Raw genomic sequence first — 57,671 nt, forward strand, 5'->3', positions numbered from 1 at the left:
ATGATTTGACCCCCGCCGATCCAGCACCTGATCCAGCTCACCGAATGATCCTTTCGCCCAGAAAACAAAGGTCAGCGCTGCGCAGATTGCAACAACGAGAAAGGACAGACGCCAGTATCCGGCAGCAATCAGTCCGCTGGCCATGAGCGGCATGACCATCGCTCCGATCCCGAATAACACTTCCAGTCGGCTCATGGCAACGGCCGTATTGTCTTTGATTGCAGCGATGATAATGGTCCCAATAACCGCTTCAACCATTCCGAATCCGAAGCCGGCAGCGGGTGCGATGACGAACATCCAGCCCCATGGTGGCAGCAGCATGTAGGATAATTCTGCAATACAGAGCAACGCTGTGGCGATTAACAAGCCTCCCCTTTTACCGAAGCGTCGGTTCAGCCATGGAGATAACAATACACCGCCCAGGAATCCGGCAAATTGAGCAAAGATCAATGTCCCGCCCTGGCTATAATCTTTGCCGTAATGTTCAAGTGCAACGGGCAGAATGGAACCGAGCACAACGTGGGCAAGTCCAATCAGGAAGTAGGAGAGACACCCGATCCATAGTAATTTTTTCATAAAGAACTCCTTCTACATATATACATAAATTGAGGATCACAATAAAGCGTAATCATGAAGACAAAGTCTATCATAACAGGACAAGTTACGTTGTGCCATGAATTCCTGATCGATACAAAAGGTTGCAATTTGGTCTATCGTTCGTATATACTGAGACACAACAATTACAGATCGGACCATGCCGTTGATGAGCATCCAACTCGGAGGCGTTTTCGCCAGGGGAGCGATATTTCCCCAAGTTAACCGGAACCGCCCGTTATCGCGGACCAAGAGGCTGGAAGCAGGATATCCTGATTCAGCAAGTTGGGTGGCACCGCGAGCAGAGCGCTCCTCGTCCCAAGGGATGAGGGCGCTCTTTGTATTTTTACAGCCAAAGGAGACGGTGACCATGTTGGAAATGAAGTGGATTCGTGCACATGCGGATGAGGTTCAGGCCGCAGCAGACGGGAAAAAAATCAAGATTAACATTCGCACATTGCTGAAGCGGGATGAGGAACGCAGAGCGCTTTTGCAGGAATCGGAAGAAGGACGCAGATTACGCAATACGTTATCCGCAGACATTGGCAGACTCATGCAAGCCGGGAATCGGGAAGAGGCCGAGGGTTTGCGTGCTCAGGTGAAACAGATCAATGAACAGTTGGAACACGTGGAAGCGAAGCTTGCCCCTGTGCAGGAGGAAGTAACGAAGCTGCAATGGCTGGTACCGAATATCGTATCCACGGATACCCCGAAAGGCACGTCGGATGCGGATAATGTGGAGCTGCGACGTGTGGGAGAGGTGCCAACGTTCGAGTATAACACCAAAGATCACGTGGAACTTGGGGAGTTGCATGATCTGATCGATATTCCCCGTGGCGTTAAGATTGGTGGTACGCGAAGTTATGTATTGAAAGGCGCTGGCCTTCTGCTGCATCGGGCAGTACAGCAACTTGCGCTGGATTTGCTGCTGAAACACGGGTTTACACCGATGGAGGTTCCGCTGATGGTCAGGGAGGATGCGCTGGTGAACACCGGATTCTTCCCAACCGGTCGAGATCAGGTCTATGAACTCGAAGGGGAGAACAAGTGGCTGGTGGGAACTTCTGAAGTGCCGCTGGTCTCGTATTATGCGGATGAGATTGTCGATGTTCAAGAGCCTGTGAAGCTGGCCGCGATATCGACGTGTTTCCGCAGTGAAGTTGGCTCCGGCGGACGTGATGTACGCGGATTGTATCGTGTGCACCAATTTGCCAAAGTTGAGCAGGTCATTCTCTGTGCCCCTGATGCGGAAGAATCGGAGCGTATGTTGCAAGAGATTACGGGACACGCTGAGGAATTGCTGCAATTACTGGAACTGCCGTATCGTGTTGTCGCTGTATGTACCGGAGATATGTCGCAGAAAACGTACAAACAGTATGATATCGAGACTTGGATGCCAAGCCGCGATGCATATGGAGAAACGCATTCGTCGTCGAATCTGCATGATTTTCAGGCTCGCCGTTCGAACATTCGTTGCCTGGATGCCGAAGGCAAGTTGGCCTATTGTCACACGCTGAATAATACGGCTGTGGCATCGCCGCGTATTCTGATTCCTTTGCTTGAGAATCATCAGCAGGAGGATGGAAGCATTCGAATTCCGGTAGCCCTGCGGCCCTATATGGGCGGCGCGGAGAGCTTGATTTTGCCAGAGCAGGATGAAGTGAAGTAGAGAGGTTATATAACGCTTTAGGCAGTAGAAGAGGGGATGTTCCATACGTCTTGTAAAATGACGGTGGACATCCCCTTTTAAATGATAACGCTATTTAATTAACCAATCCCCTAATACTTTGTGCCAAATTTACTAATCTGGTTAGTTCTCGGACCTAAGGTATAGCTTACTTTTTTGTTCACAAATTTCTTCGTTTATGTAAGTAAATAAAATTATTTTTTAAATGTTAACGCAGCTTCCATTCACGCTCGTTAATGATTTCAATTTGTCCAGATTCAAGGGCTTTTTTGAAACAATTGCGGGCTGCAGTATTACGCACCTTCCCATATTATACAATGAAAATCCAAGACTCTCACTTATGTTATTCAACTTTATGCAATTCGTATCCGATATAATATAATAGAAGTAAAATATTGGATTATGGGAGTTGGGAATTAAAAATGAATAGAATCAAATTGGCGCTTCGAGGCATACTTGCTCTAATTATGGCATTAACCGTACTGGTCCCTTCGTTGGCCTTGGCGGCTACTGGTGACGTGAAATCGATTGAAATAACCAATAGCAGCCCGCAGAAGATGAGTGTTTCCGAAACAGCTGCGCTTCAGGTGATGGCAACGGTAGAAGGTTTTGATAACAAACAGGATGTTACCGAAGGTGTGACTTGGTCCACCAGTAATGCAGCGGTTGCGAAGATGGTGAAAGGCAAAGTCAAGGCTGTGGCCGCAGGCGAAGCAACGATTTTTGCAGAGGTAGATGGGGCAAAAGCCCAGTTGGTTGTCCAAGTGCAGGAGAAGATCAAAAGCATCAAAGCTTCACCGAAATCCTACAGTTTTGTTAAAGGCAGTGAAAGCACCCTTCCGAAAGTAAGTATTACCCGTGCGAACGGCAAGGAAGAGGATGTGACGTCTGAGATTGTGTGGTCCGTATCCACTTCTTCGGCTGTGCTGGAAAACGGTAAAATCAAAGGCGTTACACCCGGCAGAGTTTTGCTGCAAGGTAAGTACGGAACAACGATTGTAAAAGTTCCTGTTGCCGTGACGGATGAGATTACCAAAGTTGAAGTCACTCCTGCCACAATGCAGCTGAACATCAAGAAGTCCAAAGCGTTGAAGGTCATCGGGACCTACGCGAATGGCAAAACGATCAACCTTTCGAAACAAATCATATGGACCTCTTCCAACACAAATGTAGCTGTCGTGAAAAATGGAACCGTTAAGACGCTGACCGAGGGACAAGCAACCTTGACAGGAACTTATCAAAATCAGACAATAAAGGCAGAGGTTACCGTTGTACCTTTGCTCAAAAAGCTGATTACAGGCCAGAAAAAACTGGTTTTGTCCCCACAGGGAAGCACAACACTGAGTGTGATGGCCCAGTATGATACGGGTAAAACCATTGTTGTGACGAACAGCGCGGTATGGAGCAGCACAAAGCCGGGCGTAGCGACAGTAACAAATGGCAAGATCGTGGCTGTAGGCAAAGGTAAAACGTCTATCACGGCCAAGTGGGGCAATAAAAAAGTGACGATCCCTGTTACGGTAAAATAAATCTTCATATAATGAAGCGCTTTGCATAAATCCAAACATAAATTCAGTACATCATCACGTTAAATATCATCAATGTGATTAAGGGTATCAGACAATCAGGGGCGTAGACATACGCTCCTTTTTTGGATATATAGAATTATGTATCTGGGATGACCTCTGCTAGAACAACAATATAACAGGATTGGATGGGATGAATTATGAAAGCTTCGATTATAAGCTCAGATTCTAATTCTAGTGATCTGGCTTACCTGAAATATCTTCTTTTATCCCTAAGTTCCATACTAACATTTCAACGGAATACTACGATTGAGTGCATGAAGCAACGCACCTATGAAAAATACAGAGAAGGTTATCATTTAAAATGTCATGGTCAAGAGGAGGTACCTGAATGACAGATCCCTTGCAACCGGAAAACTGGCCTGCCTGGGCGACAGAGGCGGTAGAGATTGCTCCGGCCAACCCCAATTGGGATGCGCAGGCTCAGGAAGAAATCGGACAACTTAAACACCTTCTACAGCAGTTTAATATCCATCAATTCGAACATATCGGAAGTACGTCCATTCCAGGGTTACCCGCCAAGCCCATTATTGATCTGATGGCAGAGGTACAGTCATGGGACGACATGGATCTGATTGCGGATCAGCTGAATCCGTTGGGCTGGAACTACGTTCCGCCTGAACTGGATGGGAGGGAGTACAGACGATTCTGGGTCAGGGTTAAGGATGGCAAGAGAGCTGTACACCTTCATCTGATGCGCCCGGGAGAAGAACGCTGGGATCGTCAAATTCGGTTTCGGGATGTGCTGAGAAAACGCCCAGATCTGGTGGAAGCTTACGCCGTCCTGAAGATAAAGCTTGCTGATGAGAACAAGGAAGATAGGGAATCGTATACCGCTGCCAAAACGCAATTTATTTTACAAGTGCTCGATGAAGGCGTGTGATTGATTGAAAAGCGTACTTATCAGAGAAAGGCTGATCTATTTCTTCGCAGTCATGATGACCATGGCGGCAGGAATCGCATCCAGACACTTTGGTAAACGATTGCCGGATTGGGTGCATGAACATTTCGGAGATGCATGTTGGGCGGGCATGATTTATTTCGGAGTACGCATGGTGTGGCCTCATCTCAGCTTGGTATGGGCGATGTGTTTGAGCTGTGTATTCAGCTGGATGATTGAGTTCTCGCAGTTGATCCAGACGCCTTGGCTGATTGAGATACGCTCTACCGTATTAGGTGCACTTATTTTGGGACATGGGTTTCTGGTGATCGATCTGATTCGATATACGGTCGGTATTCTGTGCATGGTTGTGATAGATCGTTATTTCCTGAGAAATAAGATGGCTGGATCATGAACTCAATTGAATCATGGAGGTGTGCTGAATGAATGTAGAAAAACTTTTTGCCGAATCGCCCGAATTCGAAACACAGCGGTTAAAGCTGAGGCGGCTTGCGATGGATGATCTTGATGAGTATTATGCATTTGCCTCTGATCCCCAAGTGAGTCAGCAAAGCTTATGGAACTGCCATGAGACGGTAGAGGATTCCATTCAATATATTCAGCGGGTACTGGATAATTATGAACGGAAAACGGTCTATATCTGGGCTTTTGTCCTGAAGGAAACAGGGACGTTAATCGGGAGGGGTGGCATTTTTCATCTCAACGATTCTATGCAGAGTGCTGAACTAGGGTACGCGATAGCCAGCAGTCAATGGGGCAAAGGTCTCGCAGCAGAAGCGATGCAACCCATTGTGAATTATTGCTTTCGGGAACTGGACTGCAATCGACTGGAAGGGAAATGTAATGCAGGCAACATAGGCTCTGCACGCGTAATGGAGAAGCTGGGTATGTCGTACGAAGGTTTACTACGCAAACAGTTGAAGATCAAAGGTGTATTTACGGATCAAAAATTGTACTCCCGTATCCGGGATGATCTATAATACTTCCAATGACACATAGGGTACATCGCAGAAATTGAAGGAGGCGGAACCATGATCTATAGTATTATTTCCCGTTCGTTGTGGGAGCAAGTGTCAAAGGGGACTGAGTATGCACCAGATAGCCTGGAGACAGACGGATTCATTCATTGTTCCACCAAGGAACAGATCCCATGGGTAGCCGGGCAATATTATGCAGGTCGCACGGATCTGTTATTACTTAGTATTGATGAGAAGGCGTTGAAGCCGGAACTGGTGTATGAGGATCTCTACGAATTGAATGAACTATATCCACATATCTATGGAGAGCTCAATCTGGATGCGGTTCGCAAAGTCATTCCATTTGAACCGAATGCAGACGGCACATTTTCATTTCCTGAATAAAATAACATGTGACGCTTCTGTTTGAACATGATCAGGGGACAACATACTTTTTCGAAGGGTGGTTAACGGATGGATATGAATCAGGTTTTTCTAGAGACAGCGGAGAAACAATTCCTGTATTACAAGCAGCTCGGGGAAAAAGCCATGGCACAACTGGAGTCCGAGCAATTGTTTCAATCCTGGAATGAAGACGCGAACAGCATTGCGGTAATCGTAAAACATCTATGGGGCAATATGCTGTCCCGTTGGACGGATGTACTGACAACAGATGGTGAGAAACCGTGGCGTGAGCGAGATGCTGAATTTGTGAATGATCTTACATCCCGGGAAGAGTTGCTTGCTAAATGGGAAGAAGGCTGGAATTGTCTACTCGAAGCCATTCGTTCGTTTAACCCGGAACAATTGTCTCATATCATATACATTCGCAATGAAGGACACACCGTCATGGAGGCAATTATCCGGCAATTGGCGCATTATCCGTATCATGTCGGACAGATTGTATTTACCGCGAAAATGCTTAAAGAAACAGCTTGGGACAGTCTCTCCATTCCGAGAAACGGGTCTTCTCAATATAATGGGGGCAAATTTGCCAAGCCGAAGGCACGCAAACATTTTACAGAAGATGAACTTCATATCGAAAAAGGTGAGGAACAACAATGACTCAAATTGCATTGATTCGCCATGGAAGCACAGCGTGGAATAAGGAAAAACGTTCGCAGGGCCAGACGGATAATCCGCTGGATCAGGATGGCAGGGAACAGGCCGTTTTACTTGCTGCGAGACTGGCCGAAGAATCCTGGGATGCCATCTATGCAAGTGACTTGGAACGTGCAAGTGAGACGGCTCGCATCATTGGTGATCGCTTGGGTATTCAGGAGATTCATCTGGACCCTAGACTTCGCGAGATGGGTGGAGGACAGGTCGAAGGAACGACGGAAGAGGAACGGTTAGCCAAGTGGGGAGCGGATTGGAGTACTCTGGATCTGGGACGTGAGCTTGCAGATGCAGGGACTGTTCGAGGCAGTGCGGTGCTTGAAGATATTGTACAGCAGCACCCCGATGGAAGAGTGATTGTTGTCAGTCACGGGGCCGTCCTGCGGAATACACTGCGAGGTCTGGTGCCTGAACTGGATATCAGCGTGAAACTGTCCAACACATCCATTACCCGGATCGCCAAGAATGAGAATGCGTGGCAATGCGAACTGTACAATTGCAGCGTGCATTTGGATTCGTCCAGGGAGTCTTAATAGATGGATGCTCTGACGTTAAAACAAAAATTACAGCATATTCAGTCGTCTAATCATTCCATTGATCACGAGGAAGAGCCTTACGCATTGGCACTGCATATGATGAAGCATATTGGTAGTACTGACCCTGTCCTGCGGGATGAATTGATCTATGTTACGTTTGCAACCTGGATTGGACAGGGTGTATTTTCGGAAGATCAGCTAAGGCATGTATTACAGTTGGCACTGGACGATCAGCACCTGTTCTATGGGATCGGAGAGCAGGGAACGGATAGTGTGTTTACGCGGACGTTCTCCGTATTGTTACTGCCTCCCATTCTGAATGTGGATCGTCAGCGACCTTTCCTGGACAAAGAGGATATCGCAGGGATTCACCATCGGTTGACTACATATCTGGTATGTGAAAAGGATGTTCGCGGCTACGTCGACGATAAGGGTTGGGCGCATGCCCCGGCACACGCGGCGGACGCAGTTGAAGATCTGGTCCAGTCGCCCTATCTGGAGCAGGCGGATCTGTTGGAACTTCTGCATGCACTCACTGTGAAAATAACCGAATCAAGTGTAGTTTACATCCATGATGAGGATCAGCGAATAGTGCATGCCGTAATGACCATTCTGCGTCGCAATCTGTTGGAACAAAAGGATATTACGGTATGGATCGATACCCTTCATCAAGGAGATCAGGTGGTGAACAGATCACTTCTGGAAACCAGTCATAGGAACCTGAATGTGCGTCTGTTTTTGCAGACACTGTATCTTGCGATACGGACAGAAGAAGACGAGCCGTTTCCGGCGGTTCGTTCACTGGTACTACAGGCACTGGAGAGAGATCAATAACGATACGCTAAACGTGTGGATAAAGGGGGAGATGGCGCATGACCGGATTGACGTATGCATGGACGGAAGAGATTTTATCTCCGCTGGGTGAGACAGCAGTTATCATCCATTGCGGGGATCAATTGTCTGACGCGGTGCAGCGCAGAGTGATGTCTGTATGTGCTTTGCTGGAAAAGAGCACTCTGTCAGCCATGATCGAATGGGTGCCTTCATATACGTCCGTTACAGTATTTTACGATCCGTTTATCTCCCCTTATCCCCAGTTATGCCGCACTCTGCTTCATCTGTTGAATCAAATGAAGGAATCCGTCCAAGACAAACCCAGAACGGTCACGATTCCCGTATGTTATGGTGGCGAGTGGGGGCCTGATCTGGACTACGTTGCCAGTGAACATAGACTGACCGCAGAGGACGTTATTGCGATTCATACATCCGGGGATTATCTCGTACATATGATAGGATTCGCACCGGGTTTTCCGTATCTCGGCGGGTTGTCTGAACAGATTGCTACGCCCAGACGGGCAACGCCAAGGCTTCGGGTTGAGGCGGGTACAGTAGGTATTGGTGGCAAACAGACGGGAATCTATCCGGTGGATACACCCGGGGGGTGGCAATGTATTGGACGAACGCCACTCCGGTTGTTTCGGCCGGAAGAGAACGTACCGAGTTTGCTGGCAGCAGGTGATCGGGTTCGATTTGAACAGATTACGATGCAGGACTATCTGGCGTTGAAGCGGAAGGAGGGCGAACGATGAGTATTGAAGTGATTCGCCCCGGTCTGTTATCTACCGTTCAGGATGAAGGCAGAACCGGGTATCGCCGATATGGTATTCATCCTGGCGGGGTCATGGACACCTTTGCAGCCAGAGCAGCCAATATGCTTGTGGGCAACTCCCGACATGCGGCAGTGCTGGAGATGACGATGACGGGGCCGGAGCTTCGATTTCAGGAGAGCCAGCTAGTCTCATTATGTGGAGCCGATCTGACGGCAACGGTGGATCATCTGCCTGTACCTTTGTGGCGTCCTGTGCTGGTGCGGGCTGGAAGTGTACTGAAGTTTGGTCAATGTCGTCATGGTTTGCGTGGATATCTGGCGATTGCGGGTGGAATAACTGTGCCTGAAGTGATGGGCAGTCGAAGTACAGACCTCAAGACAGGTCTTGGCGGTATGGATGGGCGAGCCTTGCGCATAGGGGATCTATTATCCAATGGTGAACTTTCTGTCGAAGCGCGAGTATGGATGCAGCGTATGGAGCAGCAGGTAAAGGAGAGTGAGCGGGACCACCGAATATTGGCGCCTGCGTGGCTTTTATCTGAACGTGAAAGACCTGACTATTATGGGCAACCTGTTATTCGTGTGATGGAGAGTAAAGATAGTTCGCTGTTCAGCGAGGCAAGTCTGGGACAATTTTATGCGGAAAAATACGTGATCTCTCCGCAATCCGATCGGATGGGCTATCGCTTGCAAGGCTCCAGACTGGAGCTGAATCAGCCGCTGGATCGGCTGTCTGAAGCTGTTACCTATGGCACGGTGCAGGTGCCACCTGATGGTCAACCCATCATCTTAATGGCAGATCATCAGACGATCGGAGGTTATCCTGTCATTGCACAGGTAGCTCGGGTGGATATGCCAATCCTGGCTCAGGCTAGGCCAGGAACCCAAATTTTTTTTAAGAAGATTACGCATGATCAAGCCGGACAGTTGTATATGGAACAGGAAAACAATATGCAACTCATAGATAAGCTGATACGCAGAAGAATTGCAGAAATGGGGGGAGCTTCATGAATACCTCGAAAACCTTGGATATCAATTGTGATCTGGGCGAAAGTTATGGTATATATCGCACTCTATCCGATGAGGCCATTCTACCCTTGATTACATCAGCCAATATTGCCTGCGGGTTTCATGCAGGAGACCCGGCTACAATGCGGCTGACGGTGGAGAGGGCATTGGAGCATCAGGTTGCGATTGGAGCCCACCCCGGGTTGCCGGATTTGCAAGGGTTTGGCAGAAGACGTATGGACATTACGCCACGGGAAGCATATGACATGGTGGTGTATCAGATTGGTGCGCTGGATGCCTTTGTCAATGCAAGTGGGGGGCACATGCATCACGTAAAACCACATGGTGCTTTATACAATATGGCCGCAGAAGATACGAAGCTTGCTGAAGCCATTGTGGAGGCAATCTATCGAGTACAGCCTGATCTGTATTTGTATGGTCTGGCGGGCAGTGAGCTGATTCGCGCTGCGGATCGCATCGGTATGCGCAGTGTGAGCGAGGTGTTTGCGGATCGAACCTATGGGGCGGATGGTAAGCTTACCCCTCGCAGCCAAGCTGGGGCCCTCATTGAAGAATCGGGACAAGCGATTGCTCAAGTGCTCCAGATGGTAAAAGACGGCGTAGTTGTATCCACAGATGGTACGTTGGTTCCCATTAAGGCAGAGACAGTCTGTATCCACGGTGATGGAGCGAACGCGTTGGAATTTGCTCAAGAAATTCGTCGTGTGCTGGAATCGGAAGGCATTAAATTATCTGCGCATACCACGGGATGATAACCATGTTCAGCAGAACAACAGTAGTATCAGGTTGTTCGGATTGAACTCTGAAATTTTGGAATGACAAGGAGTGAATGAACAGAATGAAACCCATACGCAACTCGGCAAAGGCTGTCATTGTGCAGGATGGACGATTGCTGGTCATCCGGCTGGAAGACCAATATGGTACCGCTTATGTGTTCCCCGGTGGAGGACAGGAGAAAGGTGAAGAACTCAAGGATGCGGTCGCACGCGAATGTCTGGAGGAGATTGGTCAGGCCGTGAACGTGGGAGAGCTGTTACATATCCGGGAGTATATCGGTAAAAATCATGAATTCGCCGAGTGGGATGCAGACATCCACCAGGTTGAATTTTATTTTGCATGCAGCCTGATAGATCCGGAGGCAACCGTTTTTGAAGGCTCCAATCCAGACGACCACCAAGTCGCCGTGGAATGGATTGCGCTGGAAGAGCTGTCGCAGGTTCGTTTATATCCAAAAACTATAGGTGAGCTGCTGCTTAAATCGGATTCTTCATCAATATATCTTGGAGATCTGAATTAGATCACCCATGAAGAAATTTTGCGCTAACCCCTTTATGTAAACACTTTTATAAAGCGATTTGCCGATTTTGTCACGTTTGCGTGCAGGTTCAAGGGATTCACCATAGGTGAGGTGGGTACACTATAAGTACAGGCTTGTTACAGAGCTGCATTAAGCTGGCTCTAGTGATAAGCGATTAATGAACTGTCATTAAACAAAAGAGAGAGTAACAACTACACTTCTCTTTGTACTTTTATTAATCAACCTTAATTGGGAGAACGGTAGACGTAGTGGAGGGGACGGAATCGATTCTGAGGAAGCGAAGCGTTCGCCTAAAAGCTTTCTGAAAGAAAGCTACATCGGAAGCATATGCTATCACCGGATTTTTCCTTTGAGAAAAGGGAATCAAAAAAATCTGGGGATAACAGCGATCCAAAGAACGATCCGTACCCGCAACGGCCGCCTACAAGAGTTCTTCAAATATTCCCCCAAACCGAAAGGAGCACTTCCCATGAACCAGACTGAATTGGAACAAAACATTGTAAAAGCATTGGAAAACAACCCTTTTTGCAGCTTCTCCACTGTGGAGAATGGTAAACCGAAATCCCGCTATATGGCGCTTTTCAACGATGGACTGAACATTCATCTGGCAACGAACCGCCGTACACACAAAGTAGAGGAACTGGAGAATAATCCGAATGTTAGCCTGCTACTGGGTTACGAGGCTGGTGGTTCCAAGGAAGTCGTTGAGATCGAAGGAACCTGTGAAGTGACCAAGAACGAAGGCTTGCGTGAGCAAGTGTGGAACGACGAACTGAAGGCGTGGTTCGATGGACCTAATGATCCAAACTATGTCATTCTGGACATCACCCCGACTCGTATTGAATATACAGGGAAAGATCATGAACATCATGTGTGGGAACAATAATCCGAATATGAACATAACCTCTGCAAAGTAGCGTCCTTATGCGAAAATACGCGCAGAGTTTAATCCAACCGTGAAAGCCATGAAGGTTTCACGGTTTTTGGTATGGATGAATAAAGATGAATTGGTTATACATGTAAGCCACATGTAATATACGTATTTTAAAGATAATAAGTACGATATACCTACTAAAATGTTGAAAAAAATGTCGAAATCACGCATGATAATGTAAACTTACCTAGGTATGTGCGGTTAATGTAAAAAATAATGCTTTTCAATGGCTGAACATTGCGTTATGATTTTGAATGTAAACGACAAGCACAGACATAAATAGATGTTCATGTGAGATAAACTTACCTGAAATTCCGATGCATGTCATCAGAGCGTCAGTACGCACAACCCATGAGATCTATCTTTTTTCTGCGCTCTTCGTTTGCCCATTAATGCATGATTCAATGTACATAACCGGGAGGGGTTATTTTGAAAACGAGTAAAAAAGTATTATCAAGCCTGACTGCCGCTTTGGTTGCATTAAACGTGCTTGCGGTGTTTCCGGTACCTGTATCGGCTGCGGATGCTGCCAAAGTTAAACTGCGGATCATGGAGACAACAGACATTCATGACAATCTGATTAACTACGATTATTATTCCGACAAAGAGACAGATCAGTATGGACTTGCCAAAACAGCTACACTGATCAAAAAAGCGCGTGATGAAGCCAAGAACAGCTTGCTGTTCGACAATGGTGATCTGATTCAGGGTAACCCGCTGGGAGACTATGTTGCGAAGATTGATCCACTGAAAAAGGGTGAGACTCACCCTGTATATAAAGCGATGAATCTGCTCGATTATGATGCAGGTAACATCGGTAACCATGAGTTCAACTATGGTCTGGACTTCCTGGACATGACGCTGGAGGGAGCGAACTTCCCTTACATTAATGCCAATGTTTATGTAGACGATGGTGATGATGATGAGACAAATGACAAGAATTACTTCACACCGTATGAGATTTTGGATAAAAAAGTAACGGATGAGACTGGCAAAGAACATACGATCAAAGTGGGTGTGATCGGATTTGTACCGCCACAAGTCATGCAGTGGGACAGCGCTAACCTTGAAGGCAAAGTCATCGCCAAGGATATTATTGCTACCGCTAAAAAATTCATTCCAAAAATGAAGGCCGAAGGTGCCGACATTATTGTAGCCATTCCTCACTCCGGATTTGAGGATATCCCTCAAACGGATCTGATGGAGAACTCCGTACTGTACCTGAGTCAGGTAGAAGGCATTAATGCCATTCTGTTTGGACATGCTCACAAAGTATTCCCAAGTGCTGATTTTGCCGGCAAAAAAGGGGTAGACCTTGAGAAAGGCACAATCAATGGCGTTCCTGCTGTTGAGCCAGGGTTCTGGGGTGATCACCTGGGGATTATTGATCTGGATCTGGAGCTGGTTGATGGCAAATGGAAAGTGGTGGATTCCAAAACGGAAGCACGCCCAATCTATGACACTGCGAACAAAAAGCCACTGGTAGATGCGGATAAAGACATCATTGATGCGGTTCATGAAGAGCATGAAGGTACATTGGAGTATGTTCGTGGTCCAGTAGGCGAAACGACAGCACCGATCAACAGCTTCTTCGCTCTGGTTCAGGATGATCCATCCATTCAGATCGTAACGAATGCACAGAAATGGTATGTCGAAAAACATATGCAAGGTACGGAGTATGAGAAAATTCCTGTATTGTCCGCAGGTGCACCATTCAAAGCCGGTGGACGTTCAGGCGCTTCGTATTACACGAATATTCCTAAAGGCACCATTGCGATCAAAAACGTTGCTGACCTGTACGTGTATCCAAATACGGTACATGCTGTAATGGTTAACGGCGCAGAACTGAAAGAATGGCTGGAATGGTCTGCAGGCCAGTTCAACCAGATTGACCCGGCCAAAGGTGGACAACAACAACTGATCAACAACGACTTCCCAACGTACAACTTCGATGTTATCGATGGTGTAACGTATCAGATCGATGTGACACAACCAGCCAAGTATGACGGCAAAGCAACCGTTGTAAATGCATCGGCAAGCCGGATCAAGGATCTGAGTTTTAACGGTAAACCGATTGACCCAGCGCAAAAATTCATCGTAGCGACGAATAACTACCGTGCATCTTCATCCAAGCTGGCTAACCCGGACGGTAAACGTATCGTTCTGGCTGCACCGGATGAGAACCGTCAAGTGATCATCGATTACATCCGTGAAAATAAAACGATTAATCCGGCAGCGGACGGCAACTGGTCCCTGGCACCAATCAAACCATCTGCTGGTGTAACTGCAGCAGCACTTAACGACCTTGAAGTGGTATTCGCATCTTCCCCGGATGCCAAAAATCTGGTAGAAGCGAACCCGGCGATGTCTTTCATTGGTACAAATGATGATGGTTTTGCTGAATACGGCATGAAATTGACTGGAGAAGCAACAACAACTCCGAAACCAGGTTCGGAGCCTGCTCCTACGCCTACAAAGCCAACTAAACCTACGGAGCCGACTACTCCAACCAAACCAACGACCAAGCCACAGCCTGAGAAACCAGCGGGCGGCAAAGTGGTATATGTGGTGAAAAAAGGGGACAACCTGTACCGCATCGGTATGAAATATGGTGTGGACTGGCGCAAGCTGGCAACAGCTAACAAAATCTCGAATGTTCATAACCTGAAAGTTGGACAGAAAATCGTGATTCCCGCTTCTTAAAGTGTAATAAGCTGAGGAGGAGACCGACAGTCATCAGACTGTCGGTCTTTTTTCTGCAAATTTGAATATATTTGTTCCAAGAACCGTCATACAGGAAGTCATCAAAACAGTAGAGATTAATTTTAAGACCCATGATATAATATTTACAAACTTTGGGTATATACAAGTGAACATTAATGGACATGGAATCTAAATTGGCAAGGGGGGTCCTACATGAATTGCAGTGGCTGCAGTCCAATCTATGCTATAGAGGGCCAAGGTACCTTGTACTTGCGTCCCATTTCCCCCGCTTTGCTGGAAGCGCTACAAACGCCGGGAAGACTTATTGAGACGTCGGATGACATGATGTGGATGGATTTTTCGAATCTTGAGACGGTTCAGAGCTTAATAGAAGAGATCGGCGAAATTGATCCGACATTACGTGATTCCCTAACCGTTCAGATTCTGCCTATTTACGAACAGGCTAATGAAGAAAGCTGGATTAGTCTAACCATGCAGGAGTCCCGTTTCAAACATGCGGAGCTTGTTTCCATTATTCTGGAGCATCAATTCAGCAGTCATATGCAACCCATCGTTGATGCATCGGAGCAGATCATCGGATATGAGTTTTTGCTTCGTCCTGCTGAGAATGGAAAATCCTTCAGTTCCTATGAATTATTTGAAGTTGCGCGTGAGACCGGACTACATTCTTTTCTGGATCGATTGGCGCGTATTACTGCTATTGAGACCAGTGCCCTTTTTCTGCCGCATGGTGTCAAACGCTTCGTAAATTTCCTGCCTTCCTCCATATACAATCCTGAATATTGTCTGACACATACGTTTGAAGCGATTGAACGCCTTTCGCTGGACCCTAAAGATTTTGTGTTTGAAGTCGTGGAAACAGAGCAGATTCAGCATATGCCCATCTTGCAGCAAATATTTGAGGTATATCGTTCCCGTGGAATGTCGGTTGCACTGGATGATGTGGGTGCCGGATATTCGACAATAGAGTTGATGAATCGGTTAGAACCGGATTTTGTCAAAATAGATCGAAGTCTTATTGACCGTTGTGATCAGGATTCGACCAAACAACAGCAAATTCTTCACATTGTTGAGATGTCGAGTCGATTTGGAGGGCAAGTTCTTGCCGAGGGGATCGAACGGATGGAAGAGTTTGAATTCTGTCGTTCCATAGGTATTGAGCTTGCACAGGGCTACTATTTTGGTAAACCCTCGGCACAACCCCCAGGCGGTCCGTACTCTAATACTTCATCTAATTCATGGAATAATTAGTAACCTGTATCTTGTACAAGTCGCTTCTGATCAGAGGTGGCTTGTTTGGCGTGCCTGCACATTTTTCACTCAAATAAAAACCCTCATTTAGCCGATATATAAGATAAGCCTTTTAGATTGATCCATACATACAAAGAAAGAGGGCATTTTTACATTTTGAGGGGGAGAAAGACATGAGTGAAACTCAGGATAATAAACCAATGAAAGCAGCGAAACCTGCCAAACCAAAACATAATCAAAATAAAAAGAAGAAGAAAAAGAAAGGTTTCGTCTGGAATATAAGGAACAAACTATTGGTCTCCTTCCTGGCCGTTCTGCTCCTGCCAAGCTTGGCGATCGGCTTGATCACACTAACGATGGCTGAAGATGGCGTACAAGGACAATTAGTGGATAGTGCCAAGCAAAGTGTGAGCACTGCCAATATCATTGTAGAAAGCCAAGTGAATTATAAGATCCATGATATTAACTATTTCGGGGATGCCCTTGATCCGGGCTTGGTCAAAGGGGAGAACGATAGTCCAGAGCTTCAGTTGAAGCTGGAGCAATATCTGGGCTTGCATCCCGATGCCATGAACATTTTTGTAGGAACAACGGAAGGAGTCATGGTTCGGGGTAAAGCAACAGCAAGCAGTACGCGGGGAGATGCATATGATCCTAGGGAGCGGGAGTGGTACAAACTAGCGATGGAAAAGCCGGGTACAGCCGTTGTATCCGCTGTGTCTGTTAATACCGATGGCGTTGCCGTTGTATTTATCTCCAAAACATTAAAGGACCAATCCGGTGTTGTCGGTTTGTCTCTGGATCTAACAGACCTGCAAGAGCAAGCATCCATTAAGGTGGGTAAAGAAGGCTACGTCATTATTTTGGATGCAAACAAAAATTATGTCGTATCGCCTGTAGCAGATGCAGGTACACAGGAAGCTAGTGGTTTGCTGGATGAAATGTATGAGGGTAAAGAAGGTCAATTCGATTATGTATTCAATGAGCAACCGAAAACGATGATCTTTGCTACCAATGAAGCAACGGGCTGGAAAATTGCCGGAACGATGTCTAAAAGTGAAATAACCAATGCGAGCAAGGACATTCGCATGATTACATTTGTAGTGATCCTGGCGGCTACGTTCCTTACGCTCATCTTCATAATCTGGTTTACACGCTCCATGCTGCGTCCAATCAAACGACTTCAGGAATCGGCCAGAGCGGTAAGTAAAGGCGACTTGACCGTGAAAATGGAAACTGGGCGTAAAGATGAAGTCGGGGAACTGGCAAAATATTTTGAACGTATGGTCGATAACCTGCGAATGATGATTCTTGGTGTACAAGAAACGACAGAGCAGGTATCTGCTTCTTCTCAAGAGTTGTCTGCCAGTGCAGAACAAACCACCAAAGCGATTGAACATTCAACACAGGCCATTCAGGAACTGGCTGAAGGTGCAGAGCAGCAGGTAAACAGCGTGAAAGATGGATCGGGACAGATGAGCCGAATGGCAGAAGATGTTCGCATGATGTCCGAGCGTGTGCAATCGATTACGGCGAATATGCGGAATACGTCCGGAGCGGCTTCTTCTGGGAATGAGGCAGCAGGACAGGCTGTGGAGCAGATGAACAGTATCCAGGAAACGGTGGAGCAGCTGGGAACGGTGGTTCAATCTCTGAATGCCCGTTCCGTTGAAATTGGTAGCATGGTTGATGTCATTGCATCCATCTCGAAACAAACGAACTTGCTCGCATTAAATGCTTCTATTGAAGCGGCAAGAGCGGGGGATGCGGGTCGTGGGTTTGCAGTTGTAGCCGGTGAGGTACGCAAACTGGCAGAAGAATCCGGAAGTTCGGCAGCGCAGATTGGTGAGGTGGTTCATAATATCCGTCAGGACATGGATGCCGCTCTAATCGCCATGAATGCGGCTCAGACTCGGGTAGGAGAAGGAATTCAGGCTGTGAATACGTCAGGACAATCCTTTGCTCAGATTCGGGAGGCGGTGGAAGATGCTGTTCATACATTGGATGACTTGTCCGCAACAACGAAACAACTGGAGAGTGGTGCATCCCACGTTGCCAAGGCGATGAGTGATATTTCGAATGTGACCCAGGAATCGGCTGCGAATACAGAATCCGTGTCTGCATCTTCGCAAGAACAACTGGCATCGGTAGAAGAGATCGCATCATCCTCGGCACATTTGAACAGTATGGCGGAACAATTGCAGGGATTGCTTGGCATGTTCAAGATGGTGGAGGATACGCCGAAGGATAAGGGCAAAGAATAAATTCCAGCATTTTAGCAACATAATCTACCACAACTTTTATATATAGAAGAAAATAAAGATAGACAATGTTCCTGTAGCCCTGTATAAATATATCGTCTGGTTATTCTGCGCGTATAGCGGTGTAATCTTACAAAACAAGATCGAATTAACGAAATAATATATGGATACAGGGTACAGCAGGAGGCTCTATGGTATACGTAGCAATACTGATTTTTGTAGTAACAATCACCTTGGTAATCTGGCAACCTCGTGGATTGGGGATCGGTTGGACTGCCTCGGGTGGGGCATTGGTTGCCTTGCTATGCGGGGTCGTCAGCTTGAACGATGCCTCGGATGTAGCATCCATTGTATGGAATGCAACGCTGGCCTTTGTTGGCATTATTATGATTTCTCTCATTCTCGACGAGACGGGTTTCTTTGAATGGGCTGCCCTTCATATGGCAAGGCTGGCTGGAGGAGACGGTCGCAGACTGTTCTTCTACTCCATTCTGCTGGGAGCCGCAGTATCTGCCCTGTTCGCCAATGATGGTGCAGCGCTCATCCTGACGCCAATTGTACTGGCGATGGTGCGGGCATTAAAGTTTGATGAGCGTATGGTACTGGCTTTTGTAATGGCGAGTGGATTTATCGCGGATACTACATCGTTGCCGCTGGTCGTCAGCAATTTAGTTAACATTGTGTCTGCCGATTTCTTTGGCATTACATTTGTAGAGTATGCGGTACGCATGGCCGTGCCGAATCTGATCTCGATTGTAGCGAGTACGGGGATGTTATTCTTGTTTTATCGCAAAAGCATACCCCAGCGCTACGACATCTCTCTAGCACGCGATCCGAAGGAAGCAATACGTGATCCACGGATGTTCCGAATTGCCTGGTTCATGCTTGGGCTGTTATTGGTGGCTTACGCATCCAGTGAGTTTCTGCCGATTCCCGTGTCGGTGATCGTGGGCTCCGTTGCGCTGCTGTTCGCTTTACTGGCACGCAAGAGCGAGGCTGTTGATCTGAAACGGGTCATTAAGGAAGCGCCATGGTCAATTGTGGTGTTCTCCGTGGGCATGTATATCGTCGTATATGGACTGCGGAATGCAGGGTTAACGGATCATCTGAGCCGCTGGCTGGATGCCATAGCAGAGCATGGTCTGCTGGCTGCTTCGCTCGGAATGGGCATCATAGCGGCCGTATTGTCATCGGTCATGAACAATCTGCCGACCGTATTGATTAACCTGCTAGCCATCCAGGGCGCGCATACCGAAGGTATCATTCAGGAAGCATTGATCTATGCCAATGTCATTGGTTCCGACCTGGGCCCCAAAATGACTCCGATTGGATCACTTGCCACATTGCTGTGGCTGCATGTGTTATCCCGCAAAGGTGTGAAGATTACATGGGGGTATTATTTCAAGGTAGGCATCATCCTGACGATTCCAACATTATTAATTACCCTAGCTGGATTGGCATTGTGGTTATGGATTCTAGGTTAGTTAAATTAGATTTTACATTAAGTATCAATAAGATAATTCTATTGTAATGTAAAAGGCTGCTCTCACAGCTGGTGCTACGCACTGGCAGCGAGGCAGTTTTTTTCTGCTTTTGTACCTTCTATAGAAGAAACAGATTTTCTTTCTCTATTAAAGAATCAACAAAGTATTTACACAAGGCCAGCCTTTTATAGGGCTGGCCTTCTTTGCCTACTTCCCAGGCAGGAGATGGAAATGCCTGAGATCCAACGAGCGCTGACACAGCGAAGGGAACGGAACGATTGTGGAAAATCGAAGCGTTCGCCTTTATCCCCGGATGTATTCCTTGGAAAAAGTAAATCATATAAATCCGGGGATAACAGCGATTGAAACAACGTCCGTTACCGAAGCGCCCACTTCAGCGCAATTTGTCTCAAATGATTTTCAATATACAGCCGATATTTTTAACATTGCGTTTACAAAACACTGATTTTAAGATGACATACCGAAACTACAATGAGTAAAGAGTTGATGGTGAACAAACAAATTCACAAAACGCCATCACTACATTGGGGGAGGAAAACAAAACATGTTTAAAAAGTTGCCGTTTATTTTGATGACCTTAACGTTCGTACTGGTGCTCGCTGCATGCGGATCGAAAAATGACGCGGGTACAGAGGGTGCTGCAAGCAATGGATCAGGGGAAGCTGCTGCTGAGCTTAGCGGTAACATTCTGGCAGTCGGATCGACAGCATTGTTACCTCTGGTAGAACAAGCTGGACAGAAATTTATGGCAGTTGATGAATATAAGAACGTAACGGTTCAAGTTCAAGGTGGCGGTAGTGGTACTGGTTTGACACAAGTATCTGACGGACAAGCTACAATCGGTAACTCTGATGTATTCGCAGAAGAGAAACTGGAGGACGAAGCCAAAGTAAAAGAACTGGTTGACCATCAAGTAGCCGTAGTAGCTATGGCTCCAGTTAGTAACAAAGATGCAGGTGTAGCAGATTTGACGAAACAACAACTAGTCGACATTTTCTCCGGTAAAGTAACGAACTGGAAAGACGTTGGTGGCGCGGATAAAGCAATTGTTATTGTAAACCGTCCAAGTAGTTCCGGTACTCGTGCAACGTTCGAGAAGTATGCATTGGGTGCAAAAATGGGTGATATCCAAGGTTCGATTCAAGAAGATTCTTCTGGTAACGTAAAAAAATTGGTAGCTGAAACGCCAGGTGCTATTGGTTACCTTGCCCTGTCTTACTTGGATGACAGCTTGCAAGTATTGAAATACGAAGGTGTAGAAGCAACAGTTGAGAACGTAGAAGCAGGAACTTATCCGGTGTGGGCTTACGAGCACATGTACACCAAAGGTGAGCCGGATGCAGCAACAAAAGCGTTCCTGGACTACATCCTGAGTGACGAAATTCAACAAAACGACGTGACAGAACTTGGATACATTCCAATGTCAGGCATGAAAGTAAAACGCGATGCAGCAGGTAATGTGGTTCAATAATCTTTGAACTTGCGCATACAGCGAAAGAGGCGGACTCAGGTCCCGCCTCTTTACGCGGTTTGCTCTGAAATAATCCCATATTTTGCATTAATTCTACTATAGAAGGATGGTTGTTATGGAACAGACCGAAGGGGGAACGGTAATGAATAACAAGTTGAAACCGCGCCGGCCCTTAAAAGAAAAACATTATTGGGAAGAGTGGACGGGACGGATCTATACGTCGATTTGTGTCGTTTTCCTGATCGTTGTCATGTTTTCCATTGTTTATTTTGTAGCGTCCAAGGGACTGTCCACATTTTTCCAAAATGGAATAAGCATAAGTGAATTCCTTGGTGGAAAGACGTGGAATCCAACTGGAGAACCTGCGTTCTACGGGGCATTGCCGTTCATTACAGGTTCTTTCATTACAACCTTGCTTGCAGCATTGATCGCTAGTCCACTGGGCCTGTGTGCAGCACTCTTCATGACAGAGATTGTACCGGGTAAAGGGAAAAAGATATTGCAACCGGCGATTGAGCTTTTGTCTGGAATTCCGTCTGTTGTGTACGGATTTATCGGTCTGAGTGTCATCGTACCTTTGCTGCGCAGTATCTTTGGTGGAACAGGCGTCGGGATTGCAGCCGGATGTCTTGTTCTCGCGGTAATGATTCTTCCTACGGTAACAAGTATTATGGCAGATGCGTTGTCCGCGTTGCCAAAAGGATTGCGTGAATCCTCTTACGCACTGGGTGCCACTCGCTGGCAAACCATCTACCGTGTCATCATTCCAACGACTTTGCCAGCTTTGTTGACAGGTGTCGTTTTGGGTATGGCCCGTGCTTTTGGTGAGGCCCTTGCTGTGCAGATGGTTATCGGTAATGCACCGCATGTTCCAACATCCTTGCTTGAATCAGCTTCAACATTAACAAGTGTAATTACACTCAGCATGGGTAACACCACGATGGGTTCTGTTCATAACAATGCACTGTGGAGTATGGCGCTTGTCCTGCTGGTGATGACATTTGTCTTCGTCATTCTGGTTCGCCTGCTTGAAAGGAGGAACCGGGTATGAAAATGAAGGCAAAGACGGTAGATAAAATTGCAACATCCGTTATCGTTGTATTGGCCCTGTTCATTGTTATTATATTGCTCGGTCTGCTTGGCTTCATCATGTATAGAGGCATTGGACATATTAGCTGGAACTTCCTGACGAGCGCACCCCAGTTGCTTAAAGGTGGCGGTGGGATTGGTCCACAGCTCTTTAACTCCATATTCTTGCTTGTCCTGACATTGATTGTGACCATCCCACTCGGATGGGGCGGTGGAATTTACATGGCGGAATACGCCAAACCAGGCAAGATTACCAGCTTCATTCGTCTGGTCGTTGAAGTGTTGTCCTCATTCCCATCCATCGTTATCGGTTTGTTTGGTCTCTTGTTGCTAGTCAATCAATTTGGTCTTGGTTTCTCCCTGATCTCGGGTGCCTTGGCTCTGGCGATCTTTAACTTGCCACTGATGGTGCGGACAACGGAGCAGGCCTTCCGGGCCGTTCCGAAGGAACAGAAGGAAGCAGGTCTGGCGCTTGGGCTGTCCAAGTGGAAAATCATTACTTCCATTCTGTTGCCTGTAGCATTACCGAGCTTGATTACGGGTACGATCCTGGCATCGGGCCGGATCTTCGGTGAGGCAGCCGCATTGATGTTCACCGCAGGTATGAGTAGTCCACCACTGGACTTTACGGATTGGAATCCGACAAGTCCAAGATCACCACTTAATCCTTTCCGTCCGGCAGAGACACTTGCTGTCCATATCTGGAAAGTGAATAGTGAAGGTATTGGGCCAGATTCCAAAGAAGTGGCAGCAGGGGCATCTGCCGTGCTTGTCATTCTCGTGCTGGCGTTCAATCTAAGTGCACGCTGGATCGGTCGGGTTGTATTCCGCCGCATGACAGCTTCGAAATAAGGAGGAACCAACATGGCCATACCTTTTGGTACGGAACAGTTAAGCATATATTATGGACATTTCCAGGCGGTCAAACAGATTAGCCTGACGTTTCCTGAAGCAAGCGTAACGGCTCTTATCGGGCCGTCTGGCTGCGGTAAATCCACGTTCCTCCGGTCGCTGAACCGGATGAACGACGAGATTGCCGGTTCCCGTACAGAGGGACATATCTGGATGGACGGTAACGATCTGAATGAGCCTGGAACCGATGTAATCAAGCTTCGCCAGAAGATTGGCATGGTGTGGCAGAAGCCGAATCCTTTTCATAAGTCCATCTACAATAATATCGCGTTTGGCCCCCGCTACCGCGGTACGAAGAGTAAGAAGGCACTGGATGAAATTGTGGAAAAAAGCTTGCGCCGTGCTGCGCTCTGGGACGAAGTGAAAGACAGACTGCATGAGTCAGCTCTGTCTCTCTCTGGCGGACAACAGCAGCGCCTATGTATCGCTCGCGCTTTGTCTGTTGAACCACAGATTCTGCTGCTCGATGAGCCGGCATCTGCACTTGACCCGGTATCTACGGGTAAAGTTGAAGAGTTGATTACCGAACTCAAGAAGGAGCTGCGGATTGTTATTGTTACCCATAACATGCAGCAGGCGGCACGCATCTCGGATTACACAGCTTATTTCTATCTGGGAAGCATGATTGAGCATGGGGATACAGAGCATATTTTCACGAACCCGGACAATCGTCTGACGCAAGAATACATTATGGGTCGTTTTGGTTAATTGGATCATGGAGTGTCACATAGAGCAACAGACAGAGAAATTGAGAAATAAATAGAGAGACAAAAGAAAGCACAATGCCTGGACGCTTGTTCGGGGGTTGTGCTTTTTTAATTTATAATTTTAGTGGAATTTTCTGTATGTGGCATAAACATTATGCTACGATATTTAGTAATAAGAGAGCGTTTACATTATTTTGAAGGAGATGTTGATAATCACTACGGATCAGATGTCTTACGACCATATGGCAGCTCAGATTATACAGAACTACACTATTGAGAAACCTGTCGTTTCCTATATTCGTCACAACGAGAATCTGACGTATCATGTCGTTGATGAAGCAAGCGGGCAGAAGTATCTGCTCCGTATCCATCAAGCCGCATATACAAGTATGACAGGCATTCAGCATACACCTCCTGCGCTGGAGGCAGAGATGAATCTGCTTCATGAGTTAAATGCAACGACAGCATTGCGCGTGCAACATCCAGTACGCAACGCATCCGGTGAATGGGTCACGGTATGGACAAGTGAGGCAGGGAAAGAGATCTGCTGTACAGTACTGGAGTGGATTGAGGGCAGGGACATCCAGCAGGGAGAACGTCTGACAACAGAGCAGATCTATGATCTTGGGGCACAACTGCAGATGCTTCATCAATATGGGCGTGAGCAGAATCAGACAGATCGAACTAAGGTACGGCCGGCATATGGCAACATTCATGAGAACTTGGTCATGCTAGGGCAGCTAGAGGAAGGTGTCCGACTGGGGATTTTTATAACGGAAGACTTCGATCTGCTTCGTGAGACGTTTGAGAACATTAATGAGCAGCTAGAAACATACCCGCAGCACGCGGAGACATGGGGAATCATTCATGGGGATATTACTCGCAACAATCTGCTGATCACGGATCAGGGGATGTCCATGATTGATTTTTGTCTACACGGTTATGGTTATTATCTTTTCGATGCCGGAGGGGCAGCGCTTATGTTCAATCGGGAGGAACGTGACATATTCTTATCAGGTTATACCAAACAGATCGCACCACTGACGGATCGTGATATCCGATTAATGGAAGGGTTCATGTTGATCTTTACACTTGGTTATTATGCTTTTCAGATGGGGAACGAGTCTAGGCACGAGTGGATGAAAGATCGCATGCCGAAGTTATGCAGCAAGTATTGCAGACCTTATGTACAGAACGAGAGTATCTTCTACGAACTGTGAATTAGGGTGTGCAGATCAGGATAGGCTACGAACAGTGTGGTTCAAATATTATGGTTGCCTGAATACCCGAACAGTTTCGTGGACAATATCATAAATAGTAGTAAGCGCTTTATGAATTGAAGGAAAATGAAATAAGCTGTTTAAAAGTTCTCTTTATCGAATTAATGTAATGAAAGCTGACAAAATATTCTGGTTTTCATCGGTTCAATCGAAAATGAGGGAAATACATCCAAAGAAATCGTTAAGTTTGTTGACACTGATCTTCCGGTCGATTAATCTTAATGAAGAAGAAATGAACGATTTCCATTACTGTTCTGACATACGCTCAGAATGGTTCCATACAGCGGATGATAACGAGCGGGAGAGACCTGAGTTAGCCGAGCAATGGCTAGTCTTCAGGCACCGAAGGAGCAAGCTGCTGCGCACCCGGCGCAGCGGTTAATCTCTCAGGTAAATGTACCATCGTTGGACGCAACTCTGGAGAGTGCGCGAACTGCGCCACCCAAGGGGTATATGATCAGTCAGCCTGGTGACCTTGTCTGCAATTGCAGGGCATGCACCTTGTCGTGAGACACTGCTGATCGTGAAACTCTCAGGTATCGAGGACAGAGAGAGGGCCTGTGGCCTTCTTCTGTCCTTTTTTGATGTCATCATTCAGTAATAAAGGAACATTATGGCATGGGATCTGGATGAAAATGACGAATACAATTGGAGGGTTATAAGGTGCGATTTAAAGATGTTTTCTCAATTATTGGTCCGTCGATGACGGGGCCTTCAAGTTCACATACAGCTGGAGCGGCAAGGTTAGGGAGAATTGCTCGACAGTGGCTAGGATGTACGCCAGATCGTGCCCGGTTGACACTATACGGTTCATTTGCTGACACGTATCAGGGGCACGGAACAGATCTGGCACTGATCGGCGGTTTGCTGGATTATGTCACAGACGATCCGCGTATTCCGGATGCAGAGCAATACGCAGAGGAAGCGGGCATGGAGGTTGAGTTTTATACAAGTGGCCTGCCTGCTCCTCATCCGAATACGGTCAAAATTGAGTTGTGGCATGAAGAACGTGCCTGCTCCTTGATTGGTGCATCTATTGGTGGTGGAAGCGTATCGGTGCATTCGATGAATGATTTTCGTGTTCAGATTAGTGGTGAGTTTCCGACACTCGTTCTGCGACATGCGGACAAAGCAGGAGTGCTTGCCTCGGTAACGTCCACGATCAGTTCATCCGGGGTTAACATCGGGTATATGCAGGTGGACCGCAAAGCCCGTGATGGCGAAGCGCTGACCGCGATGGAAATGGATGGTGTGCCTAATCCTGATATGCTCAAGCGCCTGAAGGAGCTGGATCATGTACTGGATATTCGTGTCATCGATTTGAAGAGAGGAGTTGATTCGGATGCGATTTAAACATTTACACGAACTGAATACGATCTGTACAGCGGAATCCAAAACGATTGCTCAGCTGATGATCGAGGAGCAAGTTCAGGAGACCAATACACCGGAAGCGGATGTTGTGAAGCAGATGTCTGAATATTATCAGGTGATGAAGGAAGCGGTACGTAAAGGGTTAACGGAAGATACAACATCACGCAGTGGATTAACGGGTGGAGACGGTAAAAGAATGGCCGAGTACATTCGCAAGGGTGAGACTTGCTCAGGAGATGCTTCCGCACTTGCCATGGCGTATGCCCTGTGTGTATCTGAAGTGAATGCCTCCATGGGGCGGATTGTGGCAACACCAACAGCCGGTTCCTGCGGCATTATCCCTGGTGTTTTTATTAGCTCACAGGAGCGATTTGGCTGGACGGACGAACATTTGGTGAACGGATTGTTCTGTGCGGGAGCGATTGGTTATGTTATTGCGAACAATTCATTTATCTCTGGTGCCGAGGGTGGCTGTCAGGCGGAAGTGGGTTCCGCGATTGGCATGGCTGCGGGTGCCATGGTTGAACTGCGTGGAGGTACACCGGAACAGGTCGTTCATGCGGTTGGCCTAGCATTAAAAAATACACTGGGCCTTATCTGCGATCCAGTTGCAGGCCTCGTTGAGATCCCGTGCATCGTCCGTAACGGACTGGGTGCAGTTACGGCGCTGGCTGCGGCTGACATGGCACTGGCCGGAGTGCGTAGTGCTATTCCGTCAGATGAAGTCATCGACGTTATGCTGGAAGTAGGCAGTGCGATGCCGAGCCGCCACCGGGAGACGGCCCAAGGCGGGTTGGCCCAGACACCAACGGGCCGTAAAATGATGCAAAAGCTGGCTAAACCGAAGGCAAAGCGTGCAGAGCCTGAGCAGGAGTCGAAGCCAGAGGATTCTGATACAATTACAAGTGGTACGGATAATGCTCAAGTGCACACGGACCCTCAGGCTTAATCTGAACGGGACCACTGAGATATAATCGGTGACATTATGATATATAACGGCGATATAAAAACAAGCGTCCGCGAACCCGAATTCAGGTTCTGCAGGACGCTTGTTTATGCTGCCAGATGAAGCGAAGATAGGCTACTTAGTTATGGCTCAGAAGTATGTGTATTATAACTCTAGTCCGGGCTCACAGACGTACTCAGTACGGCATATCCATACGCGGGCAGTTCAATGGCGAGTACGCCATCATCCTTGGCGGTACGATGGTTTCCACCGAATAGCTCGGTCCATTCCCCGTCACCCGCCTCCAGTTCGACAATAGCCGTCTCTTCGGATCGATTGAACAGAACCAGAATGCGTTCCTCCTCATTTTGCCGCTCAAATACCAGTTGGCTGCCATCGGTACGAGCCTGCAGGAAACGAACGGTGCCTTCTGCACGCAGGGCAGGATGAGCATGACGCAGGGAGATCAGTTTCTGATAAAAGTCGAACAGTTCTCGGTCCTGCTTCGCTTCATCCCATTCCATGCATTTACGGCAGCCCGGATCATGTTCGCCGTCCATGCCAATCTCGTCTCCGTAATAGATGCACGGCGCGCCCATGTAACTGAACTGGAATAATGCAGCCAGCTTCATCTTGCGCTGGTCTCCTTCACACAGCGTGAGCAGTCGTGGGGTATCGTGACTGTCCAGCAAGTTAAACGCCACTTCGCTGGCCTGAAGCGGATAACGGGATAATTGTCGACCGATGGAGTTCGCGAACTGTTCGGCGTGCATTGTATTTTTCACAAAGAAGGCATTTACGGCATCGGTAAACGGATAGTTCATGGACGCATCGAACTGGTCGCCTTGCAGCCAGGAGGAAGACTCGTTCCATACTTCGCCCAGAATGTAGGCATCCGGATTAGCGGCTTTGACCACACGGCGGAAATCACGCCAGAAGGCATCATCCACTTCGTCTGCAACATCCAGCCGCCATCCGTCCGCGCCCACTTCCTTGATCCAATACTCCGCAACCTTCAGCAGATAGTCCTTAACCTCGGCATTCTCTGTATTCAGCTTTGGCATGTGCGCTTCGAATCCGAAGGTCTCATACGTAGGAATGCCGTCCTTCACGTCCAGCGGGTATTCGTGTACATGGAACCAGTCCTTGTATTTGGATTGTTCTCCGTTCTTCTGCACATCTACAAACGGCGCAAACGTCTTCCCGGAATGGTTGAACACAGCATCCAGAAGTACGCGAATTCCACGTGCATGGCACAGCTCGACCAGTCGTTTCACGGTATCTGCGTCACCAAAATGGCGGTCTACCCGCAGGTAGTCTTCGGTATCGTATTTGTGATTGGTGGTAGCTTCAAAGATGGGGGTGAAGTAGATCGCATTAATGCCCAGATCACTGATGTAATCCAGATGGTCGATCACGCCCTGAAGGTCACCACCGAAGAAATTGAAGGGTGTCGGCTCGCCGCCCCACGGTTCCACCTTTTCCGGACTAATATCCGGGTTGCCGTTCGCGAATCGTTCAGGGAAAATCTGATAGAACACCGCATCCTTAACCCATGCAGGGGGTGTGAATACAGCTCCGGCATGAATATAAGGGAACTGGAACATGCGACCTGGATCGTCCGGTTCTTCTTCCTGGAAGTCCGTCTCGGTCATCCAGATCTGTTCGTCTCCGTTTTTCAGCAAAAAAGAGTACTTCAGTCGGTGGTAGGGAGGTTTCACCTCGCCCTCGAAGTAATCGAACATCGAGTCAGAAGTGAACTTTGTTAAGGGGACCAGCGCTTTGGTTGCATCCCACGTATATTTGTCTCCGGTCAGGGCATGTACCTCAGTCAGATCATTCTTTTTGGCGCGCAGGCGCAGATGGATTGTATCTTGGTCATAGGCATAGGCCCAGTTTCGTTTCGGTTGATGATAGATGGCTTCCAGCAGCATAATGAATTTCCTCCCGTCAGGTGTAGGTATAATATGTACTTGGTAGATTTGATTGATATAACATTCCCCACGTTAATGGATAAGCTATAATTAGAATGTGTGGTAACGTAAAGGAATTCAATATGGTTTCAACAAGATATGAATCCATCTGTTATAGACAGCTTTTATTATGATGATGCTCAGATATATCATTAACCCAATGGGGGCAGAAAGGAAACGACTATTCGAATGAAAACCAAACTGTTATATATTGAAGATGATACGGAAATTGCGACTTGGGTCAGAGCCGATCTGGAGGAGCGCGGTTATGAGGTGGTATGGCTCGGCAGTGGTGAAGGTGCAGCGGAGGCTGCTGTCGGTTGCTCACTCATTATTCTGGATGTCATGCTGCCCGGGCTGGATGGATTTACGGTGGGCCAGCGACTGAAAAAAGAACATCCCGCGGTGCCCATTGTCATGCTCTCGGCCAGAACGTCCATTGACGACAAGTTGCATGGTCTCGATTTTGCCGATGACTATGTAACAAAACCATTTCACCCCGATGAACTGGCTGCCCGGATTGAGGTCCAACTGCGTAAGGCGGGAACTGCGGTCTCATCGGATACAGCTCTGAAGCTGGATCATCTCTCCATCTATGAGAAGGATAACCGCATCGTCAATGAGGAGACGGGGGATGAGATTGTTTTATCGGGAAAACAGTTCCACATCTTCGCCTACCTGCTACGACATATGGGCATGATTCGAACCAAAGAGCAGATCTATGAAGCCGTCTGGAACGAGCCCTATCTGGATGGAGACAAGACTTTGATGGTACATATTCGACATCTACGTGAGAAGCTGGAACTTGATCCGGCCAATCCGGTAATTATTCAGACAGTCCGCGGTGTGGGATATCGCGTGAAGAAGCCATGATCCGGCGGTTCCGAGAACGGAAGACGATGAAGTCAGAACGGAAGGGAGAACGAAGCGCGGGTCAAAAGCAGTCTGGGCGGCGCAAGCTACGCTTCGGGCGGTCCTTGATGTCCAGATATATCATCCTGATTCTAGCGGCAGTATTATTCGTGCCCGTCGTTCTTCCGATTATATCCATCCTATATGTTGTCGTAGTGAATAATACGAATACGAATCAAGCAGCACCTTATGGTGACGTTACCCGGATTAGTAACCTCTGGTCGCGTGAAGCGAAGAACCTGGATGGTGCTTCGGATAAAGAGATTAAGGCCCGATTGGAGAAATTACATGGCTCGTATCCCAAATCTTCCATGTATCGTGTGAATGCGAGCGGTGAGACCCTCTTCATTATCGGTGGTGAGGATGTAACCATTCAGAAATCCACATCCCCGGATGGGAGAACAGACACGACTTTGAGATGGTCACTGGATTCCGGGCAAACCACAGAGACTCATATTCCAGCCTTATGGAATGTAAACAACACAATACAATTCATGAAAGAAGCTTCCTTTCGAGATCCGCTAACCGTAGTTACATACATCGGCGGAGGTGAAAAGGACAAGGGACAGGGCTTCATGATCATTGAAGTGCCGCGGTCACTTCTGCAAATGAATCAGAGTAACTGGCCGATGGAACTCTTGTATCTTGGTATCGTAATGACCCTCATCTTTCTGATCTTCATCATTATGTCGATTCTCTTCTTCGCACGCATTCGCAAACGACTTATTCGTTTGCAGACGGCCATGATGATCACAGGCAAGGAAGGCCTCCCGCTTCCGGTAGATATCCGCCGGTCAGACGAGATCGGTCAACTGGAGGAATCCTTCAATCAGATGGTGCATCAACTGTCCGATAGCCGTCACCGTGAACGCGAGGAGGAACAATTGCGCAAGCGTCTCATTGCGGGGCTTTCTCACGATCTGCGTACCCCGCTAACGGTGATTCGTGGACATATGCATGCTTTGCACAAGGAAGAGCTGAGCGAGCAAGGTGACCGTTCATTACATCGCATGGAAGCAAAGATGGAGGACCTCGGCGGGCTCATTGACAACATGTTATCCTACAATTTGCTCACGAGTGGGAAATATACACTGAAGCTGGTAGAGAAAGATATACTGCGGATCGTCAGGGAAACGGCGGCCGCCTGGTACCCGGTCTGGGAGAAAGAGCAATTTGAGATTGATATTGACCTGCCAGAGGAACCATTAATCTGGCATATGGATGAACAAGGCATGCGCCGTATTCTCGATAATCTGTTCCAGAACGTAATTCGTCATGCTGCCAGCGGGAAATATATTGGCATATCAACCCAGGAGATTCAGGGTGAGACGGCCATCATTATTCAGGATCGGGGTCCGGGAATGCAACCGAATTCCGACACAAAAGGCACAGGTTTAGGCTTATCCATTGTAGACCTGTTGATTCGTGAGATGGGTCTGCGCAAGCGGGTAGACAGTTCCGAGACGGGTGTCCAGACATATATCTACAGTGGTAAGGGGAAACAGGGAAACAACAAACCGCTGAAATAGCTTTTTTAAACTAAACTTAAACTAGAGACTACTTTGGCTTTAACCTTGGAAGGTTACGATAGTTCCGAGGTGATCATACAGTGAGTGAAAATATTATTCAAACGGCTAATCTATGGAAAACATACCGGGACCGTGCAGCGGTCCGTGAACTTGATCTGCATATTAAAAAGGGAGATATCTACGGCTTCCTCGGTCCCAACGGTGCCGGCAAAACAACAACGATTCGCATGCTTCTCGGCTTGATTAAACCAACCAAAGGCGTGATCCGTCTCTTCGACAAGGATATCCGCAAGGATCGCATGGATATCTTGCGCCGTGTGGGTTCCTTGGTCGAATACCCGTCCTATTACGGACATCTGAACGCAGTAGAGAATCTGGAAACTTTGCGTCGCATCATCAATGTACCCAAATCAAGAATTGCTGAAGTGCTGTCCATTGTAGATCTGACCAAGGATGCCAAACGTTCGGTGAAGGGGTACTCCCTTGGGATGAAGCAACGTCTGGGTATTGCCAGCGCTTTGTTGGGTGAACCGGAGTTGCTGATTCTGGACGAACCAACGAATGGGCTCGATCCGGCTGGTATTCAGGAGATTCGGGAACTGATCAAACGTATGCCTCTGGAACATGGCATTACCGTTCTGGTTTCCAGCCACTTGCTGAGTGAAGTCGAACAGATGGCAAGTCGTGTTGGTATTATCCGTGAAGGCAAGATGGTGCTTCAGGATACCATCGCAAGTCTGCATAGTCAGACGGGCAGCTCGATCCGGTTAACGGTTTCCGAGCCGGAAGAGGCTATGAAGCTGGCGAGAGAACAGGGACAATTTGGTCAGCAACAAGGTTCTGCATTAACGTTCCCTTATATGGATAACAGTTCAGTGGCACTGCTTGTGCGCCGATTAATTGAGCAGGATCATGATGTGTATCGTGTAGAGGAACAGCGTCAGTCGCTGGAAGATCTGTTCATGCGTGTCATTGGCGAGGGGGCTTCCATATGACCGGGCGTGCATTATCGTCAGACTGGCTCAAGATTCGGGGGAAAGGGATCTGGTTTCTTATCTTTCTGGCCCCTCTTGGATTGACAGCGATGCAGGCGCTTAATTTTGGCTTACGGTTGGACTATCTGAAAGAGCAGTATGCTGATAACCTGTGGGGCGGATTGTTGGGCAATGTAGTTGTCTTTGTACCGTTGTCCCTGATGCTGGGAGCAACCATTCTCAGCTCCATGATTGCTAATGTCGAGCATGAACAGGGATCGTGGAAACAGTTGTTAGCAATGCCGATTCCCAGACCAGCTGTATATTTGGCGAAGTTCTTGCTGGCTTGTCTGCTGCTGGTAATCTCCTGCCTGCTGCTAACCGCAGGCATTATAGGTCTGGGTCTGATCTTCGGATTCCATGCCAGTGAGATCCCTTGGACGCATGCCATTAAGCTGGGGCTGTTGCCTTTAGCTGGTGCGCTTCCCGTGTTGTCGTTGGAGTTATGGCTCACAATGGTGAATAAAAATCAGGCGCTTCCCGTCACTCTGGGAATTGTTCTCGCGATAACAGGCATGTTTGCGCTCAGTATCTCACCGTATTTTCCACTTGCTTGGGCACAGATGGCTTGGAATGGACCTAATCCATATCTGTATGCAGGCATGGGAGCAGGTCTGGGGCTCTTGATCCTGTTGTTGGGTATGGTGCATTTTAGCCGGAAGGATGTGGCCTGATATGAGCTTTGCGACAACGTATTTTCGAATTTTGTCTGCTGAGCGGTTGAAGATGGGCAAATCACCCATATGGCTCCTGATTCTGTTAAGTCCACTTATTGCACTGCTCATCGGACTGTTGTCCACTCCATCGGGGAATTGGCAGGTACTGATGGGCACCATGGTCTTCTTACACGGATTGCTCCTTTTGCCGATGCTGACTGGCGTGTTTACGTCCTTTGTCTGCCGTTTCGAACATGCGGGAGGAGGGTGGAAGCAGATGCTGGTTTTGCCGCTCACACGTTCAGGTGTATATGCTGGCAAACTGACGATTGTACTCATGCTTCTGGCGGGTACACAAGTGTTGTTGCTGATATCCATTTTGCTGGCAGGCATGATCCATGGCATTACGATGGAGATACCCTGGGGATTCCTGGTGGGCAAACTACTGCTTGGGTTGTTGGCCTGTGTACCCTTGGCTGCCCTGCAGATGTTCGTTTCATTGGTGTGGAGTAGCTTTGCCGCACCACTCGCACTGAATTTTGCACTGACCATACCGAATATTCTCATTGTAAACTCGGCGACGTATGGGCCGTATTATCCGTGGGCACAACCGATGATTCTGATGACACCCGTGGACGGCGCGGGTTTCGGAGCCTACAACGTGCCACTGATGACGATGCTGGCGGTCGTCGGAGGCAGTGCTGTTATTTTTATTGGAATCGGCATGATGTATTTTGCCAAAAAAGAAATCTGAATAATTAAATATATGCCTAGTTATCCTATGACCAAGATCCTCTTTTAAGCAAAACATGCAACGTTCTATTGTATGTGAGCTTGAGGGGATTTTTTTCTAATGTCTGACCCAACCATCATGAATGGTCAGTTCCCGAATGATTTTGGCCGGCGCTCCGGCTACAAGTGTATTCTCGGGTACATCTTTGGTCACCGTGCTTCCTGCTGCCACGACTGCATTTCTGCCAATAGTCACTCCCGGCAGAATGAGTGCACCTGTACCAATCCAGGCATTATCCTGAATCACAATCCGCTTGGCAGTCTGGCTCCCGTCATCCAGCGAGTCAATTCGGTGGTAGGCACTGTCGAATATGCTTGTTCGAGGACCAATCATGACGTTATTGCCGATGGTCACTTCAACGTTAGCGGCAATCCCCACACCTGCATTAATCATGACGTCATCACCAATGGTTAATCGTGCACCTTTGACCACAGTTAACTGGGTTCCCCAAGGTTTGCCTATGATGTTAAGTCGTTTTCCTACTTGCAAATCACCCAATTTATTCAGATAAACCTTACCCCTGATTCGTGGCAGTAGGCCCATTGAGGGCTGGATTTTACCAAAGATGGCTAAACCTCTTAGTTTACCGTAAGCAATTTTAACTCTGTTGGGCAGCATGATTCATCCGTCCTCTCCGTAGTCAAAAAACTTTTTTTAAAGATTATAGCCTTTACGATACAAAATGTATCGTAAAATTTTATATCGAGGCATCATAAGGGCGGATTATCTCTCTTTCTTTGAGAAACTTTGTTTCAGGCGGGGGGGGCGGGTTCATCCTCTCAACTCCCTAACGAATCCGAGGAGTCTTATTCAAGGATTTGAAGTGATCTCAGCAATCTAAGGAACCTGAGGCATGTTATATCCAATGAAACAACCGTTTGCAGCGTTTATCTCAGGAGATTATGGGGATTAACGTGTCTGGTTTTCCTTAAAATTTACAAAGGGCACATGGACGCCAAATAAGATGTCCTGAGTTCTTTAGAAAAGCGTGTAGCCATTCGCCAGAATCACCTGACTTGGATTGAACTTCAAGGTTGTCAGAGGCTAACATTGATCCTTGTATAACTTGTCTTTTCTTGAAGACGCTCCTAAGTGATATCGAAATTCCAAGTATTACCTCAAACATCATGTGAATTGAATCATAGATTGTAAGCAAAATGAGACGAGAATCTGGTAAAATAAAAAAAGCTGTTTCTAGGCAGGCTTACATGGTTATTCGAGGGTAGGCCCATTTTTGCAAGGGATAATTAATCCCTGCTGTTAGATGAAGATATTGGCTGAGAAAAGAGGGGTAAGCCTTGGATATTAATAAAACGGAAACCCTGAAGCGCATTATTTCTGAGGGAAGTTCTTACCAATCACTGTTTTTTAACCACCCGGATGCCATTTATGTAATGGACATCCATGGAAACTATATTGATGCTAATCCCTCGGTAGAGCGGATATCTGGGTATACACTGGATGACTTGATTCGTATGAATCAGAGTGAAATCTGTCCTCCGGACAGTGAAAATTCACGCAAAGAATATATTAAAGAGGTACTGGCTGGACGTTCAGTCAGTAATCCCATTACTTTTTATCATAAAGATGGTTCCCTGAAACAGGCAGAGATCACGTATGTGCCTATAACGGAGGGAAAAGAAGTTGTAGGAATCTATGGCATTGCCAAAGATGTTACCGATATCCTGGAAGTGCAACGTGAGCTTAAGGAGGCACAAGAGAAATATCAGGTGCTGGCTGACCATGCACAAGATCTGATTACAACTTGTGCTACGGATGGCGAGTTATTATACGTTTCCCCTTCCGTGTACACCTTACTGGGTTATAAGCCGGAGGAAGTCATAGGAAAGTCCTTCAAGGATTATTGTTATTCGGGAGATTATCCGGACCCTATGGATCTTTCCAAGATCGGCAATGGTTGCAAGATGCGTGTGTTGCACAAGAAGGGACATTATATCTGGATGGAGACATTGGCGAAACCTGTTGCTGGAGAGCGTGGCAAGAGTGTCCAGATTGTAAGCATCAGCAGGGATATTACCCAGCATAAGGATGCGGACAGACGTCTTCGGGAAAGCCGTCAGCGATACAGATCGTTGTTCGAACATAACCCGTCAGCTGTGTATTCATTGAATCTGGAAGGTAAATATAGCGCAGTGAACAGCAAACTGGTGCAAATGCTGGATATTCCGCGCAATAAGCTTATTGGCCAATCTTTTTTATCCAATCTGGATAAATGCGAAGTACAAAACGGCAAACATTATTTTGAAATGGTGAAACAAGGCGAACCGCAATATTATGAGACCCGAATTGTCAATTCAAGAGGTCGAAAGATTGAAGTGTCCGTTACAAATGTGCCCATTATTGTGGATAAGGAAATGGTAGGCGTCTATGGGATCGTGTCCGATATTACCGAGCGCAAGGAATATACGGAGCGGATTCAGGAGCTCAGCAAGCAACATGAGTTGATCCTCAACACGGTTACGGAAGGGATATATGGTTTGGATGCGGATGGAATCACCATGTTTATGAATCCTGCAGCAGCTTCGATGTTCGGTTATGAGGCGAAAGAATTCATTGGCAAAAACTCACATCCCATCATTCATCACACCCGTGCAGATGGAAGTCATTTTCCACAAGAAGAGTGTCCGATCCACATGACCGTGTTGGATGGACAGAGACGTTCAATCAAGGAAGATGTGTTCTGGCGTAAAGATGGCAGCAGCTTTCTGGTGCAGTATCAGGTGACGCCGATTATTGAACAGGGACAGATTCAGGGCGCGGTGGTTGTGTTCAATGATGTAACTGGCGAACGCGAAATTGTACGTGCCAAAGAAACAGCTGAGCTGGCAGCTCAGGCCAAGTCAGAATTTCTGTCGATGGTTAGCCATGAGATCCGGACACCGATGAACGGGATCGTGGGGATGACAGAATTGTTGATCGGTACCGATTTATCGGAAGAACAGCGTGAATATGCCGAGATTATTCGAGACAGCGGCGATGCTTTGCTGAACATCCTTAATGATATTTTGGACTTCAGTAAGCTGGAATCCGGGAAAATGGCACTGGCTTATGAACCATTCGCATTACGCAAGATGCTGGAACAGGTTGCTGAACTGTTTAAACCGCGTGCAGATGAGAAACATCTGGAGATCAGATATCGTCTCAATCCAAGCATCCCTGAGTTCATGGTCGGTGATGCCATACGTATCCGGCAGATTCTGGTGAACTTGGTTGGCAATGCGCTCAAGTTCACAGATCAGGGAAGCATTGATGTTAACGTGGATATTATTAAGGGCAGAAAGCCTGAAGACAGCGTTCTTGATTTTGCGGTGCAAGATACGGGAATTGGCATCCCGGCTGACAAGCTGGATCAGTTGTTTCAGTCCTTCTCTCAACTGCATCCGGTAATTAACCGGAAGTATGGTGGTACCGGACTGGGACTGGTCATCTCCAAGCGACTCGTGGAGATCATGGGAGGCAGTATCAGTGTCGAGAGTATAGAAGGGGAAGGCTCAACCTTCCGGTTTGCTGTTCCTGCGGCGAGTGTAGATGCTTCAGCAGAACAGACAGTAAGTCAGTTCCATCATGATCGCACACGTCAGAGTGACAAGGTCGCCATGCGTATTCTGGTGGCGGAGGATCATCCGGTAAACCGGAAGATTTTACGAGAATATCTGGAGAAGCTCGGATACCACGCAGATGTATGTACCAATGGTGTGGAGGCAATTGATGCCATCTCTCAGAATGCTTATGATATTGTTCTGATGGATATTCATATGCCTGTGATGGATGGATTGAAGGCGACAGACCTGTTACACCGCCTAATTCCACAGGATCGCATACCTCCAATCATCGCAGTTACAGGCAATGCCAAACGTGAAGACAAGGAAGCTTGTCTGGAGATTGGTATGCGTGATTTTATTAGCAAACCGGTCATGCTAAGTGAGTTGAAGCGGGTGTTACAGCAATGGGGACCAAGGGACGAACCTCAACTTGCACCGAATTGAACAACTACTCAAATCAATTTCATAACTCATTAAAATAGATTTCTGTATGTAACTAAATATAGACGAAATGAACCGTTTTGATCTCTATCTAGCCTTGATTAAAGCAGCTGAAGGTATTATGAAGTTGATTCATCTGGCTGTGAAAAATAATAAACGCAAACATGCCAATAAGACTCCTCGCATGGAGTATTATTGGCATGTTTGCGTTGGCAGGCTTTTGAAGTTGAGCCGAAGCATACAAAGTGGAGTTGTATACGAGTGGCTTATACCAATGTCAGACGATTGATGTTACCTGATAGGATTTCACAGGAATTATTGAATTTCTCACGTTCCGTTGCATCCAGATTCAATTCGATAATCTCTTGAATACCATTGCCACCGATGATTGCAGGAACACCGACGCAAACGTTGTGCTGGTCGTACTCTCCGTCCAGAATGGCCGATACGGCGATGATTTTGTGTTCGTCATTGAGGATGGAACGAGTGATATGTGCGAGAGCATTGCCGATCCCGAATTGGGTAGAGCCTTTGCGAGTGAAGATCTCCCAGCCCGCATCTTTCGTTTTGCGTGCAATATCGTCTAGATCCAGATGTTTGAAGCGCTCCTTGTGCTGATCCATAATGTGCATAATCGGTTTGCCACCGATGGTCACATGGGACCAGGCTACGAACTGGGATTCTCCATGCTCCCCGAGAGCATAACCATGCACACTGCGTGGATCGATGGAGAAGACTTCAGATAGCAGCGTTTTGAGTCGTGAAGAATCAATGGACGTGCCTGTGCCGATGACATGCTCACGCGGAAGACCTGATAACTTCCATACCATATAAGTTACTATGTCAACCGGATTGGCAGCGACGACAAAAATCCCGTTAAATCCACTGTTCATGATCGGGACCACGATGTCTTTGGCAATCGATTCCGCTTCCTCCAGAATATCCAGCCGTGTCTGTCCTGGCTTGGGATTCGCCCCGGCAGTTAAGATAATCACATCCATATTGCCACAATCGGCGTACGTGCCTGCATATACCTTGGTGCGGTTATGTGTGAAGTCCATACAATGGGAAAAATCCAATGCCTGAGCTACAGCACGGTCATACGTCCGGTCCACCATCATAATTTCCCTGCAAATTGATTGATTAATCATGGAATACGCACAACTCGAACCGACAAGACCCGCCCCGATCACCGCTACTTTGCCTGATTTGCCTAACACTGCCGTTCAGCCCCCATTTAGATTGATATTTATTCTTCAATTACGCGTCCTATGTTAAGTATAGTCCTTTATTTTATGCTGGAATCCACTTCTACGTTACATAAGATAACACATAGAAAAGCTGTACAGCAATGATATCCGCTATCGCGGGAGCGTATTGGAGTAAATGAGTTAACAAAATTGACATGAATAATTCTTAATCATATGATTTGACGGCGTTTGCACCTGTGTCATTCGACATGACAGCATTCATGCTCGTTGTCGGATTGGGTATTATTTGTGCAGATCATATACCTGACAAAACTTCTTATTAATCCGCAGAAACAGAACAAAACCGCCAAAGGGATCTGCCGAGAAGTTGACGAATACATACGGACAAGCAAAAGATAAACATACTTGATCCATGAGACAGGTTGCCCCGATCCGATGACGGTTCCATAAAGGAACGCTGAAGCCATAATGTTTTTATCCAAGAATCAATTTCATAACTCACTAAAGTTATATGAAATTGATTCCCAAAAGACTTCATTCCGGGAGGGAATTAATGATGATTGAAGAAGCAGGAGCAACGACGGAAACGGCCAAGAGCCTGGGCATAGGTGCCAGTACTCTTCGTAAATATGCGGCGGCACTGGAAGAACAGGGATACCGGTTCGAACGGTCCGCCAACAAATCCAGACTATTCAAGTCCGACGACATTGAGTGCATTGAACGCCTGATGACTGAACTCAGAGAGCATAATCTACCCCTGGCTGATGCTGTGGTGACTGTATTGGCTCCTGAAGCACCTGTAGCTGTAGTAGAAGTAGATGTACCGGTGGTGGGAGTTGAAGGTCTGTCAGAGACGGAATGTGCAGCGACATCAATGTCAATCGTATTCCCTGAAGAACCTGAAATAATGGGTAATCTGAGATCCTATGAAGGTCTGGGGCAACTGGTAAGTGAGGTGACTTATGGTGCTGTAGAACAACAGCAGGATGATCGGGTACAATTGCTGCAACAGCGGGTTGATGAACTGGAGCTGGCGCTTCAGCATCTGGCTGATACACATATGGCTCTTCAGGAACAGATGGAAAAACAGCGTCTATGGATGAACGAGAAGCTGGAAGAGGAGCGGGATCGTGAACTCGTAACCAATCTGCGCAGTTTCCAGGGAAGAAAACGCAAACCAAAAGGAGTATCCCTGCGTATGTTGTTTGGGTTCCTGCCCAAGAAACATAAGGAAGCTTGAATGACAGGCTCTTGCTCATCGTGATTTTGCATAATCGGCCTGATATAATAAGCTCCATACAACATGAAGACTGGCAACGAACTGCTCAGTATAGATAAAGACTGAGTGGATCAGGAAGCTGGCGTGGGAGGATCTGTGGAGCTGCGACGAATTGGGCAAAGATTGCTCGGACTATGGACGGATCGTCCTCGGCGAGAAGGCACGACCATTGCTGAGCGTTATACAATACAGGAATTGCTGGGTATGGGGAGTTATGGGCTGACATACCTGTGTACAGATGACCAGAACGGCAAGGAAGTGGCGTTGAAGGAGTCCAAACCTAGCAAGGGCAGACTCTCTGCACACCTGTTGGAGCGGGAGGCGGACGTGATGAGACTTCTGCATCATCCGGCAATCCCTGATCTATTGGATGTGTTCACATCCGGGAGACGAAGTTATATCGTTACCGAGTATATTCGTGGACAGACGCTGGAAGATTGCATATTTGAGCAAGGTCTTCGATATACGGAGCGGGAATGTCTGGAATTGGCAGGTCAACTGCTGGCTCCGGTGGCTCATGTACATGAGCAGGGATATATTCATGGAGATGTGCGGATTCCCAATGTTATTTTACGTGAAGGGACGGTGCATCTGATTGATTTTGGCCTGGCGAGACGCTTGGGGGAGCCGTTGTTGCCGGAGCTAAAGCAACGTATGCGTGAAGTCCCTGAGCCTGAAGATGAACCGGCTACACCGGATCATGATCTGCAGGATATCGGCCACTTTCTTCTCTTTATGCTGTATTCGGCTTATGAGCCAGAGAAGGGCCGTGAACCCGCCAGTTGGCAGGAGGAACTGAAGCTTACGCCGGAATTGCACCAGATGCTGGAGCGACTCCTTGGACTCCGGCCAAGTTATGAGGGTGGGGCGACAGAGTTACAGGCAGAGATTGAGAAGGTGTTGCTGAAATTACAATGAAATAAGCTTTATAGGCGGACCTATATTTGTTATCCGTGACCTCTTCGTATGATATCTATAGGGGTCTTTTTCCTTTTTACTATATGGAAACAATAAAGGGGTGTTCTGTTATCCGTATTTACGGCTAATAGAACACCCCTTTATTACATATTCATTTATTGTAGCGTCTAATAAGCAGGTGTAATCATTGCTCTTTAAAAGCAGTCGTGCGAGCCGCTTAGCTGGAGCTATATTTCCTGCTTTTGTAATACCCGGAGCCACTACGACTGTCCCGGTATTTCACATCCGAAGAAGAATAGCGCTTGTAGGAGCGCTTGCCTGAGGAACTGCTGTGACGTTTATAGGAGCGCCTGTCGGAGGAGCTATGACGTTTGCGGTGAGATGAGGATTTGGAATCGATAAGTTTGCCGATAATCTTCTTGAACATGAGCTTTCACCCTTTCGACTTCAACTGTTTTAAGCATATACGTGGTCAGATATGGAGGGGTTTCGATTTTTTCATGGATAATTGTATTCATTGGACAGGAGCTTGGCGTATAATAGGATGTTGCTGATTGCACGGAATTTTTTATTTTGAGCGTTTAGCGTTACAATAGAGGACAGGATAAGATTTTAACGGACAGGAGTAGTTATTATGATTACATTAAAGACCAAAGAACAGATTGAATATATGAAAAAAGCCGGAGAAATTCTCGCCGCATGCCATAGAGAAATTGCAAAGATGATTCGTCCAGGCATTACGACACAGGAGATCGACCAGTTTGCAGAAGCTTTTATGAAGAAAAATGGCGCTACGCCGGAACAAAAGGGATATAACGGATACCAATATGCGACATGTGCGTCGGTTAATGATGTGATCTGTCACGGGTTTCCGGGAAAATATGCACTGAAAGACGGCGATATCGTTACCATCGACATGGTGGTTAATCTAAATGGCTGGCTGGCGGATTCGGCTTGGTCATATGCCGTAGGTGAAGTGACTCCGGAAGCACAACATCTGCTGGATGTAACCAAAAAATCTCTTTACAAAGGCATCGAACTTGCCGTGGTGGGCAACCGGATCGGAGATATCTCCAATGCGATTCAAGTGTATGCAGAAGGTGAAGGCCTATCGGTTGTGCGTGAGTTTATTGGACACGGTATTGGTGAGAAGATGCATGAGGAACCACAAGTCCCTCATTACGGTCCGCCTCATCGGGGTCCGCGTCTCAAGGAGGGCATGGTTATTACGATCGAACCGATGCTGAATATTGGTACGTTCCGAAGTAAGCTGGATTCAGATGGATGGACTGCTCGTACTATGGATGGAAGTCTATCAGCCCAGTATGAACATACGATTGCGATTACGGCGGATGGTCCAGTGATTTTGACAGCACAATAATAGCCAAAAGCAGCTACAATGTGACGATATTTGCATATTTCAAGGCGGCCCACGTTTGTGAACCGCCTGTTTCGGTTTAAACTATTAAGAAGTGATAACACAGAGCCAGTGGTAAGTGATCTCAGCTGACAAGGGTTAACCTTGCGTCCACTTGGCAACAAGGAGGTAATTTTGGTGTCTTTAAATAAACAGATCGTACTTGCTTCTCGTCCCGAAGGTGCCCCTTCCAGAGAGAACTTCAACTTCATTGATGCACCTCTTCCTGAACCGGAAGCTGGGCAAGTCCTGGTACGTACATTATATTTGTCGGTTGATCCATACATGCGGGGCCGCATGAAAGACACAAAATCCTATGCTGCACCTTACGCGTTAAATGAAGTGATTAAGGGTGGGGCCATTGGACAGGTTGTGGAATCTTCGGAACCGAATCTGCGCAAAGGTGACCTCGTATCCGGTATGTGGGGCTGGCAGCAATATGCCGCAGTGAACACGGCCGATCTTTCGCTAATTGATACCGAAGAAGCACCAATCACGGCTTACCTGGGTGCGCTGGGCCTGACGGGTCTGACGGCTTATTTTGGTATGGAGGACATCGGCAAACCGAAGGACGGCGAAACGGTTGTTGTATCGGGAGCAGCCGGAGCGGTAGGCATGATTGCAGGTCAGATTGGTAAGATTGTGGGAGCACGCGTGGTTGGTATTGCAGGCTCTGATGAGAAATGCGCTTATTTGAAAGAAAAGCTGGGCTTCGACGTGGTGTTGAACTACAAGAAGGAGCAGGATATGTCAGCGGCCATTGAACGGGCTTGCCCAGATGGTGTAGACGTCTACTTTGACAATGTGGGCGGGGACATCTCGGATGCAGTCTTGCGCCACATCAATCGGAATGCACGTATTCCGTTATGCGGTCAGATCTCGTCTTATAATCTGGAGAAGCCGGATATCGGGATGCGACCACAGACGTTGCTGTTAACAAACACAGCATTAATGAAAGGTTTCCTGCTGGGTGACTATACGAAATCCTTCAAGGAAGGCCGCGCCAAGTTGGCGAAATGGATCAAGGAAGGTCATCTCCAGTATGAAGAAAACATTGTGGACGGGTTTGAACAGACGCCTGAAGCTTTTATGGGCCTCTTCTCTGGAGATAATCTGGGCAAGCAGTTGGTTAAGGTTGCAGATCCGGAATAGATATCGAACGATGTACATGTACAATTAGGTTGAAAACGAAAAGACACGTTCTGCACACCAAGGGTGCGGCAGAACGTGTCTTTTTTATCTGTAAATCTGTGCGTGGTCTATGTAGGGTGACTAGTGTTCGGCGACCAGCACTTCTTTGTAGTGTTTGTACATATATACACGCCAGCGTACAATCATGCCAAAAGCCAGCAGGAAGAACAATCCACCTGTTTGCGGAATACTTACATATCGCTGAATGACTTCATGCAGGATCAGGCGTACGGCCAGCAATCCAAGCAAGATAAAAGCAAAGCTGCGAGAACGTGTTGCAAAAATTTCTTCACCTACTCGTTCAAACCGTGTACTGCGAATGAGGGGATAGGAGAAGAGGAACCAGCCCACCAGAAACGCAATGAATGCCCAGAGTAGAGGAACATGTGTCTCCGGTACAACAAACATGAGAAATCCTGTGCTCATGCCGAGCGGAGGAATAAGGATTTTGCGAATGGTCACCGGTCTGTGACTGGCTTTCATGCGGATGAAGATGGCAAGCAGTGCCATGACGAGCATGCCCACGGTTGCTCCGATTTGCAGGTAGTACGGACTGATTTGAGCCACGTAGAACTCCCTCTTTCTGGAATAATATGTTATCCGGAGATCCGGAACCCAGTACGAATTGCCGGAATTTTCAGTTCCTATTATATCACAAACGCAGAAAGCCGATAGAAAGCTTAGTGTATCATATACCCGATATGTATTCACAGGGTGTATTTGAAAATTTTGTATTATTGTGCCCGTTGTAAGGCTGTTTATTCGATTAAGGGGAAATCATGCAATGATTGGACAACAATGGATGTATATCATACTTATCGGCTCACATCATAGAGGGTGGCTTGTGGGTAATACAGATTGGTTAGTACATGTGGTCAGCCTTGTATGTGCAAGTGTACTAGCTTTTTTGCTGGTTATCTACGGTTACATCTTATGGATGAAATATAGCAGTAGGCGCAGGGAAAAGGTTAAGACGGCACTGATGCATGAATTACTTGCAGAAGGTTCATTTCTACAGCGGTACCTGAACGAGGGAGAAATTGGCGTAAACTTATTGAATATGAGTGGAGATCAACAGATCGTTTTGCAGCAATTGTTATTGCAACGGCTCGCTCAAGGTCCCGCAGAGCATGAGATTTTGCGAATTCGTCTGTTATCTTGGCAAGTCTTTGGAAGCTCATACCGATTGGTTTTGAAGACGGGAAAGTGGAGTGAACGGGTTAACACGTTGTTATATATTGAACAGTTTCATATGGTGGAGCTTCTGCCCAGGTTAGAGGATATGCTGCGGGTTACTTCCTGTACGCCGCTTGAACGTTTCATCATTTTACGCATATATGCCAGAACCGGTTATTTCAGAATCGTTAAGGAATTGTTGCGTGAGCAATATGTATGGTCCGATTCGCAGGTTCTGCAGATTCTGCTGTTGCTTACCGATTCATCCTGGACACGTTTGAAGGATCATTTCAAGGATGTATCTTATCAAGTCCAGTGTAATATCGTCCAAGCCATTCGTATTCGGGATGACCAGACGGAGGGTGCTGTTGTTCTACTGGAGAAGCTCATTCTTGGAGAGGATGCATTGCTGCGTACCAATGCGTATCAGGCATTGGCTCAAGTGGGCAGAGGTCGTGAAGATTTGCTGAAGGGGCTATTGCTGGTATGGAACGAATCTGGTGAGGAGAGGCAACGCACTGAAAGACTAACAGTGACCCAGCTTATGGGTACTATTCATGCGGATGCTTTTATTCCTAGACTGAAGGTGATGATGGGTGATCCTTCCTTTCAGATCCGACAGGAAGCTGCGAATTCCCTTGCCCGGTACGAGCAGGGAATTGACGAACTTCGGGATACGGCTGTAAACCATCCGGATAGATATGCAAGGCAGATAGCGGAAGAAACGCTGGAAAGGATGCAGTATGGACGAAAGATGGATTGAGATGCTGCGGAGTTTTGTTTTAGCATGTTACGAGGGTATATTTATCTATCTGGTGTTAGCGATTGTGATGTGCAGTGTTCTGGTAGTTGCTGCCGCTCGTACATTGATCCTGAGAAGGGATCTGGACCCGCTGCAATATCATGAGATGTTGGATGAAGAATTGGCTCCGGCGGTATCTTTGCTTGTCCCGATGCGTAATAGCGAGGATACGATCGTACAGCGAATTAACTGTCTATTGGATATTCAATATGCACGTTATGAAGTTATTATCATTAATGATGGATCAGAGGATGCAACAATGCCGCGGTTAATGGCAACCTATGATCTGATGCCCATTCGGAGTAAAGTTCATTACTCGGGACTCGTCCAGGAGACGGCTCAGATTAAATGTGTCTACCAATCCAGGCTGCATCATCGTCTGATTGTGATCGATAAGGCGTATGGAGGACGAATGGACTCCTTGAATGCAGGTCTAAATATCTCGCAATATCCTTATATCGCCTCTGTTGGACCCCGGACATTTCTGGAACGGGATGCATTGGTGAAGATTATGAAACCCGTTATGGATGCTCTCCCAGGAGAAGAGGTCGTTGCTTGTAGTGGACGATTAGATCTTATGGCCCCCAGAAATACGGCTCATACAGATTTAACGGAAAACAGCACAAGACTTACGGACAGTACGTTGCATGTAATGCAGACCATTGAATACGTGCGTGCTTTTTTGATTGGTGGTGTGGGACTTGTTCGTTACAATATTAATGTGCTTTTATTTACGGCCCAAGTATTCGGTGTATTCAAAAAGAACCGGGTGTTGGAAGTTGGGGGTTACAAGCGCGACGACCAGGTCGCTCACATGGAACTGGTGATGCGGTTACAGAAACATATGAAGCGGATCAAGGAACGTGGCCGTATTATATATATTCCCGATCCGATCTGCAGGGTAGAAGTACCCGGTACATGGCGTCAACTGTGTAGACAGCGTATCGGTTGGCACATGCAGCTTGCAAGCAGTCTATGGACTCAGCGGAGCATGATCTTCAATCCGGCCTATGGCTGGATGGGGATGGTATCCATCCCGTATTTTATTCTGATCGAATTGTTGGGACCTGTGATGGAACTGGGAGCGATTTTGTTGTTCATTGCAGGCATAGGGCTACAGTTGGTGGATATCAACCTATGCATCATTCTCGCTCTGCTGCTGACGCTCTATGGTTCACTGTTGTCCGCTGGTATGGTAATGTTCGAAGTATGGTGTTCACGCAAAGCGTACACGTCCAGAGCAGTGACGCGTCTGTTATTGTATGCTTGTTCGGAGACGTTCTGGTTCAGACCGCTGAACAATATATTCCGTATGTTTGGCATTTTGCAGGCTATGGGATTGAGGAAGGAAAAGGAGAAGGAGATCAGGAATGGATTGGGGTAATCTAACGGCAATCCTGGTAATACCTTGGAACAGAGCAAGGAGGAAGACGCTTCATGAAAAAAAGTTACAGGCCAGCCACGATGTGGACGCTGGCTTGTTTTACAGTGGTATCGGTGGTGCTGGTTGTCCCCTGGATTATGTGGCAATCCCAGGCCCCTGTTCCACTGAACATCATGATTATTGACAAGAGCAGACCGGACTTGTCCTATCAGGGGCACAAGGGGTTGGTCTGGCTTTTGAATCAACAGAAAATTGTACAGCACACAGGGGAATACTACTCGTATGAAGAGGATTATTACGGCTATGATCTTCAGGACGGGCTTCCACGAATGAAACAACTTCTGCCTGATGAGGTGACAGACACGGATCTGATCTATCTGACGGCAAATCGGAGCAGTCTGTCTGCACACAAGAATGAACGGAAACAAGACGGAATATATGAAGGATTAACGATATATGATGCGCAGAAGATTCGCGAGGCTGCGTATAAAGGGGTAACGATTGTCGCCGAATACAGTGCATTGGCGAATACGGCTTCGAAGATGACCAAGGAGCAGCTGTATCCCATCTTGGGAGTGAACAGCACTGGATGGCAAGGTAAATCGGTATCTAATCTGCAAAGTATAGAAGAAGTCCCCCGGTGGGTTCGGGCGAATTATGAGCAGCGGGAGAAGAAGAAATGGTCATATTCCGGAGCGGGTATGCTGCTGATACATATGGATGGACAAGTCATGGTACTGGAGAAAGGTCCGGATGTGAAGACAGGAAATGTACAAGTTGCATTTACACCGGAAGGCAGCGATTGGAGCGGTATAACCCAGGATATACATTACAATGGCTGGTTCGATATCATTTTGCCGCAACAGCAGGATTCCATATTGGCTTGGTATAAGACGGATTTGACGAAGGAAGGCGAGCAGAAGCTGGTGGGTGCAGGAATTCCCGCGGAATTTGCTGCACTTGTCCGATATGACGACTATAATCGGTCCTATTACATGGCAGGGTCCTTCGGAGAGATGAAGCATTATTCTTTCTGGCGCCGAATCAAAGGATGGGAGGTCGTCCGGTCCAAGCTTACGCCCGATCAGAAAGATATTCCGGACATGTTCTACTGGAAGGTGTACGTGCCCGTGATGAAGCATATTTTAAATGAAGTGCAGGATGGACGGCAGCAATGGCCATAGATAGGCTATCGAGAACTTTTCGATGGAAAGAGGGAAGCTAAAGTCCATTCCACCTTTCGAGAGGAACGGGAGATGTACATAATAGAGAAGTGCGTCGTTGTGAGCGGCAAAAGTGTGGTTGAGAGACAGGGTACCCGCATAATCAATGCAATTTGGAGCATGAACACTCCGTATTTAGAGTCCATAACACAATGTGAGTCTGGACGTGTGCCGCTATGATGAGTGGACGAGTGTCTATGACAAGGTGATCTGAAGCACTGTACGTAGCAAATTCTAACGAACTCAGCACCTCTTATTTGGCCTAATTTGGTAGGTTGGTAAATATAACGAATCACAGACACGTTAAATGACGGAATATACTCATTATTCCTGTCCCGCTGCCAGTTTTCTGCGAAATAGGACGTGTGGAGTTCGTTAGATTTCAGTTAGTCAGTGAGCAATGTGTGGAAGGGTAACGTAAAAAGGACTGCAGATCCTCTGCAGTCCTTTTCACGATGCAATACGTGCCATACTAGTCCTGGTGAAGATGCCGGAGTCCGTGCAGGAAGGCGGATACGGTTAGACGCAGACTTTCGTCCGGATCAAAGTTCATGCCGAAGCCGCCTTGTGCCTCAATGGAGGCAAATCCATGGCAGAGGCTGCGCAAACCACGAACGGCGTGTAATGCTTCCGCTTCGGTTAGTGGGTAGGGTTGCAAGCTGTGCAGCAGCAACTCCAGCGTGGCTGTGCTGGCTGCGGCGAGCTGTGGCTCTTCGCGATCAGGGGCATGAAATGAGGCTTCATACAGCCCGGGGTGCTCGCGGACGAAGCCAATGTATGCCGCAGCGATGGCCTGAATGGCATCGTCGCCTGTGCGGTCAGCGGTAGCCGCGGTTAATGCGCGGCTGAGCTGTTGTACGGACATCAGCGCCATTTCCTGGCGAAGCCCGGGAAGTCCGCTGATGTGGTTGTAGAGCGATGGCGAGCGCACATCCAGCCGCTGTGCCAACGCGGCCAGTGTCAGCGCCTGAAAGCCGTCGCTGTCAGCAAGCTGGGCCGCGGCGCTGAGCAGAGCGCCGCGATCCAGCCCTTGCCGGGGGCTCATAGTTGCCCCCCGGCAAGATCAAACCGCTGCTGTGCATCAGCGGTAGACGCGCGCATGGCGGCCGCGGGCTGGCGTAGCATCAGTCCGTGGCCTACAGCCAGCACGGACGGTTCCAGCTCCGCCAGGCGCTTCGCGCTGGCCAGAGCCGCTTCGCGGTTCCACGTCGCCAGCGCGGGGAACGGGAAGAGCGGGCGCACGCGGCCGGATACGGCAAGGCCGCCTTGCAGCTGGTACGCGTCGCCAGCGATGAGCACGCGGCTGCGCGTATCCATGAAGGACATATGCCCCGGCGTATGTCCTGGTGAGGCAATGGCGACCAGTGAACCAATCTGGTCACTGTCATCCAGCAAGTGGTTTGGCTGGGTGCGCACCGCTTTGGGCTTAGGCACCCCGCCGCGTATCGGGGTTTGTGGCTCACCGGGGAGAAGGGAAGTATCACCCGCCAATAGACGGGCATCCCGTCTGGAGATGAAGACCTCGGCTTGAGGCAGTGCTTCTGTGAGATGATCCAATGCACCAATATGGTCGCTATGCGCGTGAGTCAGAATGATCTTGGTAATGGGCTTCCCAAGGGACTGGGCAGTTGCCAAAATCCCTTTAAGACTGAATGGTATTCCGGCATCAATCAGGGTTAATCCATCTTCCTCTTCAACCAGGTATACGTTCACAGGGAAGAGTCTTGGAAAAAATGTAACTTGAACGACATCAAATTCTCGGGTAATACGCATCGTTAAACCCTCCTTAAAACTAATGGTATTAGTATAATAACTAATGGGATTAGTTTTAGCAATACCTGTTGTTCATTTTATTTAAATAAAAAAAATTTAAAATAATGATGCACTTTACAAAAAAAGCGTTTTCAAATTGAAGATTACCGATTATAATAATCACGTAAGCCCTTTCATATGTCTATCTTATTGGAGCCCTTCGCGTAGCGGAAGGCTCACTTTTTTGTTCTTTTTGGATTAAAATGAAGACGGGATGTTAATCCTAGCTTAATTATGTTTATGAGCTGTAAGTATTGGTATATCAGGAAAAATCACGTTTGATCTCCATGCTGGGTGAAAGTTGACAAACATAACTGTTATTCATATAATGACAGTTATACTTACCTTGGGTTGGAGTTCATCGGTGTTGTAAGCCGGGAAGGAGTAAGTTATGAACAGCGAATTTACCATAGCGGTGCATTGTCTTGTTTTTCTGTCGATGAGAGATGAGTGTATGGCCAATAGTGAAGATTTGTCCCAGAGTGTGGGTACACACCCGGCCAGAGTCCGTAAGGTACTTAGTGTTCTGCGCAAGCATGGTTACCTGACGACCAAGGAAGGTGCTCATGGTGGGTACTTGCTTAGCCGTCCAAGTGAAGAGATCAAGCTGGGAGAATTGTACAGACTGGTAGCTGGTGGTTCACTCGGTCCCAACTGGTGCTCAGGGGAGTCCGGTTCATCGTGCGTGGTATCTTCCAATATGCAGGATGTGATGGGGAACATCTATAACGGAGGCGAAGAGGCGCTCAGCGCTTATTTTGACCGTATATCTATTCAAGATGTGAAAGAGCGCATAGGTCATGGGGAAGGGATAACCTTGTCGCTGAATGGATTGCCTGCAAAGGAGAAGTCCTGACGGAGTCCACAACGAATGCTCCTTCATGACATGGCTTTGGTTTAGTCAGGCGTGGTGGACAAGTTATGGTATTGGCGTGTGCTCCGGTGAAAGATCCATTGATGTTCTCAGGCGATTCCGGGCATAACGTGAACACAGATGGGGAGAGATCGTCTGCGCTGATGTTATTTTCGGAAGGCAAATCCTTGATAGAGTATAATTCAAGATCACCTTGCGAAAGTAAAGAAGTATAAACAATTTAGATTCTGGGGAGTGGAACACATGTCAGGCATTGAAAAAAATGAAACACTTCGCGTTATTAGCGAACGCCATGCTGTCAAAAAGTACGAAAAAGGGTTTGAATTGCCTGAAGCTGATCTCAATGCGATTCTGACAGCAGCTGCGGAAGCACCATCTTCATGGAACCTGCAACACTGGAGATTCCTCGTAATTGAATCCGAAGCAGACAAAGCGAAATTGCTGCCAGTTGCTTATGGTCAAAGTCAGATCGTGGAAAGTTCAGTTACGATTGCTGTTCTTGGAGATTTGGAAGCAAACCGTAACACCGTAATCTACGATCAAGCTGTTGAAGCAGGCGCACTGACTGCTGAGGTTCGTGACGCATTGGTTGGACAGATCAACGGTGCTTACCAAAGTCCGCAAATCGCTCGCGATGAAGCGATCCGCAATGCATCTTTTGCTTCCCAAAATATTATGCTTGCTGCACGCTCCCTGGGTTACGATACATGTCCAATCGGTGGATATAATCCACAAAAACTGATCGAAACATTCAACATTCCTGCACGATTTGTGCCAACGTTGTTGATTACTGTAGGTAAAGCTGCACAGCCAGCTCGCCCGTCAGGACGTTTGCCGTTGTCTGAGGTTGTTGTTAAAGGTTCTTTCTAAGTTAGAAAGTTAAATCTGATGATTTTGCATCAGTGATATAAGTATAATTCAAACAGCCGCACTTTCCTGTTGAGGGAAGGTGCGGCTGTTTGGCATATGGAGGTTGTATGGAAAAGTCCACTAACGATGACTCCAATCGAGCGGATTCACCATTCAATTGAGTTCTTACTTCCACCATGAAAAGATTACTTCTCAGGTGTTTCCGGGATTTGTGGTGCATGGAACGATTCCATGTACTCGATTGCGTTATACATCATCACTGCTGCTTCGGCACGAGTAATCGTTTGTTTGGGATTAAAGTTTCCGTCGGCATCCAGTTCATTGATTTTGAGAACGAGTGAACGTTGAATGGCACCTTGATACTCTGGAGTAAGTTGCTGTTCGTCGGTAATGTCCACAGGTTTGATATTAATCATCGGCAGACCGCCTTTGGCCTCGATGCCTTGCATCAGGAACAGGGTGAATTGTTCACGAGTAAGCGGTTTGGACGGATCGATATCCTGTGACATCTGAATGCCATTATATTGTGCGCGGATAAATGCATCACTGTACCATACGCCATCTTTTACTTGAGAGAAGTGGTCACTTGGTAGCGGCTGTTTGATAAAACGAATCGTGTCCAGGTTCAGATTCAGTCCGTCCGCAATCAGTTGAATGCCCTGAGCTGTATTTAACTCCAGTTCGGGTTTGAACAAGCTGTCGCTCACACCTTTGATGAATCCATCCTTATGGAGAGATTCGATTTTGTCTGCTCCTGCGATACCTTGAATATCCGTGAATTGGACCTGCGCAGCGCTGATCGGGCCTGCACTTAGAGACAGCGTGAGCAGAGCTCCTGCAGTTAATGTAGCAAGTATATTTTTTTTCATGATAGGTTCGCCTCACTTTTCCAGGGATGATCCCTTTATATAAAAGTTATTTGCTCCTATAGACGACCCTTCTGTTCAAAAGGTTGCTGCAATTTTCCAACTGAATTCATATCATTTAGAATGGGCTAAGTGAAGGCACTGCCTCTAACCTTTGGATTTATTTCGATAATCTGTGGGTGAACGTCCCATCATTTTGCTGAACAGACGGGAGAAGTAGTACGGGTCTTTGAATCCAAGCTCGGAACTGATCTGCTTCACGGTCCAATCGGTAAAATCGAGATAGCGGCAGGAATGCTGGATCTTGAGCCGCAGAAAATAATCGATGGGCGAATGCCCCGTAGCTTGCTTGAACAACTGTGAGTAATGAGGGACAGACAGCCGCGCGTGAGCCGCCAGTTCCTTCAGGGTGATTCCATTCTCCAGGTGCTCCAGCATATATTGAACGGATTGTTCAGCCGCACGTTTGCTGCTCACGATCCCACCATCTGTTCCTGTCGTCTCGGGTCCATAAGCGAGCATACCAAGCATATAACCGATAATCTGGGATGCATATGTCATCGTCTGCATGGAGTAACCCGTCTCTAGCGCGCCGTAACATTCATGGAACAGCTCGAGCCATTTTTGAGCCTTGGCCGGTGGCATCGTAGTAATATGATGAGTTAACAAGGGTTCTATGTAGGATAAAGCATGTTCCCCGCGCAGATGAATCCAGAAGATGCTCCATGGTTCAGCTGCGTTGGCACCATACACATGAGGGACATATGCAGGTAATATAACGAGGTTTCCCGGGCTGACATCATATGTCTTGCTGCCATCCATCGTATACCAGCCTGTGCCTTGGACACAGTACATCAGAATGTGTGATTCACAACCATCGGGACGATCACGGTAATGATGCTCCGCTTCGTGAAAGTAACCGATATCGGTAACATATAATCCGGACGTGACCGGATAAGCTGCGGTTTCTTGCAGCAGGGAGTCCGGAAGAACAATGAGTTTTTGCATACGAAATCCGTCAGATTTACGCTGTAGGGGTGGTCTGTTGTTAGGTCTCATACTTTGTATTATGGTGAGAGGCGATAAGGGAGTCAATGACAGATATGAGGGCGCACACCGGGTTGTTATCGATTTAGAAAGCCACGTTACAGGAAGTGAAGCAGTTGCCCGTGAATTGGGTAAGTACATATCAGTGGGAAAAATCAGAACAGTGAATATACAGGATAAGGGAGAGATTAGATATGGAACCAGTCACAACTCAGGAAACACTTTTCTATACAGGTACGTATGCGTCAGCGGATGAACCAGGAATATACCTATGTGCGTTGAATGCGGATACAGGAGAGATGCGAATCGTCAATCACATGGATGGTGTGGATAATCCGTCTTATCTGGCGCTATGCCCGGATGGAAATTGTCTGTATGTGGCGAGTGAGACGGACGAGGGAGAGGTGTTGGTCTATCGGAGAGATACGGCAACGAGTGAGCTGCACCTGATGGATCGAAAACAGACCAGAGGGGCTTCTCCATGTTATGTGTCTGTCTCCACAGATGGTCAGTGGGTGTTCTCATCCAACTATAGCAGCGGCAGTGTCAATGTATTCCCGGTTGGCGATCAGGGGACGCTTGGTGAGATGAGTGCATGGGTAGAGCACACGGGAAGTGGAATCAACGAAGAACGCCAGGAAGGGCCGCATGCACACTCCATTCAGCCAGATCCGTCCGGACAGTATGCTGTCGTATGTGACCTCGGTCTGGATCAGATCATTGTGTATCGGTTGGAAGAGGGACGTTTGGTTACCCATCGTGAGATGGATCAGCCACCAGGCGCAGGGCCAAGGCATCTTGTGTTCCATCCCAACTCAAAGTGGGCATATGTAATTAACGAATTGAACAACACGGTTACGGCATTCCTGTACGATGAGCGCAGAGGTGAGTTCACTACAGTGCAGCACATTTCCACACTTCCAGAAGGGCATAAAGGAGAGGGTACGGCTGCAGACATCCGTGTATCTCCATGTGGACGTTTCCTGTATGCATCCAATCGGGGAGATGACAGCATCGTACTCTATCATATTGACCAGGAGAGCGGTGAGTTGGAAGCCGTAGAGTGGACGTCCACGATTGGGCAGACACCGCGTAACTTTAATATTTTGCCGGGTGGAGTTCTAGTCGTGGCGAATCAGGACAGCAATAACCTCGTAGGTTTCCAGATCACCGAAGAAGACGGACGTCTGACACATAATGGATTCAAGCTGGAACTGCCTCGTCCGGTATGTATTGCTCCTGTGGTATAAAAGTTGTAATACGGTGAAGTGAACGTGGAATATTACATCTAAAAAGTGGTCTATAAGCTGTGAAATCATGGAGAAACACATGGTTTTACAGCTTTTTTTAGTCTTTTATGCGATTAACTTGAAAATAGTGGCAATTATCACATTTTTTTATTGACCATTGTTCGAACGTTCATTATGATCAGAATATATAGTGATTAAACCTAAAATCTGGATGTTGCACGAAGGGTGGTGCTTTCCTTGGAACCTGCAAATTCAATTCGGGAGCAATTAATCCAGTTTATCGATAAGAACAGCATGACGCTCTCCCGATTCTCGGACGTATCTGGCATTAATACAGGCACAATCAGTCGTATCTTACATGGAAATCGTCCCATATCTGTGAGTCAGTTAATTGCGATCTCATCAGGAATGGGCGTGGCAGCAGATCATTTTTTTGCCGACTATGTGGAAGAATGTTTTGCTTATTCCGTATCCATGAGGCGGATTAGACCGTTTATTCTCCGAAGTGCGGAGCTGAATCGGCTGGACTGCATTGAGCAGATTCTTCATCGGCTACTGGACGACCTCGATTACGCAACAGAATTATATGAGATGGCGGAACAATTGTTTGAACGAAATCAGCGGTCTGCGGCGGCATTGTTATATAAGAGTGTGAGTGAAGTTGAGAAATATCAGCATTCTGAACGGCTTGCGATGTGTCAATATCGGTTGTTTCTCATTGGACAAGGAGAGAACCTGGAGGAAAATCTAAGGACAGCTATCTTGTTCGAGCCCTATGTTGACCGGCTGGATGAGGGATATCAGCTGGAAGCCTTCAAAGATCTAATTCATGTTTTTGGTTCGGTAAATAAATGGAGCGAAGTTAAAGATATCGCTGACAAGATGTTACACTTAGCCAAAATTCAATATGATACAATTAATCTTTTGGAACGACAAAATCAGGAGTGGAAACAAACAGTGCGGCCACTTTACTTTTATATACTATATGCTTGGTTGATTCAGTCAACGGTATTCGAGGAGCAGGGAGACTATACCAAAGCATTAGAACTTGTGGAGCTGTATGCAAGTGGAAAGAGCTGGGTACGGGAGGACGATGAAGAATCTCGACGTGTGCTGAAGCAATTCGAAGAATGGGCGACGGCTAATAAGTACCTCTATCAGATGTTATCTGGAGATCAGAAGGTTGTTAAAGAATATGCAAATTACATCACACAATACCCAGAGGAGATTTTTTTGGCATTACGTTATATCATCCAGGCAGCGAATAAGTTTAACTGGAATATTGATGATATTTTAGAGCGTTTCTCGGATTATATTCCCTTACGTACATACAAGACAGAATTTGGACAATACAACTCTTCAATGATGGATCAAAATTATGCAAAACTTCTAGGGGAATTGGCGCTATACTATCTAAATCACAATCGCGATGTTGCAATAAGTCGAATTTTAGAAGGATTAAACTTCTCTATCCAAAAGAATAATGATCTCAATTTCATTAAATATGTCATAGCTTTTCTTGAAAAATACCTTAGTAGTGAAGATCATGAAGACAAAGAAAAACTTAAATTACTAATTCATGAGATGCAGCGCATCAATGCTTAATACTAATACTTTAGTACTGATTCTATTTAGTATTATGATTACACTGTAATATACGTTAT

Annotated in this window: 52 protein-coding genes and 1 riboswitch (1 of these 53 only partly in view); of the genes, 42 read left to right on the forward strand and 10 right to left on the reverse strand. The window is 47.2% G+C overall.

The window, feature by feature from the left end:
• Window positions 1-576, reverse strand: partial view of an MFS transporter gene (locus tag F0220_RS02525; protein ID WP_105601526.1) — the 5' portion only. It extends 660 nt beyond the left edge of the window; the window shows 576 of its 1,236 coding nt (coding positions 1-576); the start codon lies at window positions 574-576; its stop codon lies beyond the left edge, outside the window.
• Between the two features lie 388 nt (window positions 577-964).
• Between F0220_RS02525 and serS the strand changes: the two genes are divergently transcribed.
• The 25 genes from serS (at window position 965) to sdaAA (ending at window position 27,789) form a co-directional block, all read left to right on the forward strand.
• The gene (gene serS / locus F0220_RS02530; RefSeq protein ID WP_105601524.1) at window positions 965-2,263 is read left to right on the forward strand and encodes a serine--tRNA ligase; all 1,299 of its coding nucleotides are present in this window, start codon (window positions 965-967) and stop codon (window positions 2,261-2,263) included.
• Between the two features lie 440 nt (window positions 2,264-2,703).
• Window positions 2,704-3,810, forward strand: coding sequence for an Ig-like domain-containing protein (locus F0220_RS02535; RefSeq protein ID WP_105601523.1), 1,107 nt, complete (start codon window positions 2,704-2,706; stop codon window positions 3,808-3,810).
• A 388-nt stretch (window positions 3,811-4,198) separates the two neighbouring features.
• Window positions 4,199-4,750 (forward strand): GrpB family protein, encoded by a 552-nt coding sequence (locus F0220_RS02540; RefSeq protein WP_105601521.1) that lies wholly within the window; start codon window positions 4,199-4,201, stop codon window positions 4,748-4,750.
• Window positions 4,751-4,754: 4 nt separating this feature from the next.
• Window positions 4,755-5,162, forward strand: a complete 408-nt coding sequence (locus F0220_RS02545) for a ribosomal maturation YjgA family protein (protein WP_105601520.1) — start codon at window positions 4,755-4,757, stop codon at window positions 5,160-5,162.
• Between the two features lie 28 nt (window positions 5,163-5,190).
• Window positions 5,191-5,748 (forward strand): GNAT family N-acetyltransferase, encoded by a 558-nt coding sequence (locus F0220_RS02550; protein WP_149846241.1) that lies wholly within the window; start codon window positions 5,191-5,193, stop codon window positions 5,746-5,748.
• 51 nt (window positions 5,749-5,799) lie between these two features.
• Window positions 5,800-6,129, forward strand: coding sequence for a DUF952 domain-containing protein (locus F0220_RS02555; protein WP_036673184.1), 330 nt, complete (start codon window positions 5,800-5,802; stop codon window positions 6,127-6,129).
• Between the two features lie 69 nt (window positions 6,130-6,198).
• Window positions 6,199-6,789 carry a DUF1572 family protein gene (locus F0220_RS02560; protein ID WP_149846242.1) on the forward strand — a complete coding sequence of 197 codons (591 nt, stop codon included), beginning with the start codon at window positions 6,199-6,201 and terminating at the stop codon, window positions 6,787-6,789.
• Window positions 6,786-7,376 (forward strand): histidine phosphatase family protein, encoded by a 591-nt coding sequence (locus F0220_RS02565; protein ID WP_105601516.1) that lies wholly within the window; start codon window positions 6,786-6,788, stop codon window positions 7,374-7,376. Before F0220_RS02560 ends, F0220_RS02565 begins: the two co-directional genes overlap by 4 nt.
• Window positions 7,377-7,379: 3 nt before the next feature.
• On the forward strand, window positions 7,380-8,213 hold the full coding sequence (locus tag F0220_RS02570) for a DUF2785 domain-containing protein (RefSeq protein WP_149846243.1): 834 nt from the start codon (window positions 7,380-7,382) through the stop codon (window positions 8,211-8,213).
• A gap of 38 nt (window positions 8,214-8,251) precedes the next feature.
• Entirely contained in the window at window positions 8,252-8,968 is a 717-nt protein-coding gene (gene pxpB / locus F0220_RS02575) for a 5-oxoprolinase subunit PxpB (RefSeq protein WP_149846244.1), read from the forward strand.
• The gene (locus F0220_RS02580; protein WP_149846245.1) at window positions 8,965-9,999 is read left to right on the forward strand and encodes a 5-oxoprolinase subunit C family protein; all 1,035 of its coding nucleotides are present in this window, start codon (window positions 8,965-8,967) and stop codon (window positions 9,997-9,999) included. Before pxpB ends, F0220_RS02580 begins: the two co-directional genes overlap by 4 nt.
• Complete coding sequence (locus tag F0220_RS02585; RefSeq protein ID WP_105601511.1) at window positions 9,996-10,769, forward strand: LamB/YcsF family protein; 774 nt, start codon at window positions 9,996-9,998, stop codon at window positions 10,767-10,769. The genes F0220_RS02580 and F0220_RS02585 overlap by 4 nt, the downstream gene beginning before the upstream one ends.
• Before the next feature lie 86 nt (window positions 10,770-10,855).
• On the forward strand, window positions 10,856-11,314 hold the full coding sequence (locus F0220_RS02590) for an NUDIX domain-containing protein (protein WP_091018465.1): 459 nt from the start codon (window positions 10,856-10,858) through the stop codon (window positions 11,312-11,314).
• Between the two features lie 490 nt (window positions 11,315-11,804).
• Window positions 11,805-12,221 (forward strand): pyridoxamine 5'-phosphate oxidase family protein, encoded by a 417-nt coding sequence (locus F0220_RS02595; protein ID WP_074093246.1) that lies wholly within the window; start codon window positions 11,805-11,807, stop codon window positions 12,219-12,221.
• Window positions 12,222-12,698: 477 nt separating this feature from the next.
• Complete coding sequence (locus F0220_RS02600) at window positions 12,699-14,972, forward strand: bifunctional 2',3'-cyclic-nucleotide 2'-phosphodiesterase/3'-nucleotidase (RefSeq protein WP_105601509.1); 2,274 nt, start codon at window positions 12,699-12,701, stop codon at window positions 14,970-14,972.
• A gap of 213 nt (window positions 14,973-15,185) precedes the next feature.
• Complete coding sequence (locus tag F0220_RS02605; protein ID WP_091018469.1) at window positions 15,186-16,244, forward strand: EAL domain-containing protein; 1,059 nt, start codon at window positions 15,186-15,188, stop codon at window positions 16,242-16,244.
• 173 nt (window positions 16,245-16,417) lie between these two features.
• Window positions 16,418-18,508: a methyl-accepting chemotaxis protein gene (locus F0220_RS02610; RefSeq protein WP_105601508.1), complete on the forward strand. Its 2,091-nt coding sequence runs from the start codon at window positions 16,418-16,420 to the stop codon at window positions 18,506-18,508.
• A 188-nt stretch (window positions 18,509-18,696) separates the two neighbouring features.
• Window positions 18,697-19,989, forward strand: coding sequence for an arsenic transporter (locus tag F0220_RS02615; protein WP_091018472.1), 1,293 nt, complete (start codon window positions 18,697-18,699; stop codon window positions 19,987-19,989).
• Window positions 19,990-20,554: 565 nt separating this feature from the next.
• Window positions 20,555-21,481, forward strand: a complete 927-nt coding sequence (locus F0220_RS02620) for a phosphate ABC transporter substrate-binding protein PstS family protein (RefSeq protein WP_091018473.1) — start codon at window positions 20,555-20,557, stop codon at window positions 21,479-21,481.
• 115 nt (window positions 21,482-21,596) lie between these two features.
• The gene (pstC, locus tag F0220_RS02625) at window positions 21,597-22,532 is read left to right on the forward strand and encodes a phosphate ABC transporter permease subunit PstC (RefSeq protein WP_017690972.1); all 936 of its coding nucleotides are present in this window, start codon (window positions 21,597-21,599) and stop codon (window positions 22,530-22,532) included.
• A 2-nt stretch (window positions 22,533-22,534) separates the two neighbouring features.
• Window positions 22,535-23,422, forward strand: coding sequence for a phosphate ABC transporter permease PstA (gene pstA / locus F0220_RS02630; protein ID WP_105601638.1), 888 nt, complete (start codon window positions 22,535-22,537; stop codon window positions 23,420-23,422).
• Window positions 23,423-23,434: 12 nt separating this feature from the next.
• A complete protein-coding gene (pstB, locus tag F0220_RS02635) occupies window positions 23,435-24,190 on the forward strand; it encodes a phosphate ABC transporter ATP-binding protein PstB (RefSeq protein ID WP_036616781.1) in 756 nt (251 codons plus the stop codon).
• 226 nt (window positions 24,191-24,416) lie between these two features.
• Window positions 24,417-25,409, forward strand: a complete 993-nt coding sequence (locus F0220_RS02640) for a phosphotransferase enzyme family protein (protein ID WP_181155568.1) — start codon at window positions 24,417-24,419, stop codon at window positions 25,407-25,409.
• A gap of 348 nt (window positions 25,410-25,757) precedes the next feature.
• A riboswitch (glycine riboswitch) is annotated at window positions 25,758-25,880 on the forward strand.
• A gap of 252 nt (window positions 25,881-26,132) precedes the next feature.
• Complete coding sequence (sdaAB, locus tag F0220_RS02645) at window positions 26,133-26,822, forward strand: L-serine ammonia-lyase, iron-sulfur-dependent subunit beta (RefSeq protein WP_091018476.1); 690 nt, start codon at window positions 26,133-26,135, stop codon at window positions 26,820-26,822.
• Complete coding sequence (sdaAA, locus tag F0220_RS02650; RefSeq protein ID WP_223199838.1) at window positions 26,812-27,789, forward strand: L-serine ammonia-lyase, iron-sulfur-dependent, subunit alpha; 978 nt, start codon at window positions 26,812-26,814, stop codon at window positions 27,787-27,789. The genes sdaAB and sdaAA overlap by 11 nt, the downstream gene beginning before the upstream one ends.
• A gap of 170 nt (window positions 27,790-27,959) precedes the next feature.
• Here sdaAA and F0220_RS02655 read toward each other — a convergent pair whose 3' ends face one another.
• A complete protein-coding gene (locus F0220_RS02655; protein WP_105601504.1) occupies window positions 27,960-29,720 on the reverse strand; it encodes an alpha-glycosidase in 1,761 nt (586 codons plus the stop codon).
• A gap of 228 nt (window positions 29,721-29,948) precedes the next feature.
• Between F0220_RS02655 and F0220_RS02660 the strand changes: the two genes are divergently transcribed.
• The 5 genes from F0220_RS02660 to F0220_RS02680 all read left to right on the forward strand — a co-directional run bounded on the left by F0220_RS02660 (window position 29,949) and on the right by F0220_RS02680 (window position 34,644).
• Window positions 29,949-30,632 (forward strand): response regulator transcription factor, encoded by a 684-nt coding sequence (locus F0220_RS02660; RefSeq protein ID WP_105601503.1) that lies wholly within the window; start codon window positions 29,949-29,951, stop codon window positions 30,630-30,632.
• Window positions 30,633-30,658: 26 nt separating this feature from the next.
• On the forward strand, window positions 30,659-32,200 hold the full coding sequence (locus F0220_RS02665) for a HAMP domain-containing sensor histidine kinase (RefSeq protein WP_146117113.1): 1,542 nt from the start codon (window positions 30,659-30,661) through the stop codon (window positions 32,198-32,200).
• Window positions 32,201-32,280: 80 nt separating this feature from the next.
• Entirely contained in the window at window positions 32,281-33,195 is a 915-nt protein-coding gene (locus F0220_RS02670) for an ABC transporter ATP-binding protein (RefSeq protein WP_105601499.1), read from the forward strand.
• Window positions 33,192-33,908, forward strand: coding sequence for an ABC transporter permease (locus tag F0220_RS02675; protein WP_105601498.1), 717 nt, complete (start codon window positions 33,192-33,194; stop codon window positions 33,906-33,908). Before F0220_RS02670 ends, F0220_RS02675 begins: the two co-directional genes overlap by 4 nt.
• A 1-nt stretch (window position 33,909) precedes the next feature.
• Window positions 33,910-34,644, forward strand: coding sequence for an ABC transporter permease (locus F0220_RS02680; protein ID WP_091018485.1), 735 nt, complete (start codon window positions 33,910-33,912; stop codon window positions 34,642-34,644).
• Window positions 34,645-34,740: 96 nt separating this feature from the next.
• Here F0220_RS02680 and F0220_RS02685 read toward each other — a convergent pair whose 3' ends face one another.
• On the reverse strand, window positions 34,741-35,301 hold the full coding sequence (locus tag F0220_RS02685; protein WP_101314919.1) for an acyltransferase: 561 nt from the start codon (window positions 35,299-35,301) through the stop codon (window positions 34,741-34,743).
• A 680-nt stretch (window positions 35,302-35,981) separates the two neighbouring features.
• Here F0220_RS02685 and F0220_RS02690 point away from each other — a divergent pair.
• Window positions 35,982-38,690, forward strand: coding sequence for a PAS domain-containing hybrid sensor histidine kinase/response regulator (locus tag F0220_RS02690; protein WP_091018487.1), 2,709 nt, complete (start codon window positions 35,982-35,984; stop codon window positions 38,688-38,690).
• Between the two features lie 263 nt (window positions 38,691-38,953).
• Here F0220_RS02690 and F0220_RS02695 read toward each other — a convergent pair whose 3' ends face one another.
• On the reverse strand, window positions 38,954-39,907 hold the full coding sequence (locus F0220_RS02695; RefSeq protein ID WP_091018489.1) for an L-lactate dehydrogenase: 954 nt from the start codon (window positions 39,905-39,907) through the stop codon (window positions 38,954-38,956).
• 544 nt (window positions 39,908-40,451) lie between these two features.
• Here F0220_RS02695 and F0220_RS02700 point away from each other — a divergent pair.
• On the forward strand, window positions 40,452-41,138 hold the full coding sequence (locus F0220_RS02700) for a hypothetical protein (protein WP_105601496.1): 687 nt from the start codon (window positions 40,452-40,454) through the stop codon (window positions 41,136-41,138).
• A 105-nt stretch (window positions 41,139-41,243) separates the two neighbouring features.
• Window positions 41,244-42,095, forward strand: a complete 852-nt coding sequence (locus F0220_RS02705; RefSeq protein WP_146117112.1) for a serine/threonine protein kinase — start codon at window positions 41,244-41,246, stop codon at window positions 42,093-42,095.
• Between the two features lie 217 nt (window positions 42,096-42,312).
• Here F0220_RS02705 and F0220_RS02710 read toward each other — a convergent pair whose 3' ends face one another.
• Window positions 42,313-42,522 carry a hypothetical protein gene (locus F0220_RS02710; RefSeq protein WP_074093270.1) on the reverse strand — a complete coding sequence of 70 codons (210 nt, stop codon included), beginning with the start codon at window positions 42,520-42,522 and terminating at the stop codon, window positions 42,313-42,315.
• 207 nt (window positions 42,523-42,729) lie between these two features.
• On the opposite strand from F0220_RS02710, the gene map reads away from it, so the two are divergent.
• Window positions 42,730-43,476 carry a type I methionyl aminopeptidase gene (map, locus tag F0220_RS02715; RefSeq protein WP_091018494.1) on the forward strand — a complete coding sequence of 249 codons (747 nt, stop codon included), beginning with the start codon at window positions 42,730-42,732 and terminating at the stop codon, window positions 43,474-43,476.
• A 174-nt stretch (window positions 43,477-43,650) separates the two neighbouring features.
• A complete protein-coding gene (locus F0220_RS02720; RefSeq protein WP_091018496.1) occupies window positions 43,651-44,664 on the forward strand; it encodes an NADP-dependent oxidoreductase in 1,014 nt (337 codons plus the stop codon).
• A gap of 120 nt (window positions 44,665-44,784) precedes the next feature.
• On the opposite strand, the gene F0220_RS02725 is transcribed toward F0220_RS02720, so the two are convergent.
• A complete protein-coding gene (locus F0220_RS02725; protein ID WP_176873064.1) occupies window positions 44,785-45,270 on the reverse strand; it encodes a CcdC family protein in 486 nt (161 codons plus the stop codon).
• A gap of 217 nt (window positions 45,271-45,487) precedes the next feature.
• Here F0220_RS02725 and F0220_RS02730 point away from each other — a divergent pair, with 217 nt between their 5' ends.
• The 3 genes from F0220_RS02730 to F0220_RS02740 are packed head-to-tail and all read left to right on the forward strand — an operon-like array spanning window position 45,488 to window position 49,249.
• Window positions 45,488-46,642: a HEAT repeat domain-containing protein gene (locus F0220_RS02730; RefSeq protein ID WP_105601493.1), complete on the forward strand. Its 1,155-nt coding sequence runs from the start codon at window positions 45,488-45,490 to the stop codon at window positions 46,640-46,642.
• Window positions 46,623-48,065 (forward strand): glycosyltransferase family 2 protein, encoded by a 1,443-nt coding sequence (locus F0220_RS02735; protein ID WP_105601491.1) that lies wholly within the window; start codon window positions 46,623-46,625, stop codon window positions 48,063-48,065. Before F0220_RS02730 ends, F0220_RS02735 begins: the two co-directional genes overlap by 20 nt.
• A gap of 53 nt (window positions 48,066-48,118) precedes the next feature.
• The gene (locus F0220_RS02740) at window positions 48,119-49,249 is read left to right on the forward strand and encodes a hypothetical protein (protein WP_105601490.1); all 1,131 of its coding nucleotides are present in this window, start codon (window positions 48,119-48,121) and stop codon (window positions 49,247-49,249) included.
• Between the two features lie 511 nt (window positions 49,250-49,760).
• Here the strand turns inward: F0220_RS02740 and F0220_RS02745 are convergent.
• Both F0220_RS02745 and F0220_RS02750 read right to left on the reverse strand, forming a co-directional pair.
• Window positions 49,761-50,333 (reverse strand): TetR/AcrR family transcriptional regulator, encoded by a 573-nt coding sequence (locus F0220_RS02745; RefSeq protein WP_091018503.1) that lies wholly within the window; start codon window positions 50,331-50,333, stop codon window positions 49,761-49,763.
• Entirely contained in the window at window positions 50,330-51,061 is a 732-nt protein-coding gene (locus F0220_RS02750) for an MBL fold metallo-hydrolase (protein ID WP_105601488.1), read from the reverse strand. Before F0220_RS02750 ends, F0220_RS02745 begins: the two co-directional genes overlap by 4 nt.
• A 430-nt stretch (window positions 51,062-51,491) precedes the next feature.
• Between F0220_RS02750 and F0220_RS02755 the strand changes: the two genes are divergently transcribed.
• On the forward strand, window positions 51,492-51,956 hold the full coding sequence (locus F0220_RS02755) for an RrF2 family transcriptional regulator (RefSeq protein ID WP_091018507.1): 465 nt from the start codon (window positions 51,492-51,494) through the stop codon (window positions 51,954-51,956).
• Between the two features lie 261 nt (window positions 51,957-52,217).
• On the forward strand, window positions 52,218-52,844 hold the full coding sequence (locus tag F0220_RS02760) for a nitroreductase family protein (protein WP_076215923.1): 627 nt from the start codon (window positions 52,218-52,220) through the stop codon (window positions 52,842-52,844).
• Window positions 52,845-53,029: 185 nt separating this feature from the next.
• On the opposite strand, the gene F0220_RS02765 is transcribed toward F0220_RS02760, so the two are convergent.
• Both F0220_RS02765 and F0220_RS02770 read right to left on the reverse strand, forming a co-directional pair.
• Window positions 53,030-53,713, reverse strand: coding sequence for an S-layer homology domain-containing protein (locus tag F0220_RS02765; RefSeq protein WP_091018509.1), 684 nt, complete (start codon window positions 53,711-53,713; stop codon window positions 53,030-53,032).
• 144 nt (window positions 53,714-53,857) lie between these two features.
• On the reverse strand, window positions 53,858-54,718 hold the full coding sequence (locus F0220_RS02770) for an AraC family transcriptional regulator (RefSeq protein WP_181155567.1): 861 nt from the start codon (window positions 54,716-54,718) through the stop codon (window positions 53,858-53,860).
• 233 nt (window positions 54,719-54,951) lie between these two features.
• Here F0220_RS02770 and F0220_RS02775 point away from each other — a divergent pair, with 233 nt between their 5' ends.
• Together F0220_RS02775 and F0220_RS02780 are read left to right on the forward strand one after the other, a co-directional pair.
• Complete coding sequence (locus F0220_RS02775; RefSeq protein ID WP_105601485.1) at window positions 54,952-56,007, forward strand: lactonase family protein; 1,056 nt, start codon at window positions 54,952-54,954, stop codon at window positions 56,005-56,007.
• Window positions 56,008-56,244: 237 nt separating this feature from the next.
• Window positions 56,245-57,612, forward strand: a complete 1,368-nt coding sequence (locus tag F0220_RS02780) for a helix-turn-helix domain-containing protein (protein ID WP_105601483.1) — start codon at window positions 56,245-56,247, stop codon at window positions 57,610-57,612.
• Window positions 57,613-57,671: the final 59 nt, after the last annotated feature.

Source organism: Paenibacillus sp. 37, from assembly GCF_008386395.1.
Lineage (GTDB): Bacteria > Bacillota > Bacilli > Paenibacillales > Paenibacillaceae > Paenibacillus > Paenibacillus amylolyticus_B.

Coding starts and splice junctions, on each gene's coding strand:
- serS (WP_105601524.1), top strand. CDS start 965: ATGTTGGAAATGAAGTGGATTCGTGCACATGCGGATGAGGTTCAGGCC.
- F0220_RS02535 (WP_105601523.1), top strand. CDS start 2,704: ATGAATAGAATCAAATTGGCGCTTCGAGGCATACTTGCTCTAATTATG.
- F0220_RS02540 (WP_105601521.1), top strand. CDS start 4,199: ATGACAGATCCCTTGCAACCGGAAAACTGGCCTGCCTGGGCGACAGAG.
- F0220_RS02550 (WP_149846241.1), top strand. CDS start 5,191: ATGAATGTAGAAAAACTTTTTGCCGAATCGCCCGAATTCGAAACACAG.
- F0220_RS02555 (WP_036673184.1), top strand. CDS start 5,800: ATGATCTATAGTATTATTTCCCGTTCGTTGTGGGAGCAAGTGTCAAAG.
- F0220_RS02560 (WP_149846242.1), top strand. CDS start 6,199: ATGGATATGAATCAGGTTTTTCTAGAGACAGCGGAGAAACAATTCCTG.
- F0220_RS02565 (WP_105601516.1), top strand. CDS start 6,786: ATGACTCAAATTGCATTGATTCGCCATGGAAGCACAGCGTGGAATAAG.
- F0220_RS02570 (WP_149846243.1), top strand. CDS start 7,380: ATGGATGCTCTGACGTTAAAACAAAAATTACAGCATATTCAGTCGTCT.
- pxpB (WP_149846244.1), top strand. CDS start 8,252: ATGACCGGATTGACGTATGCATGGACGGAAGAGATTTTATCTCCGCTG.
- F0220_RS02580 (WP_149846245.1), top strand. CDS start 8,965: ATGAGTATTGAAGTGATTCGCCCCGGTCTGTTATCTACCGTTCAGGAT.
- F0220_RS02585 (WP_105601511.1), top strand. CDS start 9,996: ATGAATACCTCGAAAACCTTGGATATCAATTGTGATCTGGGCGAAAGT.
- F0220_RS02590 (WP_091018465.1), top strand. CDS start 10,856: ATGAAACCCATACGCAACTCGGCAAAGGCTGTCATTGTGCAGGATGGA.
- F0220_RS02595 (WP_074093246.1), top strand. CDS start 11,805: ATGAACCAGACTGAATTGGAACAAAACATTGTAAAAGCATTGGAAAAC.
- F0220_RS02605 (WP_091018469.1), top strand. CDS start 15,186: ATGAATTGCAGTGGCTGCAGTCCAATCTATGCTATAGAGGGCCAAGGT.
- F0220_RS02610 (WP_105601508.1), top strand. CDS start 16,418: ATGAGTGAAACTCAGGATAATAAACCAATGAAAGCAGCGAAACCTGCC.
- F0220_RS02615 (WP_091018472.1), top strand. CDS start 18,697: ATGGTATACGTAGCAATACTGATTTTTGTAGTAACAATCACCTTGGTA.
- F0220_RS02620 (WP_091018473.1), top strand. CDS start 20,555: ATGTTTAAAAAGTTGCCGTTTATTTTGATGACCTTAACGTTCGTACTG.
- pstC (WP_017690972.1), top strand. CDS start 21,597: ATGGAACAGACCGAAGGGGGAACGGTAATGAATAACAAGTTGAAACCG.
- pstA (WP_105601638.1), top strand. CDS start 22,535: ATGAAGGCAAAGACGGTAGATAAAATTGCAACATCCGTTATCGTTGTA.
- pstB (WP_036616781.1), top strand. CDS start 23,435: ATGGCCATACCTTTTGGTACGGAACAGTTAAGCATATATTATGGACAT.
- F0220_RS02640 (WP_181155568.1), top strand. CDS start 24,417: ATGTCTTACGACCATATGGCAGCTCAGATTATACAGAACTACACTATT.
- sdaAA (WP_223199838.1), top strand. CDS start 26,812: ATGCGATTTAAACATTTACACGAACTGAATACGATCTGTACAGCGGAA.
- F0220_RS02655 (WP_105601504.1), bottom strand. CDS start 29,720: ATGCTGCTGGAAGCCATCTATCATCAACCGAAACGAAACTGGGCCTAT.
- F0220_RS02660 (WP_105601503.1), top strand. CDS start 29,949: ATGAAAACCAAACTGTTATATATTGAAGATGATACGGAAATTGCGACT.
- F0220_RS02665 (WP_146117113.1), top strand. CDS start 30,659: ATGAAGTCAGAACGGAAGGGAGAACGAAGCGCGGGTCAAAAGCAGTCT.
- F0220_RS02675 (WP_105601498.1), top strand. CDS start 33,192: ATGACCGGGCGTGCATTATCGTCAGACTGGCTCAAGATTCGGGGGAAA.
- F0220_RS02680 (WP_091018485.1), top strand. CDS start 33,910: ATGAGCTTTGCGACAACGTATTTTCGAATTTTGTCTGCTGAGCGGTTG.
- F0220_RS02685 (WP_101314919.1), bottom strand. CDS start 35,301: ATGCTGCCCAACAGAGTTAAAATTGCTTACGGTAAACTAAGAGGTTTA.
- F0220_RS02700 (WP_105601496.1), top strand. CDS start 40,452: ATGATGATTGAAGAAGCAGGAGCAACGACGGAAACGGCCAAGAGCCTG.
- F0220_RS02710 (WP_074093270.1), bottom strand. CDS start 42,522: ATGTTCAAGAAGATTATCGGCAAACTTATCGATTCCAAATCCTCATCT.
- map (WP_091018494.1), top strand. CDS start 42,730: ATGATTACATTAAAGACCAAAGAACAGATTGAATATATGAAAAAAGCC.
- F0220_RS02730 (WP_105601493.1), top strand. CDS start 45,488: ATGATTGGACAACAATGGATGTATATCATACTTATCGGCTCACATCAT.
- F0220_RS02735 (WP_105601491.1), top strand. CDS start 46,623: ATGGACGAAAGATGGATTGAGATGCTGCGGAGTTTTGTTTTAGCATGT.
- F0220_RS02740 (WP_105601490.1), top strand. CDS start 48,119: ATGAAAAAAAGTTACAGGCCAGCCACGATGTGGACGCTGGCTTGTTTT.
- F0220_RS02745 (WP_091018503.1), bottom strand. CDS start 50,333: ATGAGCCCCCGGCAAGGGCTGGATCGCGGCGCTCTGCTCAGCGCCGCG.
- F0220_RS02750 (WP_105601488.1), bottom strand. CDS start 51,061: ATGCGTATTACCCGAGAATTTGATGTCGTTCAAGTTACATTTTTTCCA.
- F0220_RS02755 (WP_091018507.1), top strand. CDS start 51,492: ATGAACAGCGAATTTACCATAGCGGTGCATTGTCTTGTTTTTCTGTCG.
- F0220_RS02760 (WP_076215923.1), top strand. CDS start 52,218: ATGTCAGGCATTGAAAAAAATGAAACACTTCGCGTTATTAGCGAACGC.
- F0220_RS02765 (WP_091018509.1), bottom strand. CDS start 53,713: ATGAAAAAAAATATACTTGCTACATTAACTGCAGGAGCTCTGCTCACG.
- F0220_RS02770 (WP_181155567.1), bottom strand. CDS start 54,718: ATGCAAAAACTCATTGTTCTTCCGGACTCCCTGCTGCAAGAAACCGCA.
- F0220_RS02775 (WP_105601485.1), top strand. CDS start 54,952: ATGGAACCAGTCACAACTCAGGAAACACTTTTCTATACAGGTACGTAT.